Origin of the sequence: Kitasatospora sp. NPDC001309 (genome assembly GCF_042896295.1) — a bacterium.
Lineage (GTDB): Bacteria > Actinomycetota > Actinomycetes > Streptomycetales > Streptomycetaceae > Kitasatospora.
This window is the reverse complement of record NZ_JBIAXC010000021.1, coordinates 1-57,671: the sequence shown is the minus strand read 5'-3', so window position 1 is coordinate 57,671 and position 57,671 is coordinate 1. Positions and strand designations below refer to the sequence as shown.

Genomic DNA, 57,671 nt, shown 5'->3' with positions numbered 1-57,671 from the left:
ACCTCGGCGACGACTGTGACGGAGACCGCGACGGCCTACCTCGCCAAACTCGTCGAGGTCGGCCTGCTGGAGGCGGGGCTGCCGTTCGCCGACCAGTCCCCGGACCACCTCGGCGAGCTGCTGCGCCACCTCGAACGCTGGGAACTCCCCGACGGACAGCGGCAGTTGCAGGCCGTCCGGCGCGCCCTGGCGGCCTACCCCGGGTCGTCGGCGGCGGTCCGGACGGCGCTGCACCGGCGGGTGGACCGGGAGATCACCGGCCTGCTGGAGACCTACGGCACGCCCGGCGACCGGACCCAGGCGCCGCCCCGCAAGAACCTCTTCCACGAGAACGCCGTCTTCACCGAGGTCGTCCTGCACGGCGACCCCCAGCACTGGGCGGGCGCGCTCGCGGACCTCGCCGCCGTCGGGCGGCTGCTCGCGCTGTTCCGGCCCGACGCCGCACTGCGGCTGGTCGCGGCCGAGGTCTTCGCCGACCACGCCGGGCCCGTCCCGTTCCCGCTGTTCCACCGCGCCCTCGTCACCCGGCTCCGGGACGCCCGCCCCGGCAGCGCCGCAGCCGAACTGCGCGCCCTGCTCAACCCGGCCACGGCCGGCGGGCACCCGCCGGGCGCCAGCCCGGTGCCCGCCGTCCGGGAGCTCGCCGGCCTGCGGGCCGAGGCGATCGGCTTCCTGCGCGACCACCCCGCCGACGGGGACGGCGTCGTCCGCCTCCCGGCCCGCGCCGTCGACCGGCTGCTCGCCGACCTGGCCCCCCACCGGTCGGCCCCGGGACCGCTGTCCTGCTACGTGCAGGAGGCCGGCCGGGACGACGACGGCGACCTCGACCTCGTCCTCAACGGCGTCGGCGCCGGCCACGGGCACGGCACCGCCAGGCTGCGCCGCGTCCTGCCGGAACTCGCCCAGGAGAAGGGGGACTTCGCCGACCGGACGGCAGAACCCGCCGACGGTCCGGCGGACCGCCCGGGCAGCGTGCTGTTCGCCGAGAGCGGCGGCGCCTTCGGCAGCAACCTCAACCTGCGGGCCGACGGCGTCCGCTTCGAGATCGACACCCCGGGCGTCGACAGCCACCGGCCCGCGGCCGAGCGCCTGCCCGCCGCCGCGCTCTTCGTCGACCACGACCCGGACCGGCGGCGGCTCGTGCTGCGCCACGGACCGGACGGGCCGGAGGTCCGGCCGCTGCACCTGGGCACCATGGCCGACCGGCTGCTGCCGCCGCTGATGCTGCTCCTGGTCAGGCTGTTCGGCGAGACCCCCGGGCCTTCGGCCGGGCTGTGGGAGCTACTGACGACCACGCCCGCCGCGCACTCCCGGGAGGTCCTGCACCGGCCGCGCACCGCCGTCGGCCGGGTCGTCGTGGCCCGGGCCTCGTGGTGCGTGCGGGCCGACGCCGTCCCGCGGCCGAGCCGCGGCGAGCACGAGGCCCACTACCTGCTGCGGCTGACCGACTGGGCCCGCCGGCACGGCGTGCCGGAGCGCACCTTCGTACGGGCCGTCCCCGACCGCCCCGCGCCGCGGCAGCCGGCCGGCGGGCGGGAGCCGCAGCGCCCCGGGGACCTCGGGGAGCTACGCGACCGCAAGCCGATGTTCCTCGACCTCGCCAACCCCGACCTGGTCCTGCTGTTCCACCGGCTGCTCACCCGCCCCGACCGCGTCCTGCTGTTCCAGGAGGCGCTGCCCGACCCGGTGGCCGCGCCCGTCCTCGGCGACCTCGGACGACGGGTCGTGGAGTACGTCGTCGAGGTCGACCCGAGTGCCGAGCCGAGTGCCGAGCCCGGTGCCGACTCCGCTGCCGACCCGGGTGTCGACCCCGAGGTCGCCCCGGGTGCCGACCCTCGGACGGCGGGGGCCGGTCGTGGCTGAGCCGGGGCGCGGGAGCGGCCGGGAGTGGCTGAGCCTGCACGCGTTCAGCACGGCCGACGCCACCGCGCTGCTGGTGCGGACCGTCCGGCCGCTGGTCGCCGACCTGCGGCGGGACGGGCTGATCGACGAGTACTTCTACCTGCGGTACTGGGAGGGCGGCCCGCACCTGCGGCTGCGGCTGCTGCCGCGCACGGCCGCCCGGGCGGAGGCGGTGCGGGACCGGGCCCGCACCGCGCTGGGCCGGCACCTCGACACCCACCCGTCCGCCGGCCGGATGCCTGCCGCCGACTACGCGGCCTGGGCCGAGCGGCTGGCCGCCGCCGAGGGGCTCGCCGACCACGACCGCTCGGTGCGCGAGCACGACGCCGTCGAGGAGATCCGGTACCGGCCCGAGGAGTCGGTGTTCGGCGGGCCGGAGGCGGTCCGCGCAGTGGAGCGGCACTTCACCCTCTCCAGCGACCTCGCCCTCGGGCTGCTCGCCGACGGGGCGACCGGGCCGCAGCGCGCGGGCTTCGGCGCGGACGCGCTGATCCTGGCGCTCGCGGTCTGGGAGCCCGACCGGGACCGGCTGGCCGCCGCGCTGCGCCCCCGCCCGGGCGGCGCGACCGATCCCGCGATGGCGGACCGGGTGGCCCGTGCCCGGCGGCAGGCGGACGGGCCGGTCACCGGCGACGGACCGAAGGACCGCTGGCTGCGCTCGGTGCGCGAGCTGCGGGCCGACCTGCTCGACCTGGACGCCCGCGGCCGGCTGCGGATCACCGCCCCCCACCCCACCGCCGTCCCGCCGCCCGGCTCCGCCGCGCCCGGGCGGCGCGCGGTGCTGGCCGTGCTGCTGCGCTGCGTCCACCTGCTGCACAACCGGCTCGGCCTCGACCACGGCGTCGAGCAGCGCATCCGGCGCCTCGTCGAGTCCGGGCTGGCCGCAGCCCCCTCCGGCGCCGGTCGCGCCGGCCCATCCACCGACCCCGCGAGGACCGGGTACCACCGTGACTGACACCCACTGGCGCAGCCTCCAGATCCGCTACTACCAGGACGACAAGGACGCGCTGCTGCTGGACGCCGTCCGCCCCCTGTTCGCCGAGCTCGCCGACGTGATCGAGCAGCCGTACTTCCAGCGCCACTGGCGGCGCGGCCCGCACGTGCGGCTCAACTTCCGTACCACGGACAGTGCTTGGCGCGGGACCGTGCAGCCGGCCGCCGAACAGCGGCTGGCCGCCTTCCTGCGGCGCAGCCCGTCCACCGCCGTCCTCGACGAGGCCCGGGAGACCGCGGGCCACGCCCGCAGGGCGGCCCTGCTGGACGAGCGCGGCCCGCTGTCGCCGTGGTACCCCGACAACACCCTCCAGAGCGAGCCGTACGAGGACCGCCGGCACGTCCTGGGGAGCCCGCGGCTGGCCGAACTGCTGGACGAGGGCCACGCCGCGAGCAGCCGGCTCGCCCTCCCCGTCCTGGAGCACGTCCGCCGCACCGGCCACAGCCGGCTGCGGCCCGCGCTGTGGCTGATGTTCGCCTTCGCGCACACCAGCCTGCCGCCGGTGTCCCGGGGCTTCATGTCCTTCGCCTCGCACGCCGAGGGCTTCTTCGCCCAGTGCGCGGAACCGGACGACGTCCGGGCCGCCTTCGAGGCGCGGTTCCAGCAGCTGCGCGGCGAACTCGGCGACGACCTGGCCGCGGTGCTCGACACCCTGGACGGCACCGGACGGCTGCCCTTCGTCACCGAGTTCGCCGGGTACGTGCGGGACCGGAAGGCCGCCGCCCTGCCGCTGCTGGAGGGCGGCCTGATCGACCTGGACCACGCCGCCCGCACCCCCCTGCTCGCCGAGCCGCGACTCGGCGAACTGCTCGGCCTGCTGCTCGGCAACGCGTCGTACCGGAGCGAGGTGATGTCCACGACCTGGTTCCGCGGCCACCGGCTGGCGATCAACCAGCTGTACACCCACCTCGACCGGCTGGGCCTCTCGATGACCCAGCGCTTCCTGCTCTGCTACCTGACGGCCCGCACCGTCGAGGACGCCTTCGGGGTCAGCGCGCTGGACCGGGCCCGCGCCTACGCCGAGCGCCACCCCGCCGGAGCCGCCCCCACCGAGCTCCACCCCGCCGGAGCCGTCCCCGCCACCACCGACCCGCAGAGGAGCTGAGCCGGATGCGACCCAGACTCAACGACGACGTCCGCTGCGTGCCGGTCCCCGAGGGCGCCTACCTGCACGCCGGCCACCGCTCCTGGGTCCTGCCCGGGGCACAGGCGTACGAGTGGCTGCGACGGCTGACCCCGCACCTGACCGGCCGGCACACCCTGGACGAACTGACCGCCCCGCTCCCGGCGGACAAGCAGGGCGCCGTACGGGACCTCGTGCTGCGCCTGCACCGGCTCGGCTTCGTCAAGGACGCCCGGGAGGATCGGCCGCACGGCCTCGCCGAGCACGAACTGCGCGAGTACGCACCGGAGATCGCGTTCCTGCGCCACGCGCTGGACTCCGCCGAGCACCGCTTCCAGCGCTACCGGGACACCCGGGTGCGACTGATCGCCGACGGGCCGCTCCGGGAGGCGGCACTGCGCGCGCTGCTGCGGACCGGGTGCCGCGACGTCGAAGTGGTCGCCGAACCGGCCGCGTTCACCGCACTGGACCGGTTCGCGTCGGCGCAGCGACGGGACCAGGACCAGCGGGTGCACCTGACGGACGGGTCGGACCTGCCGGAGCGGCCGGACCAGTCGGAGCGGCTGGAGCGGCCGGAGCGGCCGCGGGTCGGGGCCGTGCTGGAGGTCCGGACGGCGCACGAGGGGTTCGGGGCCGCCCGCCGGGCGCTCCTCGCGACCGCGGAGCACTGCGCCGCCGCCGGCCTGACCCCGGCCCAACTGCTGCTCGGCGGCGCCGAGGCCTGGTTCGGTCCCGCCGACGCCGGGGCCGCCGCATCGGGCTGGCGCCGGCTGCTGCCGCCGCGCGACGGAGAGCGCGAGGCGCCGCTGGGCGGCGCCGTCCCGGGCCTGCTCGCGCACCGGCTGGTGCTCGGCCTGTTCCGCGCCCTGACCGGCCTGGACGACCTGCCGCCCGCCCCCGGGACCTCCGCCGCCCCCACCCTGGCCCGCACCGACCTGCACACCCTGGCCGGCTCCCGGCACCTGGTCCTGCCCCACCCGGCGGCCCCGACCAGCGGTGCGGCGACGCCGTCCGCCGACGCTCATGCCGCTGCCGCTGCCGCTGCCGCTGCCGCTGCCGACGCCGTTGCCGACGCCGACCTGCTGGTCCGCGCGGCGCGCGTCGTCGACGCCCGGACCGGCCTGCTCGGCGCGGTGGACGAGGCCGACTTCACCCAGTCCCCGCTCTGGGTCTGCCGGGCCGTCCCGCACGGCTACCGGGGCGAGCCGCTGGACGTACCGGCCATCGGCTCGGGCCTCGAACGGGACGAGGCGCGGGCCACCGCCGTGCTGGCCGGTCTGGCGGCCTACGCCGCGGACGCGACCGCCGGCCGGGCCGCGGACGAGGGCCGGACCACCCTCCAGGGCGTGGACCTGGCCGACGGCCGGCCCGTCCCCGTCCCGGTGCCGACCGCGTTCCCGGACCGCACCGCCGGGCAGCGGCTGCGCGGCACGGCCGGCGGCCGCTCGCCCGAGGAGGCGCACTGGCTCGGCCTCGCCGACCAGGTCGAGGCCCTGCTGGCCCGGGCGCCCGGCGCCGCCCGGGCCGGGGCCACCGCACTCGATCCGGCGGACTTCGCCGCCGACCCCCGCACCGGCCACCTGCTGCGGCTGCTCGGCACGGTCGGCGAGCCCGCCCTGTACGACCTCACCGCGGTGACCGGCGTGCCGGCCTGCGCCACCCGGCTGGGCACCGGGACCGTCGCCGCCGCCGGACGGGACCTGGCCGAGGCGGTCGCCCGCTCCGCCGAACGCGCGCTGCTGGCCTGGCAGTCCAGCACGGAGGACCAGCCCGGGTACCGGCCCGAGCCGGTTCCGCCGGTTGCCGTGCCCGTGCCCGCGGTCGCGGTCGCCGTGCCCGAGCCCGCGGCCACGCACATGGCCGCCGCCCCGGACCCCGACCTGGCGGCGCTGGCCGCGGCGCTGCGGACCACCACGGGTCTGCGGGCCGTCGCCGTCCCGCTGGACCTCGACCCGCAGGCGACCGCCGTCCTGCCCGACCTCACCCGGGTGGTGCTGCTCCCGTGACCGACCTCCGCACACCCGCCCGCGGCGCGGTCACCGTCGCGCTGCTCGGCTCGCCCTGGCTCGCCGCCGCCCCCGACCGGCGGACCGTCACTGCCGACGACCCGGCGCAGCCCGGCCCGGACCTCCCGGACCTCCCGGATCTCCCGGAGGTCGCGGACGTCCTGGTCGTCACCACCGCCGGCCCCGGCGACCTCGAACCGCTGCGCCGGGGCCGCGCCTGGGCGGCCGCGCACCGCCGCCCCTGGCTGCCGGTCCGGCTGCTCGCCGGACAGGTGGTCCTCGGGCCCGCCGGCCTCCCCGGCCGCCCCGGCTGCCCGGGCTGCGCCGAGCTGCGCGAGCGCGACAACAGCGCGGAGCCGGCCCACCGTGAGCTGCTCCCGCCCGACCTGCCGGCGCTGCGGACCAACCCGCTGCTGCTCGACGCCGTCCGAGGCCTCGTCAGCGAGGAGACGGCCCGGCTCGCCGCCTTCGCCGGTCCCACCGCCGGCCCGCTCCCGCCCCGCACCGTCGACGCGGTGCTGCGGGTGGCGGCGGACACCGGCGAGACCTCCCGCAGCACCCTGCTGCCGCACCCGTACTGCCCGGACTGCGGCGCCCTGCCGGCCGACAGCGCGGCGGCGGCCGTCCTCGCGCTGCCGCCCGCGCCGAAGCTCCACCCGGACGTGCCCCGTACCGCCCAGCCGGACCCGGAGGTCCTCGCGGACCGCTACGTCGACCCGGTCACCGGCGTGATCGCCTCGGTGGACACCTGGTCCACCCCCGCCGCCCTGTGCGCCACCGCCCGGACGGCCCCCTCCCGGGCCGTCCACGCCAGCGCCAACGGCTACGGTCACGCCACCGACCTCGGCTCCACCCGGCTCGCCGCCGTCCTGGAGGCCCTGGAGCGGCTGGGCGGCGAGGCCCCGCGAGGCCGGCGCACCACCGTCACGGCCCGGTTCCGCGACATCGCGGACCACGCCGTGGACCCCCAGGGGCTCGGCCTGCACCACCCCGAGCAGCACGGCCTCCCCGGCTTCCCGTTCGCGCCGTACACCCCCGACCGGGAACTGCGCTGGGTGTGGGGGTACTCCTTCGCCCGGGGCCTGCCCGTCCTGGTGCCCGAGAGCTACGCCTACTACAACCGCGGCCACCTCGACGACTCCTTCGTGTTCGAGACGTCCAACGGCTGCGCCCTCGGCAACAGCCCGGCCGAGGCGGTGCTGCACGGGCTGCTGGAGGTCGCCGAGCGGGACGCCTTCCTGCTCACCTGGTACGCCCGGCTGCCCGTCCCCGAGGTCGACCTGGCCTCGGCCGCCGACCGCCGGATCCCGCTGCTCGCCGAGCTCGCCCGGCACCGGCTCGGCTACCGGCTGCGCGCGTTCGCCACCACCACCGAGCACCGGGTGCCCGCGTTCTGGGTCCTGGCCGAGGCCGACCCCGCCGCCGGATCCGCCACGCCGCGCGGGCTGGACCTGCTCTGCGGCGCCGGCACCGCGCTGACGGCCGAACGGGCCCTGCTGCGCAGCCTCTCCGAGCTCACCGGCTTCCTGTCCGGCGCCGACCGCCGGCACGACCCGGACCGGGCGGCCCGGATGCTGGCGGACCCGGCCGAGGTGCGGACGATGGACGACCACGCCACCCTGTACGGCCACCCGGCCGCCCGGGAACGGCTGGGCTTCCTCGGCGCCGGCGCGCCGCCCGTGCCGCTGGCCGCCGTGGCCGCCGGCACCCCCTGGCCGGAGCACCGGGACCTGATCGGGGACCTCACCGAACTGGTCGGCCGGTTCACCGGCACCGGCCTGGACGTGGTGGTGGTCGACCAGACCTCGGCCGAACACCGGGCCGGCGGGCTGGCCTGCGTCAAGGTGCTGGTCCCCGGCACGCTGCCGATGACCTTCGGGCACCGGTTCCGGCGCACCCACGGGCTGCCACGGCTGCTGACGGTGCCCCGGCTGCTGGGCCACCGCGACCGGGACCTCACCCCGGCGGAGCTCAACCCGGACCCGCACCCGTTCCCCTGAACCGCCGCGACCGATCCGCCCCGTGCAACCGATCCGCCACGGGCGACCGATCCGCCCCACGCAACCGGCCGAGACCGGACCGCCACGACATTCCGCAGAGGTCACCCGTGTCACCCAGCGCTCCTCCCACCGACCCGGCACCGGGAGCGGCGGCCCGTGCCTACCTGCCGTACGGCCGCCACCCCGGACCGCTCCCGCAGTCCCCGGGCCCGCTCCCGCCCGCACACCTCGTCCACGCCGACCGCCCCACCGTGCCGCTGCCGTGGGAACCGGCGGACGGCGCCCACGACTGGCCGGCCGTCCTGGGCACGCTGATGCGCGAACTGCTCGGCCGGACCAGGGCGAACTGGATGTACCCGGTGGACCCGGCGACGGGCACCGCGCTCGCCGCCCCGCCCGGCCAGGGCGACTGCCGCCCCGCGCCGAGCGGCGGCGCCCGCTACCCGATCGAGGCGTACCTCGCGCTCGGCGCGGCCCCCGGCCTGCCGGCGGCGGTGTACCACTACGACGGCGTCGGGCACCGGCTGGTCGCCGTCCGCCCGGGGGACCACCGCAGGGCCCTGGCGCCGGGTACCGGCGAGGCGCCCGACCTGGTCCTCGTCCTCACGACGGTGTTCTGGCGCAGCGCCGTGAAGTACCGGGAGTTCGGCTACCGGCTGCAACAGCAGGAGACCGGGGTGCTGCTCGCCCAGGCCCAGGCGGTCGCCGAGGCGCTGGGCGCGGCCGTCGGGGTGCGGCTGCGCCAGGACGACCGGCCGGTCGACGCGCTGCTCGGCCTCGACCCCTACGGGCAGAGCGTGACGGCCGTCCTGACGCTCCGCCACCCGGCCGCCCCGGCGGCCGGCCCGGCGGCCGGCCCGGGCCCCGGCGAGCCGCCGTCGCTGCCGTCGGTGCCGGCCGTACCGGTGACACCGCCGACCTCGATCCTGGGGCTGCTGCCCTACACCGCCGCCGTGCACGGGGCCTCGCTGACCGAACGGCCGGACGCGGTCCAGCCCGCCCGGCCGCTTCCCGCGCCCCTGCCCGCGCCCGGGACCGGGGCGGCGATCCGGCTGCCCGACGCGGCCCCCCTGGGCTCGGCCGGCCTCCGCGCGGGGGTCGCGCGGCGCGCCTCGGCGAGCAACGGGTTCCTGCCGGTGCCGATGGACCGGCGGGCGCTGGCGGCGCTGCTCGGCGCCGCGGCCGCCGGGTACCCCGGGGACCTCGCCGGGGTCGCGACGGCACCCGCTGCGGTCGCGCTGTGCTGCGTGGTCCGCGACGTCACCGGCCTCGCCGCGGGCTGCTACGCCTACCGCGACGGGGAGTTGGCCCCGCTGCCCGTCCCGCCCGGCGCACCGGGCCGGATCGCCGCCGGGCTGGCCGCGCCGCCGACCCGGCTGGACTACCTGGAGGCGCCCCTGACGGTCCTGCCGGTCGCCGCCCTGGAGGCGGGCATCGACGCGTACGGCGACCGCTGGTACCGCCTGGCCCACATCGAGGCCGGGCTGGCCCTGCAACGCGCCGCCCTCGCGGCGGCCGCCCTCGGCCTGTCCGCCCGGATCCGCTCCGACGCCTCCTGCGCCGCCACCGACGAGGCCCTCGGCCTCCCCACCGCCGGGCTGACCAGCCTCAGCGCCCTCCACATCGGCACCCCCCGCCCCGGCCCGACACTCGGCTTCCCGGTCTAGAAGAGGAGCTCCGACGTCGGGTCCGAGCGAGAGCGAGCCGGCACCGGAGCCGGGCAGCGTCACCTTCGCGGTGCCGTACGACCTGGCCGCCGAGCAGGTCGTCCTCGGCGCGATGCCGCGCTCCAAGGACTGCCGACCCGACGCCCCTAACAGCCGGTCGTAGGCCTGTTCTGACGGGTCACCTCCGCGCGGGCGGAGCGGACTCGGGCTATCGGCGCGTACCGCCAAACTCCGTCGGGTCGTGAGCCTCGCCCCGGCCGGTCGGGCTATAGGCATCACGGTGCACGTCTGTCAGACTTCGGGCCGGACACTGCCGGACGTCGTCCGGATCAGATGTCCGATGTGGTCACGGGCGAGGGGGCTGGAGTGGAGCCGGTGCTCATCCTTATCATCGGGCTGATTCTACTGCTGGCCCTGGCCCGACCGATCCGGGTGATCCCGCAGGCCCGCGCCGCGATCGTGGTGCGTTTCGGCCGCTACAAGCGCACTCTCAACGCAGGCCTGAACGTCGTCATCCCGTTCATCGAACGCGTCCGCGCCCGGATCGACCTGCGCGAACAGGTCGTGCCGTTCCCGCCGCAGCCGGTGATCACCCGGGACAACCTGGTCGTCGACATCGACACGGTGGTCCACTACAAGGTCACCGACCCGCGCGCCGCCACCTACGAGGTTGCCGACTACGCCGAGGCGATCGAGCAGTTGACCGACACCACGCTGCGCAACATCATCGGCTCGATGGACCTCGAATCCATCCTGACCTCCCGTGAGGTCATCAACGCCGGTCTGCGCAGCGTCCTGGACGAGGCCACCGGCAAGTGGGGCGTCCGGGTCAACCGCGCCGAGCTCAGGACGATCAAGCCGCCGGCCTCCATCCAGGACGCGATGGAGAAGCAGACGCGCGCCGAGCGGGACAAGCGCGCGGCGATCCTCACCGCCGAGGGCCAGCGCCAGGCGCAGATCCTCAAGGCCGAGGGTGAGAAGCAGGCTGAGGTGCTCAAGGCCGAGGGCGAGGCCCAGGCCGCGGTGCTGCGCGCCGACACAGGGGCGGCTGCGGGGGTCGCCGCCGCGGTGGACAGTGGAGCACCGGCCGCTCCACCGCCGCCCTTGCAGGCATCGCTCGGGCCATGCCATCAACCGTTGAGGGGGGACGACCCGCGCAGTATCGGCCGCTATCAGCTGACTGCCCGGCTCGGCGAGGGCGGTATGGGGACGGTCTTCCTCGCGCGCTCTGCCGGGGAGCGCCTGGTCGCGGTCAAGGTCATCAGGCCGGAGCTTGCCGCGGACGCCGAGTTCCGCCGGCGGTTCGGCCGTGAGATCGAGGCCGTGCGCCGGGTCGGTGGATTCCACACCGCGCCGGTGGTCGCTGCCGACCCGCAAGGTGATCCGCCCTGGCTGATCACCGAGTACATCCCCGGCCTGCCGCTGCACGAAGTCCTGAAGCACTACGGTGCGTTGCCGAGCCGGAGCCTGCACACCTTGGCCGTCGGTGTTGCCGAGGCGCTCGAGGGGATCCACGCCTGCAACATCGTCCATCGCGACCTCAAGCCGAGCAACATCATCATCTCCGGAACCGGGCCTCGCGTCATCGACTTCGGCATCGCCCGGGCACTCGACGACACCATGCTCACCCGTTCCGGCCAGCTGATCGGCACGCGGGGATTCCTGGCCCCGGAGCAGTACATCGGAGGGCCGGTCACGTTCGCCACGGACGTCTACGCCTTCGGCATGGTGCTGTGCCATGCCGGAGGGGCGGTGCCGGTAGATGAGAGTGAGGACCTGGAGTCCGTCCTCGGTCTGCTGCCGGCCCAACTGGCCGATCTGGTCGTCCGCTGTCTCGACCATGACCCCCACCGCCGTCCGACACCCACTCAGATCGTCGAGGGCCTCTCCCGAAACCGCCCGGCCGCCGGGGACTGGTTGCCGCTTCCGGTGCGGACGATGGTCGACCTGCTCAGCGCGTCCACCAGCTAGGGGCTTCTCACACGGCCTACGGCCTGCACCCGAAAGGGGGCTCATTCTGGGCTCGTCGGGGCTTGTGCTGTCCGAAGGCGAGGGGCGACGCGGTGCCCAGGAGGTCCGCGAGCGTCAGCCAGAGCGATTCGCGGCCGAGCTGGGGGCAAGTACCCCGGGTTCGTCGGGGTGGATGCGGACCTGGGCGACGGCGAGGTTGACGATGCGGTCGGTGCTCTGGCCGAACTGCAGGACGAGGCAGCCGGCGACGCGGTCCGCGATCGGCAGGCTCTCGTCGGTCCCCAGCCTGAGACGTGGTCGGCGAGAAGCCGGGAGGCCTGGCCGGGCCACGGTGCGATGCCAGCGGTCTAGAACTGCTACTGGTTGAGCTTGAGCTCACCGGAGACCAGTACCTCCTGCTACTCGCCAGACACAAGACCTTCGAGCGGGCGGGGTGGACCCGCGGCTGCGGAACCTGTTGATCCCGGTCTTCGGGTCACCCCCGCACCGGCGGAATGGACCTGACGGGGGAGGTCGAGCTGCCGCGGACGTTCGGGTCACCTCCGCACGAGCGGAGCGGATGGGACGATCATCGTCCAGATGGTGCGCTTCGATGTCACGAAGGCAACCGACGTCGGCACCGAGATCACCCCAGCCGCCGAGGTCGAGCTCGTCCTTCATCCCGACGTGGAACACACCCTCGGGCGGGCGGAGCAGACCTCTCGGTCACCGGTTTGGTCCCGACGATCATCGGGTCACCTCCTCACAAGCGGAACGAGCCGCCAGGGCGCGATGAGGACGCTGGCCCGGGATCCGGGACGGGTCGTCTCTGCAAGGGCGAACCGGACAGCGTGGTCGGACTGCTGCTGGCCGGCTACACGGAGGCGACCTCCACACCGGCGGAGCGGACCTGAAGACGACGGTGGCAGTGGCCTCGATCCACGGGTCACCTCCGCACGGGCGGAGCAGACGACGGGGTGAACCTCCTTCTCAGCGGGCGGAGCGGACCTGGGGTATCAGGCCTCGGGGCGACCCCCGCGAAGGCGGGGCCGATCTCGACGAGGACGCGCCGAACAGCCTCCCGAAGGGGCCACCTCCGTACGGGCGGAGTGGACCTCTGCTGGTACCCCGCCCGAGTTCGGTGGACCGGGTCACCCCGCGCGACGGAGCGTATTAGACCTTCCCGAGGCCAGTGCACTTGCTCAACGGGTCACCTCCGCTGGGCGGAGCCGACGCACTGGGACGGTGACCCGGACCAGTTCAAGGCGGGTCACCTCCGCGCGGGCGGAGCGGACACCCGCCTCGTAGACGCCCTGTACCAGGGCGACGGGGCACCTCCGCACGGACGGAGCGGACGCGGACCCGAGGATCTCGCCGGTGGTGTAGTGCGGGGCACCTCCGCGCGGGCGGAGCGGACGCGCTGGAGCTGCCGGAGCACACCGTGCTCACCGGGCCACCTCCGCGCGGGCGGAGCGGACGGGCGGTGGTACGCGACTCAGAGAGCGGACGCCGGGGCCACCCCCGCGTGGGCGGAGCAGACAAGCGCTCGATGAGGCCGGCGGTTGAGGGCAGTGGGGCACCTCCGCGCAGGCGGAGCGGACCTCGGGAGGCTCCTCGTGACCAACCGCCGCGACGGGTCACCTCCGCGCGGGCGGAGCGAACTCGGCTGGCACCCCGCCCGAGTTCGGTGGACCGGGTCACCCCGCGCGACGGAGAGTATTAGACCTTTCCGAGACCAGTGGACTTGCTCAACGGGCCACCTCCGCACGGGCAGAGCGGACTCGAACTCCTCGCCCCCGACCTTGCCAATCGTCGGCTCACCTCCGCGCGGGCGGAACGGACGTCTTCGCCGCGAAGCCCCGGCTGATAGACACCGGGGCACCTCCGCGCGGGCGGAGCGGACTCCACCCCGGCCGAGCCGAACCGGGCGGGGCGGGGCGGGGAACCTCCGCGCGGGCGGAGCGGATCGCTGGCCGATCTCGAACAGGGTGTCGCCCGACGGGGCACCTCCGCTCTGGCGGAACAGCCGAAGTCCTCTCCGGCCTGCGCGACTCCCTCGGCGGGTCGCCTCCGCACACCAACGACAGCACCGCCGGCACTGAGACGCCTCCGCGCAGGCGGAGCGGACGTGCAGTCAGAGGCCGCCAGCCACCTCCTGGACGGGTCACCTCCGCGCGGGCGGAGCGGACGGCCGGGCGTGGGACTCGATCTGCGAGTACTCCGGGGCACCTCCGCGCTGGCGGAGCGGACCGGTCGGAGATCAGGAACCTGTTCCCGACGACTGGGTCACCTCCGCGTTGGCGGAGAGGACGTTCAGCCCAGCTCAGAGCCGGTTGCGGCGGGTGGGTCACCTCCGCACGGACGCAGCGGACCCGGTCCGCAGGATCCGGACCGGGTCGTCGTCCGGGCCACCTCCGCATTGGCGGAACGGAGGCACACACCGGGGCACCTCCGCACGGGCGGAACGGCCACCCGAAGCTACATGGTGCTTCGGTCCCTGGTCGGGGCACCTCCGCGCGGGCGGAGCGGACGCCTGGACGTCGGGGTCGACGTAGGCGTTCATCGGGGCACCTCCGACTGCGGCCTGACCGGGGCTGGTCTCGACCAGCCCGGGGCACCTCCGCCCGGGCGGAGCGGACGAGATCCCGAAGCACACCGCCATCGCGCTCTACGGGTCACCTCCGCACGGGCGGAGCGGACACGTGCTGGACGATGAACGAGCGGTCCGGCCTCGGGCCACCTCCGCACAGGCAGATTGGACTGGCTCGCCGCTGCAGCACTGCTGGTCAAGGGCGGGTCACCTCCGCGCGGGCGGAGCGGAGCAGATCCCTGTGGTGCTGCCTGGCCTGCTGTACGGGTCACCTCCGCGCTGGCGGAACGGACGTCTTCGCCGCGAAGCCCCGGCTGATAGACACCGGGGCACCTCCGCGCGGGCGGAGCAGACCGTCCCGTGGCGGTAGCGCCCGGTCGAGATCCCGGGGCACCTCCGCGCGGGTGGAGCGGACTCCACCCCGGCCGAGCCGAACCGGGCGGGGCGGGGAACCTCCGCGCGGGCGGAGCGGATCGCTGGCCGATCTCGAACAGGGTGTCGCCCGACGGGGCACCTCCGCTCTGGCGGAACAGTCGAAGTCCTCTCCGGCCTGCGAGACTCCCTCGGCGGGTCGCCTCCGCACACCTCACACAGGGCAACGACAGCACCGCCGGCACGGAGACGCCTCCGCGCAGGCGGAGCGGACCGGTCGGAGATCAGGAACCTGTTCCCGACGACTGGGTCACCTCCGCGCGGGCGGAGCGGACCCGCGCTTGGTGAAGGCGACCGGGATACCGTCCGGGTCACCTCCGCGCGGGCGGAGCGGACGGCCTGGACGTTGGCGGCGCGGACCGCGAGCACCGGGGCACCTCCGCACGGGAGGAGCGGACGTGCTGGCGCTCGGGACCAACACCCTGCGCCACGGGGCACCTCCGCACGGGCGGAGCGGACGTGGCCTGGTGGGGATCGATCGCGTTCGTCTGCGGGGCACCTCCGCACGGGCGGAGCGGACCTCGAAGACCTCGTCACCACCGACGCCAGCCTCGGGGCACCTCCGCACGGGCGGAGCGGACCCTTCGCGACCTGCGGCGCATCGCGGCCTTTGCCATTTGTTGACCGTGATGGTGAGGCTGGGTTGTGCTGTTGTGGTGTCAAGGAGCGCTCGCTGCCCATGGTGCCACGGCTCGCGGACAGCACCGCGGTGAACGAGCTGCCCAGGAGCTCACACCGTGCAGGAGGCACGCCTGCACGCGGGCGCAGCGGACGCGCTGGCGAACACCTGGCGCAACCTCAAAGCCGGTCCACCTCCACGCGGGCGGAGCGGACTCCTCGGACGTGAGGTCTCGCCCTTCGCCCTCCGGGTCACCTCCGCGCGGGCGGAGCGGACGTCGCCCTGGCCGGGCGCACGAGGACGGTGCACGGGGCACCTCCGGGCAGGCGGGGCCGATCCGGAGCGCGAGCAGCGCCTCGGTCCTCTCGCGGGGCCTCCCCCGCACGGGTGGAGCGGACCTCCCCATCGCAGGCATGAAGAGCGGCTGGTTCGAGGCACCTCCGCACGGGCGGAGCTGACGTGACCGTGCCCTCGCTGATCAGCGTCACGATCGGGGCACCTCCGCACGGGCGGAGCGGACGCGGACGGACGGCTGCGTGACCTGCGCGGCCGCGGGTCACCTCCGCGCGGGCGGAGCGGACCTGGAGACGACGGTGGCAGTGGCTTCGATCCACGGGTCACCTCCACGAACCCACAGATCACCGGGAACCTAGTCGACGGGGACAAAGGCCAGGTGGTTCACCCTGTACAGATCGCGCATGAAGTGTACAGTTTAGTACATGAGTGACACCCTGCCGATCACGGAGGCCCGGGCCTGCCTCGGGACGCTGGTCCGACGTGCCTCCCACGCCCGCGAACGCATCACCATCACCGACCACGGCCAGCCCGCCGCAGTCCTCATCAACCCCCAGGAACTGGCCGACCTCGAGGACGCCCTCGCCCTGGCCCAGTACCGGGCCCGGCAGGCCGCCGGCGAGACCACCGCCGTACCGCACGAGCAGGTCCGCGCCCAGCTCGGCCTGGGACCCGCCGCTTGAACCACACGATCATCTGGGACGAGCCGGCCATCAACGCAGCCGCCCGCTTCCTCAAGGACGACCCCGACGGCCTGCGCCAGGTCATGGACGCCGTGGACCTGCTCGCCGACACCCCCCGCCCGCAGGGCAGCGCGGAGTACGGCTCGCTCGACCTGCGCCGGATGCACGTCGGCCGCTACCGCGTCATGTACGAAATCACCGAGGCCACCGTCACCATCGTCGTGATCCACCTCGGCCGAACAGGCTGACCACCCGCACAAGCGGACCAGACCTGAAGCCGAACGTGCCCCAGGGAATCGACCACCTCCGCGCTGGCGGAGCGGACCAGGGGGACCAACCCGTGCTCACCGTCACCGACGGGCCACCTCCGCGTGGGCGGAGCGGACTCGTGGGCGCCCGCCAGGAAGCCGGCGTTGTGCGGGCCACCTCCGCGTGGGCGGAGCGGACAGGCCGGACGCCGGACCACCCATCGCGCGAATCGGGCCACCCCCGCGCAGGCAGGGCTGATGTACGAGCCACCGTCCAGGGTGACCGCCGCGGGGGGCCACCCCCGCGCAGGCGGGGCTGATCGGGGGGCACAGAATCTCGATATAGCGACGCTTGGGCCACCCCCGCGCAGGCGGGGCTGATACTTTCTGATCTGCAGTTACAGACCTGAGGATATGTCAGTGCCGTCAGTTCGATTCCCGCTCGAAGGATAGGTCGCCTCCGCACGGGCAGAGCAGACAAGGGCTACGTGCTGACCACCGTAGAGGAGTACGGGTCACCTCCGCACGGGCGGAGCAGACGCGCTCGTGTACTGGTGCGGTCGGCCGAGGAGCGGGTCACCTCCGCGCTGGCGGAACAGCCGAAGTCCTCTCCGGCCTGCGCGACTCCCTCGGCGGGTCGCCTCCGCACACCTCACAGAGGGCGACGACAGCACCGCTGGCACTGAGACGCCTCCGCGCAGGCGGAGCGGATTCATTGCGTTCAACCTCGCCGATTCCAGTCTCGGGTCACCTCCGCGTATGCGGAGCGGACGTCAGCTGAGTGAGGAATCGGGCGAACTCGGTCGGGTCACCTCCGCGCTGGCGGAGCGGACTGGCTCGTCAGGCCCTGGACGTAGAGCAGCTGCGGGCCACCTCCGCGCGGGCGGAGCGGACGAGGACTACCGGCTGTGGCGGGACGAACTGCACGGGTCACCTCCGCACGGGCGGAGCGGACGCCCTCCGGCGCACCGGCCGGTCAGCGGCCGGCGGGTCACATCCGCGCTGGCGGAGCGGACGATCGGCACCAGACCGTGGCGCTCGGCGGCGCCGGGGCACCTCCGCGTGGGCGGAGCGGACAAGGGCCAGGCTCGGAAGCGCCACCGGACGCTCGGGGCACCTCCGCGCGGGCGGAGCGGACGGAGCGCACCTCGGTGTCGCGGGCCAGCTCGGCGGGGCACCTCCGCGCGGGCGGAGCGGACGCCCTTTTCATGCTCGATCCCTACGCGGTCAGCGGGGCACCTTCGCGCGGGCGGAGCGGACGCCCTTTTCATGCTCGATCCCTACGCGGTCAGCGGGGCACCTTCGCGCGGGCGGAGCGGACTCGACATGTCGTCACTCATCGACCTCACCGCCCGGGGCACCTTCGCGCGGGCGGAGCGGACAGCGCCGGGGTGATCTTGCCTTCGGGGCAGGCCGGGGCACCTTCGCGCGGGCGGAGCGGACGCCGCCGAACAGCTTCGCGCCCACGACCACGTCGGGGCACCTCCGCGCGGGCGGAGCGGACGGGGCTGCCCTACCATCGGTCCCAGACCTCTACGGGGCACCTCCGCGCGGGCGGAGCGGACAAGGGCCAGGCTCGGAAGCGCCACCGGACGCTCGGGGCACCTCCGCACGGGCGGAGCGGACCTCTACGACGCCGTCGCACCCGGCAACCACGGCGGGTCACCTCCGCGTGGGCGAAGCGGACCTCGGCCCGGGCGCAGCGGGCGCGCCCGTGAACGGGGCACCTCCGCGCGGGCGGAGCGGACGGCGCGCGTACCCCAGCCGATCGCCGACGTCGGGTCACCTCCGCGCGGGCGGAGCGGACAAGGGCCAGGCTCGGAAGCGCCACCGGACGCTCGGGGCACCTCCGCACGGGCGGAGCGGACCTCTACGACGCCGTCGCACCCGGCAACCACGGCGGGTCACCTCCGCGCGGGCGGAGCGGACCTGCTGCGGTGGGTGACCGGGATCAGCTCGGTGGGGTCACCTCCGCGCGGGCGGAGCGGACACCGAGCCCCGTCCGAGCCGAACCGGGCGAGGCGGGGCACCTCCGCACGGGCGGAGCGGACATCGTCTGGAGGTACTCGTCCCAGCGCTGGAGCGGGTCACCTCTGCGGTGACGGAGCGGACGTCCACTTCGCCACCGGCTGGGTCAAGGCGTAGGGGGCACCTCCGCGCGGGCGGAGCGGACAAGCGCTCGATGAGGCCGGCGGTTGAGGGCAGCGGGGTACCTCCGCACGGGCAGAGCGGACGTGTAGGTCTGGCTGTTGGTCCAGTCCACCCACGGGGCACCTCCGCGCGGACGGAGCAGACCGGTCCTGACGCACCGTGGTGACGTTGACGACCGGGGCACCTCCGCACGGGCGGAGCAGACATCTGCGACAGCTCCGGGCCAGCCTCCTTGGCCGGGGCACCTCCGCGCGGGCGGAGCGGACGACTCGGCGATGTCGTAGAGGTCGAACACCGCCGGGGCACCTCCGCGCGGGCGGAGCGGGCGCCACCGTGGTCATCCAGTGCTCACCCGCCGACGGGCCACCTCCGCGCGGGCGGAGCGGGCATCGCCACGCTGGTCGGGTTCCAGGACCGAGCCGGGCCACCTCCGCGCAGGCGGAGCGGACCTCGCGGATCGCGGCCGAGAACACGTCCTCGCCGGGGCACCTCCGCGCGGGCGGAGCGGACCGGCGGGTGACGTGCTCCACCAGCCGCGGCAGCGGGGACCTCCGCGCGGGCGGAGCGGACACCAACGGCGGGGTACCCCAGATCATCGACGGCGGGCCACCTCCGCGCGGGCGGAGCGGACGACATGACCCGCGAGGACGAAGTCGGCCGGCGCGGGCCACCTCCGCGCGGGCGGAGCGGACAGCTGAGCGAAGATTCCCCGGAGGATTACCGACGGGCCACCTCCGCGCGGGCGGAGCGGACCACACCCCTCCCGCCGGGTGGACCACCTACGACGGGCCACCTCCGCGCGGGCGGAGCGGACACCATGTTCAAGAGCATTCGTACGGTGATGACTGGGGCGCCTCCGCGCAGGCGGGGCCGATTCCGGTCTCTCGAAGGTCGGGCCGGGCCCGAGCCGGCCGGGGCCACCCCCGCGCAGGCGGGGCCGATTACACCCCGGACACCGTGTTCGGCAGGTTCGGAGGGCCACCCCCGCGCAGGCGGGGCCGATACGGCGGCCTGGTCGTGCGTGGACGCGCGCGAGGGGCCACCCCCGCGCAGGCGGGGCCGATGAAGGACGTAGGAAGAACAAAGGAAGGACAGGAGGGCCACCCCCGCGCGGGCGGGGCGGACGACTGCCTGGCCTACCCGACCTCCTCGGCCACGGGGCACCTACGCACGAGCGGAGCGGACCACAGGCCGCTCAGGGCGCCCGTCAGGCCGGCCGGGGCACCTCCGCACGAACGGAGCGGACGCGGCGCCGGAATTCGGCGGCGGCGGTCTCCTCGGGGCACCTCCGCGTGGGCGGAGCGGACTCCACCACCCGGTCGGTCGTGTCGATGCCGACCGGGGCACCTCCGCGTGGGCGGAGCGGACCCTTCGCGACCTGCGGCGCAGCGCGGCCTGTGCGGTTTCTTGACCGTGCCGCAGTGTCGGGTCGGCAGTGCTGTTGTGGTATCAAGGAGCGCTCGCTGCCCATGGTGTCATGGCTCGCGGACAGCACTGCGGTGAACGAGCTGCCCACGAGGTCTCACCGTGCAGGAGGCACGGCTGCACGCAGGCGCAGCCGGACGCGCTGGCGAACACCTGGCGCAACCTCAAAGCCGGGCCACCTCCGTTCGGGCGGAGCAGACCACTGCGCGTCGGGCGAGCTGGCGGCCTTGTTTGAGTCACCTCCGGCTTTGTAGGTGAGAACCGAGAGCATCTGTTGCTCAGTGGCGAGAGCATCCCGTGCCACGGAAGAGTGATGTCGCCGAGTTTTGAGAGCACCCAGGTGCTTGCCTCGGGACCATGGTTGTGCTCTGCACGACGAGGGGTCCCGGGTGCTGCCGAAGTCCAAGGTCGATCTGTACGCGGCGATCCGCCGTGATGCCCGCTCGGGTCTGTCTGGCCGCGCGTTGCAGCGGAAGTACGGGGTCGGCTTCCTGACGGTACAGAAGGCCCTGTCGTCGGCCTGGCCTGAGCCGCGGAAGAAGACGGCGCCCCGTCCGACTCGTCTGGATCCGTTGAAGCCGTTGATCGACCAGATGCTGCGGGCGGACCTGGACGCCCCGCGAAAGCAGCGTCACACGGTGAAGCGGATCTTCGACCGGCGGGTGGATGAGCACGGCGCGGACGAGATCTCGTACCAGATGGTCCGTGGCTACGTGGCCGAGCGGCGCGGGGAGATCCGGCTCCAGGCGGGCCGCGGGGTGGTGGACGCGTTCGTCCCGCAGACCCACAAACCCGGCGCGGAGGCGGAGGTCGACTTCGGGGACGTGACGGTGCGTCTGGCGGGCGAGCTGGTGACCTGCTACCTGTTCGCGTTCCGGCTGTCCTTCTCGGGTAAGTCGGTGCACCGACCCGTTGACCGCACTATCAGCGTGTCCTACGTGTTGACTCGGTGAGAGCGAGGAGTCTCCGTTCGGGATGTTCCCGACGAGATGGAGACGTGATGGATCACGCTGCGGTGATGGCGGAACGCGAGGTGACTGGGCTGGTGGTGGCCCGGGTCGGCAGAGTGGAGGCGACCGGTGCCGCCACGCTGCCCTGGGTGGTTCTCGACGGGGCGGGCCGGGCGATCACGCCGGCAAGCGAGTTCCTGCGGGAGTTGCTGGCCTGCGGCAACACCCCAGCTTCCTGCCGTTCCTATGCCTTTGACCTGCTGCGCTGGTTCCGCTTCCTCGCGGCAGTGGATGTGGAATGGAGCCGTGCGAAACGAGTGGACGTACGCGACTTCGTCCTTTGGCTGCGGACGTGCCACAACCCGGCGCGGGACCGGCGCCGACCGGATGCGCCCGTGCCGGGGTTGCTGAACGCGCGCACCGGCAAGCCGTACCTGAGGTCGGGCTATGCCCCGGCAACTATCAACCACGCGGTGTCGGTGCTGGCGGCGTTTTACGACCACCATCTGCAAACCGGGCAGGGTCCCGTGCTCTCCCCGGTGCCGCCGCAGTCCCGTGACGGGCGCCGGCTGGAGGCGCATCACAACCCGTTGGAGCCGTTTCGGCTGCACCGTCGTGGCGCCTACCGGCAGAAGCAGGCCGACCGCGAGCCCCGTGCTGTCCCCGACGATGTCGTCGAAGACCTGTTCACCTCGCTGGGCTGTCACCGCGACCGGGCACTGTTCTCCATGTTCTTGTCCAGCGGCGCACGGGCCGCCGAGATGCTGGGCATGACGATCGGCGACATCCACCCGGGCGAGGGCTGGATCTACGTGCGGACCAAGGGCTTGGGCGGGGCGAAGGAAGCATGCCCGGCCTCCCCGGAAGCCTTCGCCTGGCTGGCCCTCTACCTCGGTGACCTGGCCCAGGACGGCCACCGGCCCGCCCCGGACGAGCCGGTGTGGTGGACCCTGCGCGGGCAGACGCGCCCGCTGACCTACACCGCCCTGCGAGCGGTGCTGAACCGGATCAACGCCCGGATCGGGACGAACATCACGCTGCACGACCTGCGGCACACCCTGTGTCTGCGCCTGATCGAAGACCCGGCCATCACCCTGGTCGACGCCCAGCAGGTGATGCGCCACCGGCGCATCACCACGACCAGCACCTACCTACGGCCCAGGACCGACGAGGTCATCACCAAGGTCCACGAGCACTACACCCGCCCCAAGCCTCCGCCGCGGCCGCTGACCGGCTGGACGTATGACCCGGACGACCTCGCCGATGTATTCGGAAACCGCTGATGACCCGGCACGGGCGCGTCGCCCGCACCCCGGTCAGCCCACGCGACCCCGCCATCCTCACCACCGTGCTGCCCGAACCGAGGAGCACGACCCGTGGCAGCGGACGGGAGAAGGCCCATCGCGATGAACTGGCCCGCCTGGCCGCGAACTTGCTGATCGAGCCGACCGGCCGCAACCTGTGGCGCCAGCAGCTCTCGCTGACGCGCATCTTCGACTGGCTGGAGGGATTCCCCGCCGACACCTGGCAGGACCGATGGCTGCTGAGCGGTTCCGACGAGCTGGGCTCCGGCTGGGGACCGCAGGGACTCAGCGCGGGCACCCGGTCGCGTTTCACCGCCGGTCTCGGCACCTTGATCGTCCTCCAGGCGATCCGGCCCTCCTACAGTTGGCTCTTCGGCAGCCGCCTCCTTGGCGTCTACGACGCCTACCGTCGCCACAACCAGCCGGCGCTGTTCGCGGAGCTCACACAGCACGCCGGCGGACAGCGCTGCGACGAGCACGCGACCGAAGCCCTGAACGTGCTCACCCGCATGAGCATCGCCACCGGCAAGGACCTGCTGGCCTTCGACCTGGAAGACCTCACCAACTACGCCCGGGCCCGTCGGGACAACGGCCGCACGGTGGCGGCCCTACCCCTCGCCTACGACATCCTCCGCTCCGTCGGCGGTCTCAAGGACTCGCCGCCGACCCTGCGCGAGGCCCAGGCCCGCGGCCGGCTCACCCCCGCCGAGCTGATCGACCGCCACCCCATCACCAACCGCGTCCGCGACGTGCTCGTCCACTACATCGCCGAGCGATCCGCCGTCCTGGACTACGGCTCCCTGGTCAACCACGCCCAGATGCTGGCCGACCTGTTCTGGGGCGACCTGCAACGCCACCACCCCGCGATCTCCTCGCTCAATCTGCCCGACGAGGTCGCCCAGGCCTGGAAACAACGCGTCCGGGTCCTGCCCGACGGGCGACCGCGCCGCACCGCCCACGCCGTCTTCCTGGCCGTCCGCTCCTTCTACCTGGACCTCTCACAGTGGTCGATGGAAGACCCGGCCCGCTGGGCGGCCTGGGCCGCACCCTGCCCGATCAGCGAGGCCGACATCCGCGGCTACATCAAGGAGACCCGCCACCGGCAGGCACGGATGCAGCAGCGCACCCGCGCCCTGGTCCCCGTCCTGCCGCAGCTCGTCCGCGCTGCCGAGGCGCGACTGCAGCACGCCACGCTCCTGCTGCAGGCAGCCCGATCGGCGACACCGGGAGAAGAGTTCACCGTCGAGGGCTCGCGCTATCGACGCACCGGCCGCAACGGCAGCCACTGGCGCCCCACCGCCCTGTTCCTCGCCCCGGTCGACGAGCCCGGCCCCCGGTTCGATGCCGAATGCGAGGAGAACAACGCCTTCTGGACCTGGGCGAGCATCGAGGTCCTGCGACGCACCGGGGCCAGGATCGAGGAACTCCTGGAGCTCACCCACCTGAGCCTGCGTCAGTACCAGGCACCCACCGGCGAGACAGTGCCGCTGCTGCAGATCAGCCCATCCAAGACCGACCGCGAGCGCGTCATCCCCGCCGACCCGGACCTGGTCGCCGTCCTCGCCCGGATCATTCGCCGCATCAAGGGCACCGGCGAGCGGGTGCCGCTGCTGACCCGGTACGACGGCTACGAGCGGGTCTTCGGGCCGGCGCTGCCGCACCTGTTCCAGTGCCTGTCCCAGCACCGGCTCCAGGTCATCTCCCCCAACCGGATTCGCGAGCTCCTCACGGACCATGCGGTGCGAACCGGCATTGTCGACGTCGACGGGACACCGCTGAGATTCACGCCGCACGACTTCCGCCGAATCTTCTCGACGGAGACGGTCAACGGTGGCCTGCCGATCCATATCGCCGCGAAGCTCCTTGGCCATCTAGATCTCAACACCACTCAGGCTTACGTCGCCGTCTATCCCGAAGAGGTGATCCGCCGCTACCGGCAGTTCGTCGACCAGCGCCGGACCCATCGTCCCAGCGAGGAGTACCGCGAGCCCAGCGACACGGAGTGGCAGGACTTCCGCGACCACTTCAGCCTGCGCAAGGTCGCGCTCGGCACCTGCGACCGGCCTTACGGAACCCCTTGCCAGCATGAAAACGCCTGTGTCAGGTGCCCTATGCTCCGCCTCGACCTGGCCCAGGAGCCCCGTCTGCTGGAGATCGAGACCAACACGCGCCAGCGCTTGGGAGAGGCTCAACGGATGCAGTGGCTCGGTGAGGTCGCCGGCCTGCAAGAGAGCCTGCGGCACATCGCCGACAAGAAGCAGCAGGCCGAACGTCTCCGAGCCCAAGCCGACCGAGGGGAAGACGGGGTCGCCGCTCTTGGTTAGTACCGCATCCGGCAACGCCGCCACCGTGAGGATCCGGCTGGGTCCGACCACCGACCTTGCAACATTCATGCAGGTAGATTCTGCTCGTGAGCACTGACGCGCTTCGTCGCTTGACCGACCGGGAGTCCAGGGAAGTCTGGGACCGCTTTGACGAGAGGTTCGACTTCAAGCCCAGCATGAATGCCTTCCCCGCGATCACCGAGCCGATTCCGTCGGTGACCTGGAGCCTGGACGCACTTCACGACGATCCCGGTGACCGGAAACTCGATCACCTGGTTCGCCTCGTCCAAGACGGCCTGGCCACCTGCACCCCGCCCGGCACGACGTTGCTCGTCCTGGAATGGCAGCACACCAGCTACCGCCTGCGCCCCGACCTTCCAGCCTCCGACATGTTTCTGCCTGACGCACTGGGCGGCAACTTCCGGCCCGGGTGGCCACGCAGTCCCTATCCGGACGGCGACTACCCCATCTACCTGGTCGAGGATCTCACTTTCGGCACCTTCGGCCACCCGTGGGAGCACTCGCTCTGCGTGTTCGGAACCGACCTGCTGAATGAAGTTGCCACCGATATGGGCCAATTGCTCCCGACGGTTCTGCGCCGAGACGGCCAACCTACGACGACGAGCTAATCAAACGCCCGTCTTCACCGACTCGCTTGAATAGTGCAGAGAAGGATCTTCGCGTCCTGCGGGCAGGAGGCGTTCTTCGAGGGCCACGTCCACGCTCTCAACGTGCTGGGCGGGGTGCCGACCGGCAGGGTCCGCTACGACAACCTTAAGGCCGCGGTCGCCCGGGTGCTGGGCTTCTCCCGCCAGCGGGTGGAGGCCGAGCGGTGGACCGCGTTCCGTTCGCACTACGGCCTCGATGTTCTCTACTGCCAGCCCGGCATCGGCGGCGCCCACGAGAAGGGCGGCGTCGAGGGACAGATCGGCTGGTTCCGGCGCAACCACCTGGTTCCCGTCCCCGAGGTCGCCACACTGGCGGAGCTGAACGCGATGATCGATCAGTGGGACGAGCAGGACGATGCCCGCCGGATCCGCTCCCGTCCGCGCACCATCGGCGAGTACTTCGCCGCCGAGCAATCCCTGCTGGCGCCGTTGCCTGATGAGCCGTTCGAGACGGGCCGGCTGTTCACGTTGCGGGTCGACCGCTACAGCCAGGTCAGCGTCCGCACGAACCGCTACTCGGTACCGGTGCGATTGATCGGCCGGACCGTCCGCGTGATCCTGCACGCCTCCGAACTGGTGGTCTACGACGGACGTGAGGAGGTCGCCCGGCACGAGCGGCTGATCGCCAAGGGCGGCACCCGCCTCGACCTGGACCACTACCTGGAGGCGCTGGTCCGCAAGCCCGGTGCACTGCCCGGGGCGACCGCGCTCGACCAGGCCCGCTCCGCCGGCAGGTTCACCCCGGTCCACGACGCCTGGTGGGCAGCAGCCCGCAAGGCCCATGGCGAGCGCGACGGCACCCGGGCGCTGATCGAAGTCCTGCTGCTGAGCCGCCACCTGCCCCACGAGCACCTGGTCGCCGGCCTCGCGGCCGCGCTGCGGGCCGGCGCCCTGACCGCCGACGCGGTCGCACTGGAGGCCCGCAAGGCGGCCGAGGCCGACACCGCGGACCCGGACGACTCCCAGCCGCCTGCGGCTGACCTCGCGAGGGTGACGTCCCTGACCGTGCGGCGCCTGGCCCACCTGCCGCCCGACACCCGGCCGCTGCCCTCGGTGGCCCACTACGACCAGCTGCTGCGACACCGCCGGCCGGACCGCCCAACCACCACCTGAAGGAGAGCGCCATGACCTTCCCCCGCCAGCGAGGACTCACTGAGCAGGCTGCCAACGCGGCCATCGACCAGGCCTGCCGGATGTTGCGGCTGCCCACCATCCGCGCCCAGTTCCCCGAACTCGCCGAGACCGCCTCGCGCGAGCAGATGTCCTACCTCGGCTTTCTCGCCGAGCTCCTGATGTCCGAGTGCGACGACCGGGCCCGGCGCCGCTCCGAGCGCCGGATCAAGGCAGCCGGGTTCCCGCGCGACAAGTCCCTGCGCAAGTTCGACTTCGACGCCAACCCCAACATCGACCCCGCGATGGTCCACACCCTCGCCACCTGCGAATGGATCAAGAAGAACCTGCCGCTCTGCCTCATCGGCGACTCCGGCACCGGCAAGTCCCACCTGCTGATCGCGCTCGGCACCGAGGCCGCGATGGCCGGCTTCCGCGTCAAGTACGTGCTGGCCACCAAGCTCGTCAACGAGCTGGTCGAGGCCGCCGACGAGAAGCAACTCGCCAAGACCATCGCCCGCTACGGCCGCGTCGACCTCCTCTGTATCGATGAACTCGGCTACATGGAACTCGACCGCCGAGGCGCCGAACTGCTCTTCCAGGTCCTGACCGAACGCGAGGAGAAGAACAGCATCGCCATCGCCTCCAACGAGTCCTTCGGGGGCTGGACCAAGACCTTCACCGACCCCCGCCTCTGCGCGGCCATCGTCGACCGCCTCACGTTCGGCGGCAACATCATCGAGACCGGCACCGACTCCTACCGACTCGCCACCACCCGCGCCCGCGCCGAACATCAGCAGGCCGTCAGTTGACCTTTCTCGGGCCTTCCCCAGGTTGTCCAGAGCAGCAGGGAAGGCCCTTGCATCAAACCCGGCAACAGGACTCGCTCAGATGGCTGTCGATCCCAGCCAGCAGGTCCTGAGCCGCTGCCCTCACCACAGGGTCACTGTCGTGAGTGAGCTGGTCCGCTGTCGCCCGGCGGCTCAGCACGGCCTGGTGAGCTTCCAGTTGCACCTTCGGCTGCGGCGGGTTGCCGTGTTCGAGGATCGTCTGCAGCAACCCGATCACCCCGGCCCGGGAGTTCACGGTCTCGGTGACCGCGAGGTCCCACAGAAAGGGAACAGCGGCGACGGTCGCGTCGAAGACTGCCAGCTCACCGATCCACAAAGCGAGATCGCTCAGGGCTGCCTCACTCGCGCGGGCGTCGCCCCATGCGATCCGCGACAGCACGCCGGGAACATCGGCCGCAGATCCATAGGCATGCTTCAACTCGTGCCAGCGCACGCGGCTTACGCCCTTGAGAATCGTCCCCACCCACGCACTCCAGTCCGATCGTCAGACCCAAGGCCCGATCGGACTCATTCCATCTCACCGACCGCCATGACCGCGAGTCCGGGCCGACACGCCGCTTGGGTGCTCTCGGAACCCAGCAACATTTCGACGGCAGCAGATCAACCTCTGCTGCCAAAACTCATCGACAGCCGCTCTCCGTTGTCACCTACGGAGCCACACCTCCGTGCGGGCGGAGCGGACTCGACGTCCTGCTCGCCGCCGTCCGGGCGTGCCGGGGCGGCGGAGCAGACACCTGAGGCAACAACGTCGTCGTCGCGTACGGCGGGCCACCTCCGCGCGGGCGGAGCGGACCGCCGCAGCGGCGGCGTGGACCTGGCCGTGGCCGGGGCACCTCCGCGCGGGTGGAGCGGACTCCACCCAAGGAGGTAGGTCTGCTCGGCGGCGGCGGGGCATCTCCGTACGGGCGGAGCGGACCGTTGTGGTCAGGCGGCGATGTCGAGTTCGGTCCGGACGCGGTGCACGAAGTCGCGCACGGTTGGCTCCCGGCGCCAGGGGGCGAGGGCGGTGTTGAACTCGCGGACGTAGTCGAGGGCCCGGCTGGACTGGACGCGGGCGAGGATGTCGACGGCCTGGTTGCCGAGTGTGAGTCCCTGGTCGAGGTCGTCGGCTTGGAGGTGGGCGGTTCCGACGATCGCCAGGCGCATTCCGACCGAGCGGGTGAACACCCCGGGCTGCATGGTGGCGGCCTGGGCGTTCCAGACCAGGGACTCCTTTGGCTTCCTCAGGTCGCGAAAGACTTCAGCGGCATCCGCGGAGAGCCGGGCATGGTGGTAGAAGTCGATCCATGCCGGTTCGTCGGCGCGGTCGCGGGCCCGGTCGAGCAGCATCTCGGAGGAAGCCAGCGCGGAGGCCGCGGCCTTCGCGTTGTTGTCTCGGGCGTGGGCGCGGGCTTCGATGAGCTTGGTGAACGCAAGCACTTTGGGGGCGGCCTGGCCGTTGGCACGGGCGAAGCCGCCCTGGGTCATGTCGATGGCCTCGTTGGGGAAGCCGCGCAGCAGGGCCTGCATTGCCATGGTGGTGAGTACGTAGCAGCCAAGCTGCACGTCGCCGCCGGCCCGGGCGAGGCGGAGGGCCTGGATGTAGTGGCGCTGGGCGGCGTCGTGCTGGCCGACGTCGAAGGCAGTCCAGCCGGCCAGGCGGGCCAGCAGGGCGGTCACCGAGAACAGCTCGCGCCCGACCTCGTCGGAGAACGTGCCGGTCAGCAGCGGGGCGGCCCGGTGCTGGAGGCAGTCGGTGACGGAGTTCGCCCTCCAGTTGCCGCCGCCGTACTTCGAGTCCCAGCGGCGGGCCTCGTCGGCGGCGTCGCGGAGCTCGTCCAGGTCGGCACGGCCGACGCGGGCGCCGCCGCAGTGGTCGGCGCGCTCGTCGGCCGGGCTCACCAGCCACCGGGTCACCGGGGTCGTGAACGAGGCAACAGCAAAGCCTGTTCCGGTGAGGAAGTCGCGGCGGTTCACGGAGCTCCAGAACGAAGTGGCGGCGCGGACGGCGTCGGCGGGGTCTCGCGGGAAATCCAACCCGACCGCGGTGTCCGGCGTCTGCGCATCGGCCATTCCGATCTCCGCCAGCTGCACCGGGCAGCCGATGCGTTCGCCGATCGCCTGGGCCAGCAACTTGGGCACGGGCCAGTCCGGGACCATGCCCCGGCGGCACCAGTTCACGACTGAGGTATGTGTATATGTCGTGTTCAGCCCGGCTTCGCGGGCGAGCTGGTTCACGCGGTGGGCCAGTGATTTGTGGCTGGCGCCTTCGCACTTTTCGATCATCCGGGCCAGCGCGTCGTTCGGTGGCTTGGGCCGGCGGGTGGTCGACGCCACAGCGTCCCCCTCAATCGGTCCCGCGATTCGCACGGGGAGTCGTACTCGACTGGTGCAGGAGAAGTCGTACGCCCGGCAAGGAGGCCGGATCACCGAGGGTATTGCCTCCGCCGCTGGCGGTGAACCGGATTCGCGAGTTGTGAGCCCCCTTGCGAGCCCTGCCCCGACCGGTCGTCAGACGGTTGCCTGGTGTTCCGGGCCTCTGCCGGGACCTGGGAAATCACCTTCAGGCAGGGGCCGCCACCGATTCACGCTCGGGGGTGACAACCAGATGTGCGGAATCGCAGGACTGGCCGGCACCGACGCCGTCCGCCACCAGACCACCGTCGCCGCGATGGGGCTCGCGCAGCACCACCGCGGCCCGGACGGCACCCGGCACATGATCTCGGCCGACAGCCGCGCGGTGTTGTCCATGAACACCCTGCTGATCGTCGACACGGCCGCCGCCCCCGGTCCCTACCTGGACCCGGCCAGCGGCATCGTCCTCACCTTCAACGGCGAGATCTACAACTACCGGCAGGTCGCCGCGGCCTGGGGCATCCCCCTGGAACCCGGCGAGACCGATGCCCATCTGGTGCTGCGGGCCTGGGCCAAGCTCGGACCCGGCTGCCTCGCCGGGCTGGACGGCATGTTCGCCCTGGCCGCCTACGATCCCCACGAGGGCCGGCTCTTCCTCGCACGGGACCGGCTCGGGGAGAAGCCGCTCTACTGGCGCCTGGACGGCGGCCGCCTCGCGTTCGCCTCCGAGGTCACCACCCTGACCGGCTACGGCACCGCTCCGCTGGTCGTCCGCCCCGAGATGCTGTCCATCGAGACGCCGACCGGCGTCGACACCCCGTTCCAGGGCATCCAGCTGCTGTCGCCCGCCGGGCTGCTGGCGTTCGATGTCGCCACCGGATCGCTGGTCCAGCGGACCTGGTGGTCCCTGGAGGGTCTGGAGCCCTGGCAGGGCGACTACAAGATCGCGCTCGCCCGGTTCTCGACCTTGCTGGCCGACCGGGTCCCGATGCGGGCGCCCGGCTCGGACTTCGCGCTGCTCCTGTCGGGCGGGCTGGACTCCTCAGTGCTGGCCTACCTGATGCGGCCACCGCTCTGCGTCACGGTCCGCTATCCCGGCCTGGACCGCCTCGACGAGTCCGCGACGGCGGCCGTCGTCGCCCGGGACGTCGGAGCCGAGCTGCTGGTCATCGAGCCGACCGCCGCCGACTTCGCCCGCACGCTGCCGGAGATCATGCACGCGCTGGACTACCCGATGGGCAACGCGTCCACCTTCTCCGAGCACATGGCCTACCGGGCGATCGCCGAACGTGGCATCCGCGTCGTCGTCGGCGGGCTCGGGCCGGACGAGTTCCTGATGGGCTACGTCCGCCACGCGCTCGTCCTGTTCGGCGCGGAGGCCGTGCTGGGCGCCGGACTGGAGGCCTACCGGCCGCTGGCCTCCAAGCTCCTGACCGGGGACGGCGGGCCGCTGGAGCCGGCCGAGGCGATCGTCCGTCTGGTCCTGCTCGGGCAGGACCTGGACGGACGGCTCCGCGAGCTGGTCGCCGACGCCCTCCGCAGGGCCGACGGGGACCTCGCGCGGGGGCTAACGCTGGCGGACCTGGCCACGGCCTGGCGTCCGCTGGTGATGACCTCGGACAAGCTGGCCTCGGCGTTCGCGCTGGAGCGGCGCTCGCCGTTCCTGGCGCGGGACCTGGTCGAGTTCTCCTACCGGCTGCCGGTCGAGTACAAGATCGCCGAACCGGCGGCCGGGAAGCGGATCCTGCGGGATGCGGCGAAGGTCCTCGGCGTGCCCCGGGAGGTCTGGGGCAGCCGGGACAAGCTCGGGTTCGCCTCCCCGGTCCCGAGCTGGCTGTCCGGCCCGCTGGAGCCCTGGGCGACCGCGCAGATCTCCACAGCCCTGGACCAGGCCCCCGTTTCACTGCGGCCGCTGCTGGTCGGCGGCCTGAAGCCGGGCGGACGGTTCGACCGCACCCGCATGCAGGCCCTGATGGCCGCGGCCTGGTTCTCCGACCACACGCTGGCGGTTGCGGCATGACGGACCGTCGGCTCACTACGGTGAGCGCATGGACTCCCAGACTCTCCCCGCCGAGCCGTCCGCCGCCGACCCGCGCGGAGCGGTCGCGATCATCACCAATCGACGCGGCGAACTCCTCCTGCACCTGCGCGACGACCTCGACGGCGTGACCTGGCCCGGACACTGGAGCCTCCTGGGAGGCGGCTGCGACCCCGGCGAGAGCCCGGCCGAGGCGATCGTCCGCGAGCTGGACGAGGAAGCCGGCCTGGCCGTCGACCGTGGCCTGACGGAGCTCTTCGAGACCCCCGATGTCCACGGCTCGGGGCAGATCATCACCTTCTTCGCCGGCTTCTGGGACGGCGACGAGACCGCGCTGCCGCTGGCCGAGGGCGTCAAGCTCCAGTTCTTCGCCCCCGGCCACCTGCCCGTTCTGACCATCCCGCCGTTCATCCGCGACGGCATCCACCGTTACCTGGCCGCCCAACCGGGCACCTGACGCCCCCGTCCTTCGAGGGGCCCGGGCGCCTGGCCAGGCAGCCATCCCGCCCCCTTGGAAGGACCCCTTCGTGAAGCTCACCGTGATCGGCTGCGGCTACCTCGGCGCGACCCACGCCGCCGCGATGGCCGAACTCGGCCACCAGGTCATCGGCATGGACACCGACACCGACAAGGTCGACGCCCTGAACAAGGGCCAGGCCCCGTTCGTCGAACGCGGCCTGGACGACCTGCTCGCCAAGCACACCGCCACCGGCCGGCTCAGTTTCACCGCCTCCTACGCGGAGGCCGCCGCCTTCGCCGACATCCACTTCCTGGGCGTCGGCACCCCCCAGCAGCACGGCAGCAGCGCCTACGACCTCACCCACCTGCACACCGTCGTCCGCCGCCTGGCCCCACGGCTCGGCGACGGCGCGCTGATCATCGGCAAGTCGACCGTCCCGGTCGGCACCGTCGCCCAGCTGCGGCAGACCCTGGACGAACACGTCCGCGACGGAGCGAGCGTCCGCCTGGCCTGGTCGCCGGAGTTCCTGCGCGAGTCCTTCGCCGTCCTGGACACCCTGGAGCCCGACCGGATCGTCCTCGGCGTCGAGGACGGCGACACCAGCAGCGAGGCCGTCTTCCGGAACGTCTACGCCGACATCCTGGCCGTCGGCTCCCCGCTCATCGTCACCGACATCGCGACCTCCGAGCTGATCAAAGGTGCCGCGAACGCCTTCCTCGCCACCAAGATCTCCTTCATCAACGCCATGGCCGAACTCTGCGAACTCGCCGGCGCCGACGTCCAGCAGATCGCCCTCGCCCTCGGCTACGACCACCGGATCGGCGCGAAGGGCATGCGGCCCGGCCTGGGGTTCGGCGGCGGCTGCCTGCCCAAGGACCTCGCCGGCTTCACCCACCGCGCCGAGGAACTCGGCGCCGACACCGGCCTGCTCCGCCAGGTCGCGGCGATCAACCAGCGCCGGCGCGACCACACCGTCGACCTCGCCCGCGAAGCCCTCGGCGGCACCCTGACCGGCCAACGGATCGCGGTCTGGGGCGCCGCCTTCAAGCCCGACACCGACGACATCCGCGACTCCCCGGCCCTCGACGTCGCCGCCGCCCTCCAGCGGGCCGGCGCCGAAGTCACCATCCACGACCCCGCCGCGATGGAGAACGCCCGCAGGGTTCACCCTCAACTCGACTACGCCGACGACCCCACCACAGCCCTCACCCACGCCGGGCTGCTGCTGCACCTGACCGACTGGCCTCAGTACGCCGATGCCGACCCCGTCGAACTCGCCCGGCACATCGCCGTCCCCACGGTCATCGACGCCCGCGGCACCCTCAACGCGAACCGCTGGCGCGAGGCCGGCTGGACCTTCCGCGCCCTCGGACAATCCTGATCTTCAGCTGCCTGCCCACCTCCGCGTGGGCGGAGCGGGCGCGTTCGCGAACGGCGGCATCCAGGCCCGCGCCGGGGCACCTCTGCGCGGGCAGAGCGGACTCGGCCAGCGCGACGAAATCGCGGCTGGTGATCGGGGCACCTCCGCGCGGGCGGAGCGGACGCCTGGACGTCGGGGTCGACGTAGGCGTTCATCGGGGCACCTCCGACTGCGACCTGCCCGGGGCTGGTCTCGACCAGCCCCGGGCACCTCCGCAACGGCGGCGCGGACCTCCCCATGGGCCAGGGCGCTGTCCAGGTCGCCGGGGCACCTCTGCGCGAGCGGAGCGGACCCGCTCCAAGGGCCGAGCAGTTCGTCGAGGGGCGGGGCACCTCCGTACGGGCGGAGCGGACACGTGCTGGACGAGGAACGAGCGGTCCGGCCTCGGGCCACCTCCGCACAGGCAGATTGGACTAGCTCGCCGCTGCAGCGGTGCTGGTCAAGGGTGGGGCACCTCCGCACGGGCGGAGCAGGCGTACGCGGTGAGCGTCCGGGTCTGGGAGTCGCCGGGCCACCTCCGCACGGGCGGAGCGGACACCTACTGCGGCGACTCCGGCTCGCAAGCCCGCGGGGCACCTCCGCACCGGCGGAGCGGACGAGACCCGGCTCGTGGAGTACGGCGAGTCCTGCGGGGCACCTCCGCACGGGCGGAGCGGACCTCCCCATCGCGGGCATGAAGAGCGGCTGGTTCGGGACACCTCCGCACGGGCGGAGCTGACGTGACCGTGCCCTCGCTGATCAGCGTCACGATCGGGGCGCCTCCGCACGGGCGGAGCGGACGTCGTACGGGGCGGCTCGGCCCTGTCGTTCCGCGGGGCACCTCCGCACGGGCGAAGCGGACGCGATGCCGAAGCACCGGAAGTCGAGTTCGTGCGGGTCACCTCCGCGCGGGCGGAGCGGACTCCTCGGACGTGAGATCTCGCCCTTCGCCCTCCGGGGCACCTCCGCACGGGCGGAGCTGACGCCACCATCCCCCGCACGCTGATCCACCTGCTCGGGGACCGCCGCACGGGCGGAGCTGACAGCAGCGCGGTTGATGAGAAGAACCGCGGCGACGGGGCACCTCCGCACGGGCGGAGCTGACTCGGCGACCCGCTGAGCTCGACCGCGATCGTGCGGGGCACCTCCGCACGGGCGGAGCGGACCGGTCGGAGATCAGGAACCTGTTCCCGACGACTGGGTCACCTCCGCGCGGGCGGAGCGGACGCCCAGGCCTCGGCGGACCAGGGCGACCCAGGTGGGTCACCTCCGTGCGGGCGGAGCGGACGTCAGGGCCTTCTCGACCCGGCGGCGCTCGGCCGGGTCACCTCCGCGCGGGCGGAGCGGACTCGTACTCCACACACCCCACCAGCAGCGACAGCGGGACACCTCCGCACGGGCGGAGTGGACGGTGGAGGGGCTGTCGCGCTCCTCGCGCTGATCGGGGCACCTCCGCATGGGCGGAGCGGACCACCTCCAGCCCCGGACAACCGAGTCCGGCGAGACGGGTCACCTCCGCGTGGGCGGAGCGGACCTCCAACTGCGCGCGATCGGGGTCGGCGGCGGTGGGTCACCCGCGCCGGCGGAGCGGACAGGCCGAGGCCCGGGAGGCCCGCCTCGTTGTCCGGGTCACTTCCGCGCGGGCGAAGCGGACATGCTGGACGGCGTGGAGCAGCACGGGAACGGCGGGGCACCTCCGCGCGGGCTGAGCGGACGTGCTCTCCGGCGCGGTGTGCGTCCAGCCCGGCGGGCCACCTCCGCACGGGCGGAGCGGACTGCCCCCGGCACTTGCGCAACAACACCACAGACGGGTCACCTCCGCACGGGCGGAGCGGACCCTTCGCGACCTGCAGCGCAGCGCGGCCTTTGCGGTTTCTTGGCCGTGCCGCAGTGTCGGGTCGGCAGTGCTGTTGTGGTGTCAAGGAGCGCTCGCTGCCCATGGTGCCACGGCTCGCGGACAGCACCGCGGTGAACGAGCTACCCAGGAACTCTCACCGTGCAGGAGGCACTCCTCCGTACGGGCAGAGCGGACATCCGGTAGCCGGCCGACCGCCCCGGTCCGATCGGGCCACCTCCGTGCGGGCGGAGCGGACACCCAGTTGCAGCAACGCTTCGTCGAGTGCGCCGGGGCACCTCCGCGCGGGCGGAGCGGGCCGCGAGGTCGCCGGGCACCGGTTCGCCGGGGTCGGGGCACCGCCGCGCGGGCGGAGCGGACACGTGCCAGTCGCAGTAGGCCGGGTGATGTTCCGGGGCACCTCCGCGCGGGCGGAGCGGACGACGCCCTGATGCTGCTGCTCACCGGCGTCATCGGGGCACCTCCGCGCGGGCGGAGCGGACTTCGGGTGTGACGCCGCGTTTCCAGCGCGGGACCGGATCACCTCCGCGCCGGGCGGAGCGGACTCGTCGAGCACCCTGACGCCAAGTTCGCGGGCCGTGCCACCTCCACGCGGGCGGAGCAGACGCCCTGGTGGCGCAGCTCGGCGGCTCCGCCTGCGGGCCACCTCCGCGCGGGCGGAGCGGACCTGGGGTATCAGGCCTCGGGGGACCTCTGCGTAGGCGGGCCGGCCGCGGCCTTGGCCAGCGGCAGCGCGGACTCCTGCGGGTCACCCCCGCGCAGGGGCGGAGCGGAGGTCAGCGTGCTTTCCTCGCCGCCCTCGGTGAGTGGGTCACCTTCGCATGGGCGGAGCGGACCAGATCAAGGCTGGTGGTCCTGCCGAGGAGACCGGGTCACCTCCGCGCGGGCGGAGCTGACGACGACCTCCTGGCCGAGCTGCAGCCCTGGGACCGCGGGGCACCTCCGCGCGGAAGGCCCCAACGCACAGTCGCCGCAAGGCAATTGCCGACGGGGCACCTCCACGCGGGCGGAGCGGACTCGACGTCCTGCTCGCCGCCGTCCGGGCGGGGCGGGGCGGCGGAGCAGACACCTGAGGCAACAACGTCGTCGTCGCGTACGGCGGGCCACCTCCGCGCGGGCGGAGCGGCCATCAGGCCTTCGGCCGCCAGGACGCGGAACGCCGGGCCACCTCCGCGCAGGCAGAGCGGATCGGTCGGAGAGCACGCGTAGCGGAGCTTTCTCCGGGCCGCCTCCGCGAAGGCAGAGCAGACTGCGCCGTGTCGTCGCCGAAGCTCGGTACCCAAGGGGCACCTCCGCAGGGCGGAGCGGACCTTCGAGACCTGCTGCGCAGCGTGGTCCTGTGCTGCTTCTTGACCGTGCTGAAGCGTCGGGTTGAGGAGCTGTTGTGGTGTCAAGGAGCGAGGAGTTGATCCTAGTGGTGGGGTGTGACGGCGTCCTCTGTTCTGGGTTCGGGTCCCGGTTGTCAGTGGCTGGGTCTAGCGTCACTGGGTGGTGACTGACCGTGCTCGAGTAGTGGGGACCGCCCTGTGTCGCGTCCGTCGTTCGATGTGGTTGTGAGGCCGTGGATCACGGCTCGTGTGCGTGCTGACCTGGCTCCTGGGGAGGTGGCTGAGCTGCCGGTGAGGGGTGGGCCGGGGGAGTCGGTGGTGCTGGGTCTGGGTGATGTGCTGAGGTGGGCTCATCTGCTGGAGCACGTCGACTGCCCGGATCCGGCGTCGGAGTCGGCGCTGTTGCGGGTGCTGATCGCGGTGACGGCGCGGGTCACGGGCCTGGACGTGGCGGAGGACTGGGACGACTGCCGGTGGGACGCGCTGGAGGCCGGCCGGCTGGACTCGGGGCGGATCGCGGCGTACTTCGACCGGTATCCCGGGCGGTTCGACCTGTTCGACGTGGAGCGGCCGTGGCTGCAGGAGCCGCGGCTTGAGGGGGAGTGCACGGGCAGCAGCGGGACCGGGCGGCTGGTGATGACGAGCCCGTCGGGGAACAACCATGTGTGGTGGCCGCTGGAGAAGGGCGGGATCGGCGGGCCCGTTCCCGCCGTGACGGCGGCGTTCGGGCTGCTGACGTGGTTGTTCGCGGGGCCGTCGGGGACGGCGGCGAACCGGCGGCGGTCGGACGGGCGGAACAGCCACTACACGGTGGCGGGGCCGATCCGGGCGCTGGTGTCGTGGTTCCCGGCGGGCCGCAGTCTCGCGGAGACGCTCATCCTGGGAGTGCCGTCGCCGGAGACCTGGCCGACGAACCCGGGTCGGGACGAGGCCCCGTGGGAGGCGGAGCAGCTCCCGGATCCGAGGGTGCCGGCGGCGCCGTCCGGGCCGGTGTCGCTGCTGACGTCGCGTGCCGCGCACGCGGTGCTGCTCAAGCCGGACGCCGACGGCGGGCACGTGACGGATTCGTGGGTGACGTGGGCGTGGGAGAACGAGCTGCCGGAGGCCGAGGACCCGTACGTGATCAGGCGTGACGAGGGCGGTCCGGTGCGGGCGAACAGTGCGCGGGTGGCGTGGAGGGACCTGGACGCGCTGCTGCTGAAGACGGTGGCGGGCAAGACGCCGCGCTACCGGCCGGCCGTTCTGGCGTCGGTGGCGCGGCTGCCGCGGGAGACGGCGGCAGGTCTGCGGTTGCGCGCGTACGGGCTGCACCAGGAGCGGCGGGATCCGGAGACCGTCTGGTTCACCGCGGTGACGCCGCCGGTCCTCGGCTTCCTCGAGGAGCTGGACGGGGACGGTGCGGCGGCGGTCTCGGTGGCCCGGTCGCAGGCCGAGGGTGTGTCGTCCGGGCTGGCGAAGGCGTTGCGGGCGGCGTGGCAGGGGTTCAGCGGGGACAGCAAGGTCTGTCCGTGGGTCGATTCGGCGCTGCCGGTGTACTGGTCATTGGCGGAGGCCGAGTTCTGGAAGGCGGTCGTCCCGGACGGTGACGGGGTCCGGGCCCGGCCCGGGTTTGTGGGGGTCGCCACGAGGGTGTTCGACGCCGTGACGGAGGCGGCCGCGCTCACGCCTCGGGGTATGCAGGCCGTCGAGGAGGCCCGGGCCGCGATGCTCAGGCGGCCCCGGGGTCCGCGGAAGAAGACGTAGCCGTTCCGGCGCCGGGGACGTAGGCGGCGGCGTTGAGTTCTCCCGGTTCCGGTTTCCGCCCGTTCCTCCGGTCCCCGTTCGTTCGGTCCCCGGCACGGCGGGTCGACTGTGCGGGGGCGGCGGCCGGGCCGGTGGGGTACTGGACCCGGACCGGGCCAGGTGGCGGTTGGCGCCGAAGGACAGGCCCTAGGTCCGAGGCCGATGAGGGCCCGCCGGCGCAGCCCCGCCGAGGGCCGGCTGGGTTCGATCCGGCTCCGTGTCGTCCCACTGATCCGGCTACCCACGCCACAGCCCACAGCCCGTCCGACCGCCGACCGCCGACCGCCGAGACGAACGCTCGGCCGACACGAAAGGAGCCGGCCTCCAAGCCCGTCCCCTCCCGCCACCGGCGGGAGCCCGACCCTTCAACCCTCACCGAGGAGCCCATGTCCACCGACTCGCCGCCCTCCGCGGAACCGGACGTCCTCGCGCACCAGCGCGCCTTCATGCTGCACGTCCACCAGCAGTGCTCCACGCCCGGCGGCCGCGCCGCGGTCCGCTCCGCGCTGACCGACCCGCACAAGCCGTTCCGCGCCTACGAGTACCTGCTCGCCCGGATCCCGCGCTGGACGAACAGCGACACCGAACGCGCCTACGTCCTGACCGCCGGCATGTACGCCGATCAGGCCCCCAACCCCCGCCTCGACCGCCAGCCGAAGCCGCCCGCCGGCCTGGCCGCCCCGGTCGACGGGGACCGCTGGCGCAACCTCGGCTGGTCGCTCGCCCGCGCCGTTCACACGAAGACCCTGACCGACGACACCGTCAAGGCCCGGCTGCTGCTGATGTCCCGCCAGGACGCCGACGCGCTCACCCGCGACCTGCCGCCCCTCGTCGCCCGCCTGCGGGCCGGCGACGTCCCCGTCGTGTGGCCGCTGCTGCTGCGCGACCTGACCCGCTGGGTCGACTACCCGACCGACACCGCCCGGGCCTGGGCCCGCGCCTACTACCAGTACGACCCCACCGCGCCCACCGCCGCCAGCACCGACGAGGAGACCTCCTGATGAAGCGCCGCCTGTACCTCGACCTGCACGTCATCCACTCCTACCCGCTGTCCTGCCTCAACCGCGACGACCTCAACATCCCCAAGACCGCCCACTACGGCGGCGAGCAGCGGGGCCGGATCTCCTCGCAGTCCGGGAAGCGGCATGTGCGGGTGGAGGTGGAGGACCGGCTGGGGGAGTGGGCGGTGCGCACGAAGCGGCTGCCGGAGAGCATCGCCGCCGAGCTGGTGCGCACCGGCGGCTGGGACGACGAGCTCGCGCAGCGGGCCGGGCGGATGGTGGTCCTGGCGGCGGGGGTGAAGGGCGTGGCCGTGGACGGGGACAACGACACGAACAGCATGCTGCTGCTGCCGCGGGCCGGTATCGCGGAGCTCGCCGAGGTCGCGGTGGAGCACCGGGAGCTGGTGGAGGCGGGTGCGGACAGGAAGAAGGAGGCGGTGGCGCAGGAGAAGCTGGTGAAGGCGGCCGGCGGGCGGGTGCTGGAGGTGTTGCGGGGGCGGACGTCGAGTATCGCGGCGTTCGGGCGGATGCTGGCGAACGAGCCGGGTTCGGCGGTGGCGGGTGCGGTGCAGGTCGCGCACCAGCTGACGACGCACGCGCTGGCGGTGCAGCCGGACTACTTCACCGCGGTGGACGACATCACGCGTGGTCAGGAGGACGAGTCGGGGTCGGCGCACCTGGGGACGGCGTTCCACACGTCGGGGACGTACTACCGGTACAGCTCGGTGAACCTGCCGGAGCTGGCGGGGAACCTGGGCGGGGACGTGGAGGGGGCGAGGCGGGTCTCGGTGGAGTTCGCGCGGGCGTTCGCCGTGGTGGTGCCGTCCGCGCGGCAGGGGTCGACGGCGCCGTTCACGCCGCCGGCGCTGGTGCACGTGGTGCTGCGCGGGGACCAGCCGGTGAACCTGGGCGGGGCGTTCGAGCGGCCTGTCCGGGCGGAGGGGGGCAGTGGTTTCGTCGAGCCGTCGGTGCGGTGCCTGGACGCGCACGCCGGGGCGGTGAACGGCTTCTACGGGGACGGTGGTGTCCTCGCCCGCTCGTACAGCGGCCTGGGGGTCGGGTCGGTGGAGCACCTGGGCGAGGACGCCGGGTCGCTGGAGAAGCTGCTGGCCGGCGTGGACGCGGCGATCGGGGAGCACCTGTGAGCGGCGGCCTGCTGCTGCACCTGTCGGCGCCGATGCAGTCCTGGGGCAGCCCCTCGCAGTTCGGGACGCGGCTGACCTACCCGCATCCGACGAGGTCCGGTCTGACGGGCCTGTTCGCGTGCGCGCTCGGTCTGGCCCGCGGGTCCGACCTGGGGGAGCTGGCCGCACTGCGGTACACGGCGCGTGTGGACCGGCCGGGCCGGCTGCTGCGCGACTACCACACCGTCGGCGGCGGCTACCCGCGGGAGAGGACCGTGGTCACCGCCGCGGGCGGGCGGCGCCCGCTGAAGGAGGCCACGCTGCAGTCCGAGCGCTGGTACCTGGCCGACGCGGCGTTCACCGTCGCGGTCACCGGCCCGGCCGCCACCACCACCGCGGTCGCCGAGGCGCTGCGGCGCCCGGTCTGGCACCCGTACCTGGGGCGCCGCTCCTGCCCGCCGGCCGCGCCGGTCCTCGTCGGCGCCGCCGACGATCCCGTCGCGGAACTCCACCGCCTGCCGCTGCACCGCGAACCCGACGGCAAGGGCGCGACCGAGGTGGTCTTCGTCCACGACACCGACCCCGGCACCGGCCGCCCGCCGCTCACCCAGGTCCGCGACCAGCTCCCCACCACCGGCTCCCGCCGCTTCGCCCACCGCCCCCTGTGGGAGACCCTCCACCCGTTCACCGCCGACCAGCACGCCGGCACCGGCACCGCCTGGATCACCGCTCTCACCGCCTACACCCGCACCTGACCCAGCCTCACCGGCCCCGCCCGCCGCGGGGGACACCGCCCAACCGGAGAACCCGATGACCCACCTCACCCAGCTCCGCCTCCACCCCCGCTCCCGCGAGGCAGCAGCCGACCTGCGCAACACCAGCCACATGCACCAGCGGATCATGAGCATGTACCCCGACGCCCTCACCAGCGGCGACGCCGCCCGCCGCAGCCTGGGCGTCCTCTACCGCATCGAACGAACCCCCCAGGCCACCACCCTCCTCGTCCAGTCCACCCTGGCCGCCGACCCCACCGTCCTGCCCGACCACTACGCCACAGCCCAGCAGCGCAACCTGGCGCCGCTGCTGGAGTGGCTGGCCGACGGCCGCACGGTCCGTTACCGCATTGACGCCTCCCCGACCCGCTCGCTGCGCGACGGAACCCGCGACGCCGACGGGCGCCTCAACCGCGGCAAGCCCGCCCCCTTGCACGGCAAGGACGCGATCGCCTGGTGGGAACGCAAAGCCCAGACCGCGGGCCTCGACCTCCACGACATCCTCGACATCCCCCAGGAACCCGCCACCGGCCACCGCGCCACCGGACCGATCCGCCACACCCTCAGCCGCTTCGAAGGCACCGCCACCATCACCGACCACCAGGCACTCCACACCGCGCTCACCAACGGCATCGGCCGCGGCCTCGCCTACGGCGCCGGCCTCCTCAGCATCGCCCCCCACCACGAGTAAAGAAACCGCAAAGCCGCCAGAGAGTCGCAGGTCAAAAAGGGGTCCGCTCCGCCTGCGCGGAGGTGGCCCGTCGTACGGATTATCCCGGTATGTAACCTCACCGTCCGCTCCGCCTGCGCGGAGGTGGCCCGTGGCCTGTGGCCTGTGGCCAGTGTTCACGTTGTTGGTAGACCGGTGATCTGGAGGAGTTTGGTGTTCGATCCGCGAGTTGCCGGTAAGCGTCGTGGGCTGCCTGATCCGTACCCGCTGGTGTGTCATCTGGCGGACACCGCGGTGATCGCGGGCGGGCTGTGGGACTCCTACCTGACGGCTTCTCAGCGTCGGTTGATCGCCGGTGGCTGGGGGGTCGATCCGGCGCGGGCGAGGCGGCTGGTGATGCTGGCGGCGGGTATGCACGACGTCGGGAAGACCATCCACTGCTTCCAGCGAGGCCTCGAAGGTACCGCCGGGCTGCTGGCCGACCTGCGGTACCCGGCGCCGACGGGCTGGATGCACGAGGAGTGGATCCCCCATCAGGTGGCGAGCCATTGGGCGCTGCCGCAGATCCTCACAGGGCTGGGGTGGCCGCCGGTCGAGCGGCCGTGGAAGTCCGTGGCGCACCAGGTCGCGCAGATCCTCGGCGGTCATCACGGGGTGTTCGGTGAGGCGCTGTCGCCCGCTGCGATGGCCGACCCGTTGAAGGAGCTGCGCGGGCTGGGTGGGGACGGCTGGGCCGAGCAGCGTGAGGAGCACGTCCGGGCGGTGTTCGGGATCTGCGGGTCGCCGGCGGCACCCGGGCGGCTGTTGCCCGCGGGTGCGGCGGTGGTGGTGACCGGGCTGGTGGTGCTGGCGGACTGGCTGGCGTCCAACACGGGGCAGGTGCGGGGCCGGCTGGCGGCGTGGAACGGGGACCTGGCCGCGCACGTCGTCAGGATCCGGCAGCGCGCACCCTGGGTGCTCGCCCACGCCCAGCTGGCGGCCCCTGCCTGGAAACCGGCTGCGACGTTCACCGACCTGTTCCCCGACATCACGAAGCCGTACCCGCTGCAGGCCGACGTCGCCCAGCGCCTCGGAGGCCTGGTGGAGGGGTCTGGGCTGGTGCTCGTCACCGCGCCCACCGGCGACGGGAAGACCGAGACCGCGCTGTTCGCCGCCCGGGTCCTCGGCGCGGCGGCCAGCGCCGGCGGCCTGGCGGTGCTGCTGCCCACCATGGCGACCACCGACGCGATGTGGCGCCGGGTGAAGAAGTTCACCGCCCGCGCCGCGGAGGTCGGCACCCCGGTGACCCTGCTGAACTCGATGGCGTGGCTGAACGAGGACTACGACCCGGACCGCGACGAGATCGTGGCGGACGACTGCGTGTCGACCCAGGCCGCGTCCTTCCTCCGCGGACCGCACCGGGGACTGGCCGCCGGAGTCGCGGTCGGCACCTGGGACCAGGCCGCACTGGCGGCGCTGCCGGTGCGCTTCAACGTGCTGCGGTGGCTGGGGCTGTCGGGCAAGACCCTGGTCATCGACGAGGCGCACAGTTACGACGCCTACGGGCACCGGCTGACGCAGCGGCTGCTGGAATGGTGCGGCCACCTCGGCATTCCGGTCGTACTGGTGTCGGCGACGCTGACCGGGCGGACCGCCACCGACCTCGTCGGCGCCTACCGGGCCGGCGCCGGCCACAAGGACACGGAGCCGATCACCTCCCCCTACCCGGGCTGGGTCCACGTCTGCGCCGGGACCGGGAAGGTCACCGCGTACGGGCCGCTGCCCACCACCCGGGAACGCGACGTCGCGGTCGACCACCACACCGTCCGGCACACCCACGACCCGGCGGTGCGCGCAGGCCGGGCCGCCCGGATCCTGACCGAGCTGCGGCCCGCCGCGGCCGGCACGGGCTGCGCGCTGGTGGTGTGCAACGTCGTCGCCGACGCCCAGGCAACCAGGAGGCTGCTCACCGAGCAGTGGGGCGAGGACGGTCCGCAGGTCGTGCTCCTGCACGCCCGCCTTCCGATGTGGCAGCGGATCGAGCGCACCAACCTGATCGAGGGCATGGTCGGCTCGAAGGGAGCCCGCCCAAACCGGCCGCTCGTCGTCGTCGCGACACAGGTCGTCGAACAGTCCCTCGACTGGGACTTCGACCTGGTCGTCTCCGACCTCGCCCCGATGAGCCTGCTCCTGCAGCGCGCCGGGCGCTGCCACCGGCACGACCACCCACGCCCGGCCTGGGCGCCGGCCCCTCGGCTGGTCGTCCTGTCCCCGCCCGACGGCCTGCCCGCCCCCAGCTGGGGCGACGTCTACGACACCTCACTGCTGCGCCGGACCTGTGACGCGCTCCGCGGGCTGGAGGGGCCGATCGCGATCCCTGCTGCGGTCCCCGGCCTGATCGCCGGCGTGTACGACGCGGCCTGGGACCCGGCCCGGATGGACGCCGACGACGCGCGGCGCCTGGCGAGGGAGCAGGCCCAGGCCTCGGCCGCCGACATGGTCATGATCCCCGCGCCGGACCGGGTCAAGGACCTGTACCCGCTGACCTCCACCCTGGACCCGAACCTCGCGGTCACGCGTCTGGGCGGTGAGTCGAAGCGCATCCTGCCCGTCTGGCCCGACGGCGACGGTTGGACCTTCGTCACCGCCGACGGCCCGGCCAAGCTGCCCCACCACCCCGGCAAGGACGACATCCGAACCGTGGTTCTCTCCACCGTCCAGGTCCGTTCGACCTGGCTCACCGGCGCCGGAGAGGACACCCACCCGCCGACCCCGTGGCAGGACATCCCCGCACTGCGCGACATCGCCCTGGTCCCGCACGACCCGCGGACCGGCCGCTGGCACGCCCCCGACGGCAGGACGATCCGCCTCGACCCCGTCGACGGCATCATCCGCGAGTGAACGCCGTACCGCGAGAAGAGACCTGCACGCCGTCCCCGGTTGGCCCGGAGACGCTGAGACCGGAGGCGGCCAATGGCGCCTCCGGCTCGGCCCGGCGGCTGGCCGTCACTCCTCGAACGCGAAGATCATCCAGTGCCAGGCGGCGTTGTCGCGGCTGGTGTCGAGCTCCTCGACGATGCGCAGCCCTTTCATCCAGCGTCCGTCGCCGTGGAACTTCGCCAGGCAGGTACAGGTGAACTCCGCGGCGCGCCGGCAGGAGGGGGTGCAGTTGTCCTTGGGGTTGTACTCGCGGCCGAGGATCCCCGAGAGGTCGCCGAGGTCTGCGGAGGTTCGAAGCAATTTGCCGATCAGCTCGGCTACCACTGGCCCGAACGTCGACGACGCGCTCGGACCGCGCGTGAGGCCGAGAACATATCGGGCCAGGTATAGGTGTTATCCGCCAGTGAACGACCAGGCCGCCGAGCTCGGCGGCCTGGTCCTGGCCGCATCGGCGCCGAGAGTTACAGGTGGCTGCCGGCCCCGTACCGGTCGGGGCCGAGCCGGTGCAGCTGGAGGTAGCGGTCGGCGGCGGCCAGGGCGGCCGGGCCACGCTTGGCGGCCGCGGCCAGCGTCATCCCGGGCTGGCCGCCCCGGTAGACCAGCACCTGGGCCCCGCCCTCCTCGGGCAGTTCGGCGGGCAGCGGTCGAGGTCGTAGCCCGGCAGCCAGTCCTCCGGCTGCTGGCCGGGTACCAGGGCGCGCAGGACCCTGGCGGTGCGGACCAGGGGCCCTCGCCCAGGATCACGAGCATCAGGTCGAGTACGTGGTCGTCGTAGGGACGGACGAGTCGGCCAGGCCCAGGCGGCCGCCGCCGCGCAGGAACAGCAGTCGCAGCACGTTGGCGGCCAGCAGTGGACCCTGGCCGCCGGCGTGTTTGCCCGGTGCCGCGCCGCCGTCGGCGACCGGGGGCCGAAGGAACGGATGACCCGGCACGTTCCTGGCCAAGATCCGGCAGGCCCTGAGCTGTTTGCAGGGAACGAGTGGCATGGGCCCGCGGCGGGCCCATGCCACTATCTCGTGCTTCTACTCTTCGTTGGCTGTTCTGTCGTCGGCCATCGGGGGAGTGGTTCAGGCGGTGGTGGCGAAGGTCCAGCCGGGCATGGTTTCCCAGGTGAGCCACTTGTTGTCGCGGTAGGTGGCGCGGGACATGGTGCCGTTGGTGCCGGTGGCGAAGAGTTCGAGGGTGTTGGTGTAGGCGTTGTAGGTGGCGGAGGGGGTGCCGGAGAACTTCCAGTCGCTGATGGTGCTCCAGCCGCTCCACTTCTTGGTGTCGGGGGCCCAGTAGGCGTGGCCGAGTTGGCCGTTGGTGCGGACGGCGAAGAGTTCGACGGAGTTGGCGGCGGGGTTGTAGACGGTGGTGGGGGTGCCATTGAACTGCCAGTCGCTCATGGTGGTGACGTCGTTCCAGCGGGAGCCGTTGAGGCTGTAGCTGTGGGCCATGGTGCCGTTCGTGGTGGTGACGAAGACCTCGGCACTGTTGTTGGCGGGGTTCACGACGGCGGTGGGGCTGCCGGTGACGGCGGGGCCGCTGATGACGCCCCAGTCGCTCCAGGACTTGGTCTTGTTGTCCCAGTAGCGGTGGCCGAGTTCGTTGCGGCTGGTGGTGTCGAAGAGCTCGACGGCGTCGGCGGCCGCGTTGTAGACGGCGGTGGGGGTGCCGTTGAACTGCCAGTCGCCGTGGGGGCGGACGTCGTCCCAGGGCTTGCCGTTGTCGCTGTAGGAGTGGGCCATGTAGCCGTCGGTGGTCAGGGCGAACACCTCGGCGGTCCGGTTCGAGGGGTTGAACACGGCGACGGGGTTGGCCTTGAGGTTGGAGATGCCGGCCAGGGCGGCCCAGCCCATCCACTTCTTGGCGTCCGGGTCCCAGTGGTTGCGGCAGAGCTTGCCGTCCTTGCCGACGGCGAAGAGCTCGAGGGTCTTGGTGGCGGGGTTGTAGACGGTGGAGGGGATGCCGGCGAACTGCCACCTCTCCAGGGTCGACCAGCCGCTCCAATCCTGGTTCTCGGTCTTGGAGTTGTAGGCGAGGACCCCGTCGGTGCCCAGGGCAAAGATGTAGGCCGTCTTGGTGTCCGGGTTGTACACGGAGTTCACGACGGCGGAGGAGTAGTCGACCTTGACGCCCCATGCGGACACGGTCTGTTGGATCCATCCGGCGATGTCGTCGACGCGGGTGCTGTAGGCCCCGGTGCGGGTCTCGGAGGCGGGGACCCCGAGGCAGCCGCCCTGCCAGGAGCGTGAGGCCACCGCGACGAGTTCGGTCTTGCCGTTGGCCTCGCGGATGGTGGGGGCGCCGGTGTCTCCCTTGCAGACTGCGGCACCTGCGGTGCCGGTGATGCCGATCCCGCCCGCGCTCACGGTGTCCAGGGTGAAGGCGTTGGTGTGGGGCTTGTCCGGCACCCACTCGTCCTTGGTGCGCCCGTAGCCGTTCACCCGCACGCTCTGCCCGGCGGTGGGCGTGGTGGTGGCGATGGGGAGCGGGGTGATGCCGGTGACCGGGGTGGCCAGGCGGGCCATGACGAGGTCGCGGTCCTGGCGGGGCGCCAGCTCGGCGACGTCGGCGCTCTTGCCGGCGATGGCCGCGGTGGTCTTCCACTTCGGCGCCCCGGCCGCGAGCGCCTGGGGCTGGGCGGGGTCGTCGGCGAAGCAGGACGCGGCGGTGAGCACCCAGTACCGGTCCACGAGGGCCCCCGTGCAGGCACGCACGTTGTCGCCGATGGCGAGCCGGGCGGTGTAGGCATAGGAGCCGTCGGCCGCCGAGGCTCCGGCCACGGCGCCGGCCGGAGCGGCGAGGAGCGGGGTCAGCACGCCGGTGACCACGGCGACTGCGACCGTGTTCGTGCGCCAGGAGCGGGGCGAAGGCTGGTGAGACATTGCTTGGAATTCCCGTCAGATGAATGGGGATTGAAAAGGCGGGTCAGGCGGTGACGTGCCGGTCGGGGCCCAGTAGCCCAGGCCCTCGCCACCGCGCCCATCCGTCCGCGGCCGGGGCGGCCAGCGGCCCGGCACCGAGTTGGACCGGCGAGGCGGCGGAGCAGCGGGAGTAGGACCGCTCCTGGGTGGGGGTGGGCGAGTTCGCCTGGTCCCCTGTTCTGGAGACCGTCTCCGATGGCGTCCTTGACCGCCGGATCGCGGGCGGGCAAGGACGGGTGTCGGGGTTGTTACGGGAGCTTGGTCCAGGGGCTCCAAGCGGAGGTGCCGGTGGTGTACCAGGCGTGGTAGACCTGCTGGTCGTCTCCGACGGCGATGGTCTCGACGGTGTTCTTGTCGGCGTGGTAGAGCGTGGTGGGAACGGTGGCGAACTTGCTGGGGGCCACAGGCGCGACGGGGGTCCAGGAACTCCAGCCGGTGGAGCCGGTGGTGTACCAGGCGTGCTTGATCTGCCGGTTGTCGTCGAGTGCGACGACCTCGATGGTGTTCTTGTCGGCCTGGTAGACGCTGGTGAGCGCGGTGAAGGTGCCAGCGGCGATGGGCTGGAAGTTGCTCCAGGTCCAGGTCGCATCGCTGTACCAGGCGTGCTTGATCTGCCGGTTGTCGTCGAGTGCGACGACCTCGATGGTCTTCTTGTCGGCCTGGTAGACGCTGGTGAGCGCGATGTACCGGCCGGGGGCGAGGAGCCGCCACGGGGTCCAGCCGGTGGCGCCGGTGGTGTAGTAGGACTGGTAGATCTGCCCGTCGTCGCCGATGGCGTAGATCTGGCTGGTGCGGCGGTCGCCGACGTACTGGGCGTTCAGCGTGGTGAACTTGCCGGGCGCTACCAGGGTCCAGCCGCTCCAGGAGGTCTCGCCGGTGGTGTACCACGCGTGCTTGATCTGCTGGTCGTCACCGAGCGCGATGACCTCGATGGTGTTCTTGTCGGCGTGGTAGACGGCCTGCAGGGGGCCGATGACCTTGCCGGGGGTGAGGAGCTGCCAGTCGGCCCAGGTGCTCGAGCCGGGGGCGTGCCAGGAGTGGTAGACCTGCTGGTCGGTGCCGATCGCGAAGACCTCGGTGGTGTTCTTGTCGGCGTGGTAGACGGCGGTGGGGCCGCTGACGAACTCACGGGGGGCCAGGAGCTGCCACGGGCTCCAACCCGTGCTGCCGGACTTGAAGGACGACCCGTAGATCTGCCGGTCACTTCTGAGCCGGAAGACCTCGGAGGTCTGGGCCGCCGGCTCGTAGACCGTGGCCGTACGGTTGTCCGGCGTCAGGGTGAGAACCTGCTGGATCCATCCGGCGATGTCGTCGACGCGCGTGCTGTAGGCCCCGGTGCGGGTCTCGGAGGCGGGGACCCCGAGGCAGCCGCCCTGCCAGGAGCGTGAGGCCACTGCGACGAGTTCGGTCTTGCCGTTGGCCTCGCGGATGGTGGGGGCGCCGGTGTCTCCCTTGCAGACCGCGGCACCTGCGGTGCCGGTGATACCGATCCCGCCCGCGCTCACGGAGTCCAGGGTGAAGGCATTGGTGTGGGGCTTGTCCGGCACCCACTCGTCCTTGGTGCGACCGAAGCCGTTCACCCGCACGCTCTGCCCGGCGGTGGGCGTGGTGGTGGCGATGGGGAGCGGGGTGATGCCGGTGACCGGGGTGGCCAGGCGGGCCATGACGAGGTCGCGGTCCTGGCGGGGCGCCAGCTCGGCGACGTCGGCGCTCTTGCCGGCGATGGCCGCGGTGGTCTTCCACTTCGGCGCCCCGGCCGCGAGCGCCTGGGGCTGGGCGGGGTCGTCGGCGAAGCAGGACGCGGCGGTGAGCACCCAGTACCGGTCCACGAGGGCCCCCGTGCAGGCACGCACGTTGTCGCCGATGGCGAGCCGGGCGGTGTAGGCATAGGAGCCGTCGGCCGCCGAGGCTCCGGCCACGGCGCCGGCCGGAGCGGCGAGGAGCGGGGTCAGCACGCCGGTGACCACGGCGACTGCGACCGTGTTCGTGCGCCAGGAGCGGGGCGAAGGCTGGTGAGACATTGCTTGGAATTCCTGTCGGAGGGGAAGACTCGGGGGCTTGGGGGCGTCAGCCGGTGACGGTCAGCTCGACGACGTTGGTCGGGGCGCTGCCGAGGCCCTCGCCGACGCCCTTGAAGCCGTCCTTGGGGACATCGAGGGTCTGTGAGGCGGTCCCGGCGGTGAGGGCGACCCGGACGGCACGGCCGCTGGTCTGGACCCCGAACACGTCGGGCAGCTGCAAGACAAGCGATCCCGTCGCGCCGGTGGCGGTGAAGCAGATCTTGTTGTCCGGGTTGCCCGGAGCGCGGGTCCAGACCTGGATCTGGCTGGGCTTGGCGCAGTCGCCGAGCAGGATGTGCCCGTCGCCGCGCACCAGCTTGACGCGGGTGATGGAAGCGGCGGCGGGGTAGCTGAAGTCCTCGACGGCCGAGGGCGCGGTGGAGTTGTCGGAAGGTGGCGGCGTGGTGTCGGCCGCCGCGAATACGGTCGCGCCGACGAGAGTTGCGGCAGCGGCGACGGCGATGGCTGGCCACCGGCGCAGTGCCGCATGGCCCGTCTTTCGCGCCTTGGCGAGGGGGGTGTGGATCACGTGGGCTCCATGGGGAAGGGTGAGCTGGGCTCTCTGGCGGGGGTCAGCCGATGACGCGCAGTTCGAGGAGCGCGGCGGGTTTGCCGGTGCCGGTACCGCTGCCGATTCCGACGCTGGCGCCGCCAGAGCCCTTGGCGACGTCGATGGTCTGGGAGACGCCCTCGCTGGTGAGCTTGGCGCTGACTGCGTAGTCGTCCGTCCGGATCCGGATCACGTTCGGTACCTCCATGGTGAGGTAGCCGGTGTTGGTGGTTGCGCGGAAGCAGATCTGGTTGCCGCTCTCGTTGGGCAGGTCCATGCTCAATATCTTGATCTGATCGTCGACGGCGCAGTCGGACAGCAGGATGTGGCCGTCGCCGCGCAGCAGCTTGACGTTGCTGAACGGGGCCGAACCCGGGTAGCTGAAGTCTTCCACCACCGGGGGCGCGGCCGAGTTGTCCGCTGGAGTGGTTCCGGCGGAAGCGAGTGCGGTGGCGCCGAGCGTCGCCGCCAGGGCGACGGCACCGGCGGCAACCCGCCAGCACACAGGGTTTGCCATAACTATCCCTCTCTTTTGATCACAGATTGCCTGACGTGGCGAATGTAAAAGATCTTGATGAGCTGGCCTACCTTGCCCATCAGTCATCACTCCTGATGATTCGTCACAAAATTATTGGGCGGCAGATTGGATCCCAACCCCCCCTTTGAATCTCGGGCTGAATCCGCCCCATCGAACCAGAAGGACCAAGAGTGCTACAACCGCGAACCTGTGGCTACCAGGATGAATGTCATGATTTATGTGGAACAATCCACCTGCCGGAGCCTCAGCCGGCCTCCAACTACGTCTCATGAACGGCAGGATGATTGCTCTCTGCATACCTTGAGAAGGCTGGTCAGCATGCTTACTGTTGTGGCGTAATATCTGGGTAAACTCCCCGTCGTGGCCGAGACTCGGCCGACGTTGAAGGGGAGGTTTTGGTGTACCACTCGATATCCCGCTCACGCCGGGGTGGGAGGCGGGACAGACCGCTGCTGGGCAGGCTTTTCCTGAGCCTGCTGCCGATCGCCATGGTGACCGGCCTGCTGGGAGCCGGGCTGCCCGATGCCGTCGCCGCTGAACAGGTCGGCGAACAGGTCCAGCTGAGTGACCGTGAACGAGTGCTCCGGGCCTGGCTCAAGGGCGGCCCCAGTGTCCACACGCTCGCCGAGGTCGCGCTCGCCGGCGACGACCGGGACGTGAAGCGGTTCCTGGAGAACGACCTTGCCGGAGCGGAGCACGCCGACGACCTGCTCGCGGCCACCCAGATAGCCAGCCTCGGAGGACCTAAGGTCCGTGACGCCGCGGGCAAGGCCATCGACGGCTCTGCGGCCGAGCTGAAGACTTTTCTGCAGAGCGGCTGGCAGCAGGCGCTGGCCGCAGACCAGCGCCTCTGGACGACCCGGATCATCGACCCCGCCACCGGGACAGGCCGCGGACTGCAAGCCGCCGGTGACGCCGCCCTGCGGGGCTCCACCGACGACGTCCAACAGTTTCTGACGGAGGGGCAGTTTACGGCCAAGGACACGGACGACCGGGTCAAACTCGTCCAGGTCCTCAGCGCCGGCGGCGCCAACACCCAGGCGGCAGCCAGGGTCGCGCTCAACGGCACGATCGAGGACGTCCGGGAGTTTCTCAAGGTCGGCCAGTACATCGCACAGAGCCGCGACCAGGAACGCGCCAGCATCGCACAGCTGGCCCAGCAGGCGAAGGACGCCGGGGCGCAGGCTGCTCAGGAAACCTCAGCGGCGATCGAGGCCAAGGACAAGGCGGTCTACAACTCGCAGAGGGCAAAGGAGGACGCTGCCCGAGCGGTGGCCGAGACTCAGGCTGCGGGCAGTGACACGGCCAAGGCCACGGCTGCCGCGAACAACGCGGCAACGGCTGCGGAGCGGGCGGGTGATGCGGCGAAAACGGCGATCACGGCCGCGCGCGCGGCCAATGCCTCCGCCCGCGCCACAGCCTACGCAGCCTCGAACGCGGCCGCCGCCGCAGCCGGGGCCCAGCGGGCCGCTGCCAGGGCCCGAACGGCCGCTTCCGCCGCCGCCGGTGATGCAAGCAAGGCCCACGAGGCCCGAGTGGCCGCCGATGAGGCGGACGCGGCGGCAAAGCTTGCGGTGGATGCGAAGGCAACGCTTGTCGAGGTGAAGAGGGCCGCCTCGAACAGCAAGGATGCGGCCGGAGCCGCCACCAGCGCCAGGGGCAACGCGGACGCTGCGGCCGGTTCCGCCTCCCAGGCCGGTGCCTACGCGGACAGCGCCGGCGGCCAGTCTGCGAAGGCCAAGCGCGCCGCGGAGGCGACCCGCCGTCAGGCCGCGGAAGCAGGTCGTGCCGCCACCGCCTCACAGAAGCTGGCCGGCGAAGCCGCTGGCCAGGCTGAGGCAGCGATGACCTTGCTGACCTCAGCCGCCACGCACGCCTCCGCAGCGGCCCAGGCCGCCCGGGATGCCGCCGACCGGGCCGGACAAAGTTCCAACGCCGCCCAGGAGTCGACCGACCACGCCAACGCGGCCTCCGGCTTCGCCACGGACGCACAGGCCGCGGTCGACAAGGCCGGCGACGTACAGGAGCTGGCCCGCCGTACGGAGGCCGAGGACCTGACCAACCGCACCGCGACCGCTGTCGAGACCGCCCGCAAGGCCAGCGCCGACGAGGCGGACAAACGAGCGGAGACCGACAAGGCCCGCCAGGAGGTCAAGAAGGCCAGAACCGAGGCAGACCGTCTCGCGCAGGCCGTCAGCCAGCCCGGTACCACCCCGCAACAGGTCGCCACCGACGGCCGTAAACTCGCCCTCCTGTCCCGCAAGATCTCCGGGACCTGGGGATCCGAGGCGGCCGAAGCAGCCCTGACCGGCCCCGACACCGCGGTCTTCTCTTACCTGAAGACGGGACGACGGGCGGGTGAAGAACACGACGCCCGCGAGCGCGCTACACAGATCTACACGGACTCCGAGAACCAGGCCGTCCGGGCCGCCGCCTACACCGCGCTCCAGGGTGACACTGCAACGATCGAAGCCTTCCTATCCGCCGGTCAGTACGAGGCCGCCGCGCCCAACAACCGGCTGACCATCACCCGCCTCATCGACAAGGCGGGCCCCGCTGTCAGGGCCGCGGGCGACGCCGCCCTGCGGACCAACACCCCCGCAGCGCTGCGCGACTTCCTCGACAAGGGCCTCGCCGACGCCCAGGCGGCGGACGACCGACTCACTACCACCCGGCTCGCCGACGCCCCAACCACTCAACCCGAGCTCAAGGCCGCCGCACGAACTGCGCTTGAGGCCCCCGTCCTCCAACTGCGCGCCTTCGTTGCCGAAGAGCAGTACACCGCCCAGCGCAAGGACCAGCTGACCGCCGTCCACGTCGCGGACGTCACCGCTCTCATCGCCCAGGCCACCGCGGCCGCCGCCACCGCGCAGAAGAACGCCGCGGAAGCCCAGCGCGTCGCGGCCATCGCCCGCGGGGCAGCCAACGAAGCCGCCGGTTTCGCCAACACCGCCCAGCAGTCCGCCAACACAGCGGCCGACCACGTCACCAAGGCCCAAACCGCCGTCGAAGCGGCCCAGACCAGCGCTACCAACGCCGCCCAGTCCGCCAAGAGCGCGAACACGGCCCAGGCCTCCGCCAAGCGGGACGCGGCCAGTGCCGTGAACTCGTCCAGGCGTGCCGCCCAGTCGGCGTCACTGGCGAAGTGGGCGGCGGCGAACGCCTACGAATCGGCCCGAGAAGCCCGCGCTTCCGCAATGGCCGCCGGCAAGGACGCCAGAGCAGCCCAGGACGCCGCCGACGACGCCCACGCCAACTACGAGGACAAACTCGCCGCGGAGGAGAAGGCCAGGCTCGCAAAGCTCGAAGAGGACCGTCAGAAGGCGGAAGAACTCCGCAAACTGCACGACAAGACACAGCAAGCCGCAGACGAACTGGCAGCCAAGCAGAAGCAGCACCAGGTAGCGGCGATCGAGGAGGAGATCAAGAAGCAGAAGGAGGACAACGACAGCCTCAATGCCCTCTACCACATCTTCTCCGAGAGCGTCCACCTCACCCTCGACATCATCGGAGGCGCCGGCGGAATGATTGCCCCCGGCCTCGCCGACATCGCCGACCTCATCAACTGCGCCTACTACGCGGTCGAAGGCCGTACCGCCGAAGCCATCACCTCTTGCATCGGCGCGATCCCGTTCATTGGCGACGGTGTTGCCGTCGCCAAGTTCGGCCAGTGGGCGAAGAAGTTCGGGAACTATGGCGACAAGGCCGCCGAGTTCATCAAGAAGCTGGTCACCCGAGTTCCCACGTCGTGCCCGACGATTCCCAACAGCTTCCCCGCCGGCACCCGGGTCCTCATGGGCGACGGCAGCAGCAAGTCCATCGAAGAGGTCAGACTCGGAGACAAGGTCCTTGCCACCGACCCGGTCACGGGCGACACGTCCCCTGAAACAGTCGAGCGGCTCATCCACTCCCCGGACGACCGCGATTTCACCGACCTGACCATTGCCGGCGAGACCAAGAGCGGCAGCCTGACCGCAACCGACCGGCATCCCTTCTGGGCCGAGAACAAACACGACTGGGTCGAAGCCGCCGACCTCGCCGCCGGCGACCGGCTGCGAACCCCTACCGGATCCACGGCGACGGTCTCGGAAGTCCGACACAGGACCGATCTGCAGGCTGCCTACAACCTGACGGTCGAAGAACTCCACACGTACTACGTCCTGGCCGACGAAACACCTGTACTCGTCCACAACGACAACTGTTTCGATCCCCTGGTTCAGGCCGCGAAGTCCAAGCTTCCGGAACGGAAGGACGGGCAATGGACAACGGGCTTTGCCAGAGGCGATGGCGGAAACAGGAACGGGTATAACCTGCAAAGCGGTATCGACAATGTGGATGATAAAAGGTTTGCCGACTGGGTGAATGCGAAGCTCAAGGAGGGAGGAGTCCCTTTGGGTAATGCCACCTCCGTGCGTGCCACAGACGTGGAGCAGAAGTTTGTGGCCAGGATGTACGAAGAAAACATCACGATGGCGGAACTTGCCATTAATCACAAGGGAGGCCCTTGTGACGATGCCCTGCTAGGGTGTGATGCGGTGCTTGACTATCTGTTGGGAGACAAGGACCTGCTGGTGCACTGGCCCGATCCGAAGTGCCCAGACGGCTGGCGGAGCAGGGCGTACGGAAAGAACAAGGCGACGTGGAAGCAGACATGCCAGTAGAGGGCATTAAGTCAAACTACAAGGTAATCCCTGTTGCGGGGGATGCAAAGAGCATTCAGGCCAGATACAGGAAGGGGCACGGAAAGAATCCAGTCGTTATCACCAGCCTGGATGAGGTGGATGCGTTCATCGACGATCTACTGGATGGCGAATCCGACTACAACACCCTTGCCGAGGTGTACTCGCAGGACCGGGAGGTGACAGCTTTGGGGTTCCCCGATCATCAGCTCATGGTCTGCGCAAGCAAGAGCCTCGGGCTCGGGCTCGTCTCTTACATGGACGCGAACGGAAACTTTACCTCCCTGGGATCACCGGAAACCCGAACCAAACCCACATACCACTTCGTGTGGAATACGACCCAGTTCGCCGACCATTCAGAGATTCCAATCCCTCTCCTGCGCCAAGCGGTGAAGGAGTTCCTCATCTCGGGCGGGAGGCAGCCGACCTGCCTCGAATGGCAGCCCGAGACCTTCGGAGCATAGACACCCGAAACTGATCCCCGAAGAAGCGGCTTAGCCGTCCGATCCGGCCTCCGCCCCGAACGGGCGGGGGCCGATCACCTCCGCCCCCGAAGGAACCCGACACCCGAGGCAGGCACCGAGCCGCCGAATCGACCGTCGAACGTATCGAACGTCGCCTCGCCCCTCACTTCTACCGCGCGCGTGCCGAGTTGCTGCGCCCCACCAGGAGGTGGTCACGGCGCTGGCGGGCCTCGGCGACGAGCGGGCCCTGCCCGGCCTGCTGACGGCGCTCGACACCGGCGTCGACGAGTGGCGGGCCGTGCGGGCCGCCGGTCACCTGCCCCAGGCCGCCGGGGAGCTGCTGCCGAGGCTGACCCGTCGTCTGGCCGACGCGGACTTCTCCTCGCCCTGGGGGTTGATGGGCGCGCTCGGCCGGCTCGGCGACCCGGCGGCCGTGCCCGCTCTCGTCACGGCCCTCAGCACGGCGGTCGAGCAGGAGCAGTGGCGCACCGCCGCCGCGGCCCTCCGCGCGCTCGGCGCCTTCGGCAGCGGTGCCGCACCCGCGCTGGGGACGGTCCGTCCGCTCGCCGACGCCGACGACCCGCAGCTGCGCTTCGCGGGGCACACCGAGAGGGACCCCGCCGATGCCGTGCCGCGGCTGACCGCCCTGCTCGACACCGACAGCCACGAGGCCGCAGACGCCCTCGGCCGGATCGGAGCGCCGGCCGCAGCGGCCCTGCCCCGCCTGCGGCAGCTGCTGGACGCCGGACATGCCTGGACCCGCACGCACGCCGCCGCCGCGATCCACGACATCGCCGGCCCGGCCGAAGCCGCCGTTGTCCTGCCCGTGCTGCTGCGGGGGTGGGAGAGCAACGACTCGACTGCCCGCCACGTCCTGGAGTGCCTGCAGCGGATGGGCCCCGCCGCCGCGCCCGCTCTGCCCCGGGTCCGCGCCGAACTCGCCCTCACCCGCCGCAGCGGCGGCTTCTTCGACGGCATCGAGTACGACGAGGCACTGCTGCGTGCCTGCCGGGCCGTCATCAGGCAGCCCGCCGGCCCCGGCACGCGCACGTAGCCCGGAACGGTTCCAGCTGGACGAGTAGAACCCCAGCTCGCCCGCGAGCGGCCCGGCCCCCTGATCCTCGCTGACAAGGGCTACGTCTCCGCCGAACCGACCGATTCCTCGACCAGTACGGTATCGGGCTGCTGCGGCCCTCCTACCGCGACCGGACTCCCGTCCTGGCGAGGGCCTGCCGAAGTCCGTCCGCCAGCTGATCGAGTCCGTCCACGACACCCTCAAGGGCCGGCTCGGCCTCGAACGACACACACGAGTCGGCCAGCGGCTGCTGGCGCTGACCTGCGCGATCTGGCACAACCGCACCACCGGTCGACCCGTCGCCCGCTCACTGATCGCCTACGACCACTGACAGTGAGGATGTTCATGAGCGGTTCCCGGGCAGGTCTGACTCAACCTCTGACTGACCTCGGGTCCTCAACCGGATCTGTCGGCCTCGTCCG

35 protein-coding genes, 2 pseudogenes and 2 CRISPR repeat arrays (1 of these 39 running past the window's edge) are annotated in these 57,671 nt (G+C 72.2%); of the genes and pseudogenes, 28 read left to right on the top strand and 9 right to left on the bottom strand.

The features are described from left to right. The 16 genes and pseudogenes from ACFY2K_RS21580 to istB all read left to right on the top strand — a co-directional run. Positions 1 to 1,863, top strand: the 3' portion of a protein-coding gene (locus ACFY2K_RS21580) for a lantibiotic dehydratase (protein WP_387713220.1). The gene continues 975 nt to the left of window position 1, outside the view; only the last 1,863 of its 2,838 coding nucleotides appear in the window; its start codon lies beyond the left edge, outside the window; the stop codon is at positions 1,861 to 1,863. After that, complete coding sequence (locus ACFY2K_RS21575) at positions 1,856 to 2,857, top strand: lantibiotic dehydratase C-terminal domain-containing protein (protein WP_380522680.1); 1,002 nt, start codon at positions 1,856 to 1,858, stop codon at positions 2,855 to 2,857. Before ACFY2K_RS21580 ends, ACFY2K_RS21575 begins: the two co-directional genes overlap by 8 nt. Continuing rightward, positions 2,850 to 4,001 carry a thiopeptide maturation pyridine synthase gene (locus ACFY2K_RS21570; protein WP_380522679.1) on the top strand — a complete coding sequence of 384 codons (1,152 nt, stop codon included), beginning with the start codon at positions 2,850 to 2,852 and terminating at the stop codon, positions 3,999 to 4,001. Before ACFY2K_RS21575 ends, ACFY2K_RS21570 begins: the two co-directional genes overlap by 8 nt. 5 nt (positions 4,002 to 4,006) lie before the next feature. Further along, positions 4,007 to 6,025, top strand: a complete 2,019-nt coding sequence (locus tag ACFY2K_RS21565; RefSeq protein WP_387713215.1) for a hypothetical protein — start codon at positions 4,007 to 4,009, stop codon at positions 6,023 to 6,025. Beyond that, positions 6,022 to 8,025, top strand: coding sequence for a TOMM precursor leader peptide-binding protein (locus ACFY2K_RS21560; protein ID WP_380644851.1), 2,004 nt, complete (start codon positions 6,022 to 6,024; stop codon positions 8,023 to 8,025). Before ACFY2K_RS21565 ends, ACFY2K_RS21560 begins: the two co-directional genes overlap by 4 nt. 107 nt (positions 8,026 to 8,132) lie before the next feature. Next, complete coding sequence (locus tag ACFY2K_RS21555; RefSeq protein WP_387713212.1) at positions 8,133 to 9,692, top strand: SagB/ThcOx family dehydrogenase; 1,560 nt, start codon at positions 8,133 to 8,135, stop codon at positions 9,690 to 9,692. 366 nt (positions 9,693 to 10,058) lie between these two features. Beyond that, positions 10,059 to 10,778: pseudogene (locus tag ACFY2K_RS21550) on the top strand (SPFH domain-containing protein); the annotation flags it as partial. After that, positions 10,761 to 11,663, top strand: coding sequence for a serine/threonine-protein kinase (locus tag ACFY2K_RS21545; RefSeq protein WP_387713326.1), 903 nt, complete (start codon positions 10,761 to 10,763; stop codon positions 11,661 to 11,663). The pseudogene ACFY2K_RS21550 and the gene ACFY2K_RS21545, both read left to right, overlap by 18 nt. Positions 11,664 to 16,002: 4,339 nt before the next feature. Continuing rightward, positions 16,003 to 16,260, top strand: coding sequence for a type II toxin-antitoxin system Phd/YefM family antitoxin (locus tag ACFY2K_RS21540; protein WP_380644853.1), 258 nt, complete (start codon positions 16,003 to 16,005; stop codon positions 16,258 to 16,260). Further along, complete coding sequence (locus tag ACFY2K_RS21535) at positions 16,257 to 16,508, top strand: type II toxin-antitoxin system RelE/ParE family toxin (RefSeq protein WP_380644854.1); 252 nt, start codon at positions 16,257 to 16,259, stop codon at positions 16,506 to 16,508. Before ACFY2K_RS21540 ends, ACFY2K_RS21535 begins: the two co-directional genes overlap by 4 nt. Before the next feature lie 49 nt (positions 16,509 to 16,557). Then, positions 16,558 to 16,890: direct repeats of the CRISPR family, unit length 28 nt; unit sequence GGGCCACCCCCGCGCAGGCGGGGCTGAT. Between the two features lie 302 nt (positions 16,891 to 17,192). Beyond that, a CRISPR array of direct repeats spans positions 17,193 to 20,027; the repeat unit is 28 nt; unit sequence GGGCCACCCCCGCGCAGGCGGGGCCGAT. Between the two features lie 449 nt (positions 20,028 to 20,476). Next, a pseudogene (locus ACFY2K_RS21530) lies at positions 20,477 to 20,765 on the top strand (IS21 family transposase); the annotation flags it as partial. A 319-nt stretch (positions 20,766 to 21,084) separates the two neighbouring features. Then, complete coding sequence (locus ACFY2K_RS21525) at positions 21,085 to 22,317, top strand: tyrosine-type recombinase/integrase (protein WP_387713208.1); 1,233 nt, start codon at positions 21,085 to 21,087, stop codon at positions 22,315 to 22,317. After that, the gene (locus tag ACFY2K_RS21520; protein WP_387713205.1) at positions 22,317 to 24,662 is read left to right on the top strand and encodes a tyrosine-type recombinase/integrase; all 2,346 of its coding nucleotides are present in this window, start codon (positions 22,317 to 22,319) and stop codon (positions 24,660 to 24,662) included. The genes ACFY2K_RS21525 and ACFY2K_RS21520 overlap by 1 nt, the downstream gene beginning before the upstream one ends. Before the next feature lie 86 nt (positions 24,663 to 24,748). Further along, on the top strand, positions 24,749 to 25,291 hold the full coding sequence (locus ACFY2K_RS21515) for a DUF2716 domain-containing protein (protein WP_380641702.1): 543 nt from the start codon (positions 24,749 to 24,751) through the stop codon (positions 25,289 to 25,291). Positions 25,292 to 25,324: 33 nt separating this feature from the next. Then, on the top strand, positions 25,325 to 26,443 hold the full coding sequence (locus ACFY2K_RS21510) for a hypothetical protein (RefSeq protein ID WP_380641700.1): 1,119 nt from the start codon (positions 25,325 to 25,327) through the stop codon (positions 26,441 to 26,443). Positions 26,444 to 26,454: 11 nt separating this feature from the next. Continuing rightward, positions 26,455 to 27,252: an IS21-like element helper ATPase IstB gene (gene istB / locus ACFY2K_RS21505; RefSeq protein WP_380641698.1), complete on the top strand. Its 798-nt coding sequence runs from the start codon at positions 26,455 to 26,457 to the stop codon at positions 27,250 to 27,252. Positions 27,253 to 27,304: 52 nt separating this feature from the next. Here the strand turns inward: istB and ACFY2K_RS21500 are convergent, their stop codons facing one another. Further along, positions 27,305 to 27,754 carry a hypothetical protein gene (locus tag ACFY2K_RS21500; RefSeq protein ID WP_380641696.1) on the bottom strand — a complete coding sequence of 150 codons (450 nt, stop codon included), beginning with the start codon at positions 27,752 to 27,754 and terminating at the stop codon, positions 27,305 to 27,307. Between the two features lie 461 nt (positions 27,755 to 28,215). Further along, the gene (locus ACFY2K_RS21495) at positions 28,216 to 29,607 is read right to left on the bottom strand and encodes a sporulation protein (protein WP_380641694.1); all 1,392 of its coding nucleotides are present in this window, start codon (positions 29,605 to 29,607) and stop codon (positions 28,216 to 28,218) included. Positions 29,608 to 29,878: 271 nt separating this feature from the next. Here ACFY2K_RS21495 and ACFY2K_RS21490 point away from each other — a divergent pair, with 271 nt between their 5' ends. The 9 genes from ACFY2K_RS21490 (at position 29,879) to cas3 (ending at position 44,935) form a co-directional block, all read left to right on the top strand. Next, complete coding sequence (locus ACFY2K_RS21490; protein WP_380641692.1) at positions 29,879 to 31,645, top strand: asparagine synthetase B family protein; 1,767 nt, start codon at positions 29,879 to 29,881, stop codon at positions 31,643 to 31,645. 28 nt (positions 31,646 to 31,673) lie between these two features. Beyond that, positions 31,674 to 32,120 carry an NUDIX domain-containing protein gene (locus tag ACFY2K_RS21485; protein ID WP_380641690.1) on the top strand — a complete coding sequence of 149 codons (447 nt, stop codon included), beginning with the start codon at positions 31,674 to 31,676 and terminating at the stop codon, positions 32,118 to 32,120. Between the two features lie 70 nt (positions 32,121 to 32,190). Next, a complete protein-coding gene (locus ACFY2K_RS21480) occupies positions 32,191 to 33,504 on the top strand; it encodes a UDP-glucose dehydrogenase family protein (RefSeq protein WP_380641688.1) in 1,314 nt (437 codons plus the stop codon). A gap of 3,399 nt (positions 33,505 to 36,903) precedes the next feature. Continuing rightward, positions 36,904 to 38,448 (top strand): type I-E CRISPR-associated protein Cse1/CasA, encoded by a 1,545-nt coding sequence (casA, locus tag ACFY2K_RS21475; RefSeq protein WP_380641686.1) that lies wholly within the window; start codon positions 36,904 to 36,906, stop codon positions 38,446 to 38,448. A 425-nt stretch (positions 38,449 to 38,873) separates the two neighbouring features. Then, the gene (gene casB, locus ACFY2K_RS21470) at positions 38,874 to 39,488 is read left to right on the top strand and encodes a type I-E CRISPR-associated protein Cse2/CasB (RefSeq protein ID WP_380641684.1); all 615 of its coding nucleotides are present in this window, start codon (positions 38,874 to 38,876) and stop codon (positions 39,486 to 39,488) included. After that, positions 39,488 to 40,633, top strand: a complete 1,146-nt coding sequence (gene cas7e / locus ACFY2K_RS21465; protein WP_380641682.1) for a type I-E CRISPR-associated protein Cas7/Cse4/CasC — start codon at positions 39,488 to 39,490, stop codon at positions 40,631 to 40,633. The genes casB and cas7e overlap by 1 nt, the downstream gene beginning before the upstream one ends. Next, complete coding sequence (cas5e, locus tag ACFY2K_RS21460; RefSeq protein ID WP_380641680.1) at positions 40,630 to 41,367, top strand: type I-E CRISPR-associated protein Cas5/CasD; 738 nt, start codon at positions 40,630 to 40,632, stop codon at positions 41,365 to 41,367. Before cas7e ends, cas5e begins: the two co-directional genes overlap by 4 nt. Before the next feature lie 55 nt (positions 41,368 to 41,422). Beyond that, the gene (cas6e, locus tag ACFY2K_RS21455; RefSeq protein WP_380641678.1) at positions 41,423 to 42,076 is read left to right on the top strand and encodes a type I-E CRISPR-associated protein Cas6/Cse3/CasE; all 654 of its coding nucleotides are present in this window, start codon (positions 41,423 to 41,425) and stop codon (positions 42,074 to 42,076) included. Positions 42,077 to 42,199: 123 nt separating this feature from the next. Beyond that, positions 42,200 to 44,935 (top strand): CRISPR-associated helicase Cas3', encoded by a 2,736-nt coding sequence (cas3, locus tag ACFY2K_RS21450; RefSeq protein ID WP_387713195.1) that lies wholly within the window; start codon positions 42,200 to 42,202, stop codon positions 44,933 to 44,935. A gap of 105 nt (positions 44,936 to 45,040) precedes the next feature. On the opposite strand, the gene ACFY2K_RS21445 is transcribed toward cas3, so the two are convergent. From ACFY2K_RS21445 to ACFY2K_RS21415, 7 genes are all read right to left on the bottom strand, one after another. Further along, entirely contained in the window at positions 45,041 to 45,274 is a 234-nt protein-coding gene (locus ACFY2K_RS21445) for a hypothetical protein (RefSeq protein ID WP_380589821.1), read from the bottom strand. A gap of 161 nt (positions 45,275 to 45,435) precedes the next feature. Next, a complete protein-coding gene (locus ACFY2K_RS21440; RefSeq protein WP_387713192.1) occupies positions 45,436 to 45,579 on the bottom strand; it encodes a hypothetical protein in 144 nt (47 codons plus the stop codon). A gap of 144 nt (positions 45,580 to 45,723) precedes the next feature. Next, positions 45,724 to 45,906 (bottom strand): hypothetical protein, encoded by a 183-nt coding sequence (locus tag ACFY2K_RS21435; RefSeq protein ID WP_380589827.1) that lies wholly within the window; start codon positions 45,904 to 45,906, stop codon positions 45,724 to 45,726. A 135-nt stretch (positions 45,907 to 46,041) separates the two neighbouring features. Then, positions 46,042 to 47,844 (bottom strand): trypsin-like serine protease, encoded by a 1,803-nt coding sequence (locus tag ACFY2K_RS21430; RefSeq protein ID WP_387713189.1) that lies wholly within the window; start codon positions 47,842 to 47,844, stop codon positions 46,042 to 46,044. A gap of 287 nt (positions 47,845 to 48,131) precedes the next feature. Continuing rightward, positions 48,132 to 49,904 carry a trypsin-like serine protease gene (locus tag ACFY2K_RS21425; protein WP_387713186.1) on the bottom strand — a complete coding sequence of 591 codons (1,773 nt, stop codon included), beginning with the start codon at positions 49,902 to 49,904 and terminating at the stop codon, positions 48,132 to 48,134. Positions 49,905 to 49,950: 46 nt separating this feature from the next. Beyond that, a complete protein-coding gene (locus ACFY2K_RS21420) occupies positions 49,951 to 50,472 on the bottom strand; it encodes a hypothetical protein (RefSeq protein WP_387713183.1) in 522 nt (173 codons plus the stop codon). 43 nt (positions 50,473 to 50,515) lie between these two features. Then, positions 50,516 to 51,010: a hypothetical protein gene (locus ACFY2K_RS21415; protein WP_380589836.1), complete on the bottom strand. Its 495-nt coding sequence runs from the start codon at positions 51,008 to 51,010 to the stop codon at positions 50,516 to 50,518. A gap of 419 nt (positions 51,011 to 51,429) precedes the next feature. Here ACFY2K_RS21415 and ACFY2K_RS21410 point away from each other — a divergent pair, with 419 nt between their 5' ends. The 3 genes from ACFY2K_RS21410 (at position 51,430) to ACFY2K_RS21400 (ending at position 57,228) form a co-directional block, all read left to right on the top strand. Further along, positions 51,430 to 55,692: a polymorphic toxin-type HINT domain-containing protein gene (locus ACFY2K_RS21410; protein ID WP_387713180.1), complete on the top strand. Its 4,263-nt coding sequence runs from the start codon at positions 51,430 to 51,432 to the stop codon at positions 55,690 to 55,692. After that, a complete protein-coding gene (locus ACFY2K_RS21405) occupies positions 55,671 to 56,174 on the top strand; it encodes an Imm1 family immunity protein (protein ID WP_380589841.1) in 504 nt (167 codons plus the stop codon). Before ACFY2K_RS21410 ends, ACFY2K_RS21405 begins: the two co-directional genes overlap by 22 nt. A 208-nt stretch (positions 56,175 to 56,382) precedes the next feature. Further along, positions 56,383 to 57,228: a HEAT repeat domain-containing protein gene (locus tag ACFY2K_RS21400; RefSeq protein ID WP_387713177.1), complete on the top strand. Its 846-nt coding sequence runs from the start codon at positions 56,383 to 56,385 to the stop codon at positions 57,226 to 57,228. Positions 57,229 to 57,671: the final 443 nt, after the last annotated feature.

Bases quoted from the DNA above. Each gene is read 5' to 3' on its own strand.
- casB (WP_380641684.1), top strand. From the start codon at position 38,874: ATGTCCACCGACTCGCCGCCCTCCGCGGAACCGGACGTCCTCGCGCAC.
- ACFY2K_RS21425 (WP_387713186.1), bottom strand. From the start codon at position 49,904: ATGTCTCACCAGCCTTCGCCCCGCTCCTGGCGCACGAACACGGTCGCA.
- ACFY2K_RS21565 (WP_387713215.1), top strand. From the start codon at position 4,007: ATGCGACCCAGACTCAACGACGACGTCCGCTGCGTGCCGGTCCCCGAG.
- cas6e (WP_380641678.1), top strand. From the start codon at position 41,423: ATGACCCACCTCACCCAGCTCCGCCTCCACCCCCGCTCCCGCGAGGCA.
- cas7e (WP_380641682.1), top strand. From the start codon at position 39,488: ATGAAGCGCCGCCTGTACCTCGACCTGCACGTCATCCACTCCTACCCG.
- ACFY2K_RS21430 (WP_387713189.1), bottom strand. From the start codon at position 47,844: ATGTCTCACCAGCCTTCGCCCCGCTCCTGGCGCACGAACACGGTCGCA.
- ACFY2K_RS21520 (WP_387713205.1), top strand. From the start codon at position 22,317: ATGACCCGGCACGGGCGCGTCGCCCGCACCCCGGTCAGCCCACGCGAC.
- ACFY2K_RS21490 (WP_380641692.1), top strand. From the start codon at position 29,879: ATGTGCGGAATCGCAGGACTGGCCGGCACCGACGCCGTCCGCCACCAG.
- istB (WP_380641698.1), top strand. From the start codon at position 26,455: ATGACCTTCCCCCGCCAGCGAGGACTCACTGAGCAGGCTGCCAACGCG.
- ACFY2K_RS21525 (WP_387713208.1), top strand. From the start codon at position 21,085: ATGGATCACGCTGCGGTGATGGCGGAACGCGAGGTGACTGGGCTGGTG.
- ACFY2K_RS21485 (WP_380641690.1), top strand. From the start codon at position 31,674: ATGGACTCCCAGACTCTCCCCGCCGAGCCGTCCGCCGCCGACCCGCGC.
- ACFY2K_RS21540 (WP_380644853.1), top strand. From the start codon at position 16,003: ATGAGTGACACCCTGCCGATCACGGAGGCCCGGGCCTGCCTCGGGACG.
- ACFY2K_RS21415 (WP_380589836.1), bottom strand. From the start codon at position 51,010: ATGGCAAACCCTGTGTGCTGGCGGGTTGCCGCCGGTGCCGTCGCCCTG.